Raw genomic sequence first — 57,671 nt, 5'->3', positions numbered from 1 at the left:
AAGAGGTATGTACAAGATGATCGGTAAGAGAAGAAACCTTCTCAACTACCTGAAGAAGAACGACATCGAGAGATACAGAACTGTTATCGACAAGCTGGGTATCCGTAAGTAATCAAGTTAAGATCATCAAGGCAGAGACGGTAATCCGTCACTGCCTTTTGGTGTTTTTAAAAACAGTAAAATTATGTTCGCGTGACGGTTTTTTAGCATTGATCGGAGAGTGTAAAAGCACATTGTTTCTGCACTCTGCGCTTTATGCTAAAGCCTTTGCCGGACAGTATTAAGGAGGATAATCAATATGTTTGAGAACGCAAGGACTTTTGAAACTACTTATGCAGGCAGACCCGTCGTTGTTGAGACAGGCAAGACCTGCGGACTTGCAAACGGTTCATGCTGGGTAAGATACGGCGAGACCGTTGTAATGGCTAATGTTACAGCTTCCAAGAAGCCCAGAGAGGGCGTTGACTTCTTCCCTCTTTCCGTTGATTTTGAGGAGAAGATGTATGCAGTAGGCCGTATCCCCGGTTCCTTCACCAAGAGAGAGGGCAAGGCAAGCGATAAGGCTATACTGACTTCAAGATGTGTTGACAGACCTATCAGACCTCTGTTCCCCAAGGACATGAGAAACGATGTAACTGTTGTTATGACAGTACTGGCAGTTGATCCCGACAACTCACCCGAGATCACAGGTATGATCGCTGCTGCTATCGCTATATCTATCTCCGATATCCCCTGGAACGGACCTGTTGCTTCCATCAACGTAGGCTATGTTGACGGCGAGCTGGTACTGAACCCCACTCTTGAGCAGAGAGCTAACAACAAGCTGAACCTGACAGTTGCAGGTTCTGCTGAGAAGATCGTTATGATCGAGGCAGGCGCTGAGGAGATACCCGATGATCTGATGCTGAAGGCTATCGAGACAGGCCACACTGAGATCAAGAAGATGGTAGAGTTCATCAAGGGCATCCAGAAGGAGATCGGCAAGCCTAAGTTCGAGTTCGAGTCTATGGAAGTTGACCACGACCTCTTCGATGAGATCGAGGCTATGGTAGGCGAGGACGTTAAGAAGGCTCTCGATACCGATGACAAGAACGTAAGAGATGCAAGAATGCAGCCTATATATGATGCAGTTCACGAGAAGTATGACGAGCAGTATCCCGATCAGGGCGCTATGCTTGAGGAAGTACTCTACAAGCTCCAGAAGAAGATCGTTAGAAACTGGCTCTACGAGGGCAAGCGTGTTGACGGCAGAGGTATCGACGAGATCAGACCTCTCGCTGCAGAAGTTGGCGTACTGCCCAGAGTTCACGGTTCTGGTATCTTCACCAGAGGTCAGACACAGGTAATGACTATCTGTACTCTCGGCCCTGTTTCCGACGCACAGAAGCTTGACGGTCTTGATGAAGAGACCAGCAAGAGATATATGCACCAGTACAACTTCCCCAGCTACTCTGTAGGTGAGACAAGACCTTCCAGAGGTCCCGGAAGACGTGAGATCGGTCACGGCGCACTGGCTGAGAGAGCTCTTGTTCCTGTACTGCCCAGCGTTGAGGAATTCCCCTACGCTATCAGATGCGTATCCGAGGTTCTTTCTTCCAACGGTTCCACATCTCAGGGCTCTATCTGCGGATCTACCCTGGCACTGATGGACGCAGGCGTTCCCATCAAGGAACCCGTTGCAGGTATCTCCTGCGGTCTTATCACCAAGGAAGACGGCAGCTGGATGACAATGGTTGATATCCAGGGTCTTGAGGACTTCTACGGCGATATGGACTTCAAGGTTGGCGGTACCAAGAACGGTATCACTGCTATACAGGTCGATATCAAGGTCGATGGTCTGACTATGGACATCATCGCAAGCGCTTTCGAGAAGACAAGAAAAGCAAGAATGTATATCCTTGACGAGATCATGCTCAAGGCTATCCCCGAGGTTAGACCCGAGGTCAGCAAGTGGGCTCCCAAGATGCTCTCCACCAAGGTTCCTGTTGATAAGATCAGAGAAGTTATCGGTTCAGGCGGAAAGGTCATCCAGAAGATCTCCGCTGAGTGTGATGTCAAGATCGATATCTCTGAGGACGGCAGCGTATTTGTCAGCGGTCTGGATAAGGAGAAGGCACAGGCTGCTATCAACATCATCAACACCATCGCAAACGATCCCGAGATCGGTGCTATCTACAAGGGCAAGGTCGTTCGTATCATGAACTTCGGCGCATTTGTTGAGATCGCTCCCGGTAAGGATGGTCTTGTACATATCTCCAAGCTGGATAAGTCCAGAGTTGAGAAGGTAGAGGACGTTGTATCCATCGGCGACGAGATCGTTGTAAAGGTAATGGAGATCGACGAGCAGGGCAGGATCAACCTTTCCAGAAAGGACGCTCTTGCAGACCTTGCTAAGAGAGCTGCCAACAAGGAATAATTATTATCTGAAATGGCTTTATGCAGGACGTATCTACGGGTGCGCCCTGCATAGCTGTAATTATATGAAAATGAGTCGGGTTACGGAATATTCGCATAACAAAATATACATAATTGCGTAACAAAAAGATGAAAAGTAAAGGAGTAACAGAATATGAATTGTCCTATTTGCGGTGCGCCCCTGGGCGACTATGATAACGAGTGCAAAAACTGCGGTACCAGAAGATCGGAAATGGGACCTGCATATAACAATGCGGGACGTCCTCAGCAGAACAGCTACGGTTACGGCTATGGCGGAAATACCATGAACGGCGGTTCGGGCTACGGTAATTACGGCATGAATTCGCCTTTCGGGAATGACAGCTACTCAAGAAAAAGTTCACGTTCATTCTCAAGCACAAAACTGATCAGTCTTCTTGTTTCGATAATCATGATAATGATAGTTATCATGGCATATCAGATAAAGTATAATAGCCCGCAGAAAGAAAGCTTCGGCGATATAACCATCACTTTCCCACAGAAGGTTGAAAAGAGGAGCAGTACTGTGTTCAGTGATGTGGACGCTTTGGATACTGCGGCATATGCAAACAGGGATATGGGATTTGTTTATATCAAATATGAGGTCAGCTCTCTTGGGCTTGACAGCGGAGATGAGGAAGCATACCTTAACTTTATGTTCCCCTTTATCGATGAGGGCATGAGCGGAGATATTGAAGGCTATAAGAAAAAAGATCAGGTCGGTAATCACATGAGATTCTATTTTACGGAAGATGATACGAACTGGTTCTGTGATATGATGATAGATTTTGAAGGGGATTCCTGCTATATGTATTATGCATACTGCAAATCCGATAAAGAGAACAAGTTTATCAGCAAATTCAGAAAAATGTATGATTCGATGGAATACAACAAGTAAGGGGGCAGAGGTATGGTTTGCAAGACCTGCGGAGCAGTCATAAACGACAGCGATACGATATGCAAAAACTGTGGTGATACCATAAGAGTTGACGTTGATAATAAAGTCAATCTGGCAAAGGGTATATCGCCGGAGGAAAAATTCAGGCAGCAGGCAGCGCAGTTCGGCGGTATAACCGTAAAGGAAAAGCGCGGAACTATCTTTGCAGGCATGGATCCGAAAATGATAAGCTATATACTGATAGCCATTACACTTCTGATATTCACGCTGGTGTTCTTTATATACGACAGAAAGCGTACGACCATAAATGTTGACGGCTTCGAGGTAACACTTCCGGTATCCATGAGAGATGTGGATGATTTTTCCTTTGAAGTTATGAAGTCTGAAAAATGCAGATCCTTTGCTAATACCGAGATGGAATTCACCTACGTGATATACGATGTGACGACCGTGATTCCCGAGCTTAGTATCCAACCAGCTGCAAACGACGTTGATGCTCTGATGGAGTACTATGAGGGTAAGGATAAGCTGGTAACGCTGAAAACGGATTTCACTAATGAACTTAATGAAACTTTTAGCGATCAGCTTAAAGATTACGATCTTATCGAAAACGAGAGCGGCTTGCTCAGGTTCACATATAAAGATACTGCCATGACTAACAATTACGTGGAGATGCATATCGAGATAGTTGACGATAAGGTATACCAGTTCAGCCTGCTGTGTTCAGACGACCGCAGGGACAAGGTCGGCAAGACAATTGACGAGGTATATAAATCTCTGAAGATCGACAAGTGATGGTGTTAATGCCCTCGAGACCGCAGTTTGCGGGTCTTGGGGGCGTAACGTTTTAGGCTCGCGGGCATAGTATGTATGGGGGTGAGCCTATGGCAGTTGTGGCGGCGGTGATATTTCTGCTGACGGCGTTTTCGCTGGCGGTGCAGATCATATCCCGCAAAAAGAGGAAATGCCGTGCCGCGGTGGTAGTAAAGTGGTGCGAGGATATACCCTGCGAGGACGAGATCCTCGGTATCATCAGGGACGAAGAAGCTGCAGGGGAGTACGGCAGACAGGTGATACTTGTCAGCACTGACGGAAGATTCAGTCAGCGTACACAGGATCTTGCCGCAAAGTACGGAGTTATCCTTGCGGCGGCAGACGAGCTTGCAGATATCATCTGCGGGCAGGAAGATAAGCAGTTCAAGGCGGACACATGGGAGGTCAAAAATGAGTGAAGCGGAAAAGATAGAGGGCGAGGTAGACCGCGTTCAGTTCAAGAGCGATGACGGAAGCTTCTGTGTGATCGACGTAAACACGGGGGATGATCTGATAAAGGCTGTGGGTGAGCTTGGCAACATTGAAGAGGGCGAAAGCGTAATACTCACAGGTGAATACGTGAAGCACCGCAATTTCGGCAGGCAGTTCCGTGTGCAGATGTTTGAGAGAAGTCTGCCGACAGGTGAAGCATCCATACTCAGGTATCTTGTAAGCGGTGCGCTGGATTCGGTGAATCCTGTTATGGCAAAAAGGCTGGTGGCGGCATTCGGCGGCAAGACACTTGAGATTATCGAGAACGAGCCCGAGAAGCTCACGGAAGTCAAGGGCATAGACCCCAAAAAGGCTGATGCGATACATGATGATTTCAAAAAGACCTTTGCGGCGCGTGCTCTGCTGGTCTACATGAGCAAGAACGGAGTTGCCACGAAATTCGGGGTGCGCGCCTGGAGAAAGCTGGGTAATGCGGCGGAAGGTCTGATAAAGTCAAATCCCTACATACTCTGTACTGATGGTATCGAGCTTGCATTTGCAAAGGCGGACGAAATAGCCGAAAGCGAGGCTATCCCCCGTGACAGCGAGCAGAGGATAAGGGCGGGAATGGCATTCGTGCTTAGAAGTGCGGCGCGTGAGGGCGGTCACACCTGTATCCCCATGGAAGTATTGAAGCGTGAAACGGTGCGCCTGCTGAGTGTCAGCGGTGAGCTTTTCGACAAGGTGAAAGAAGTCGCTATATCGGAGCAGGATATATTCGAGCTGGATATCAGCGGCGTGAATTACGCCATGCTCCACTGCTATTACAAGGCGGAGGAGTATATCTCCCGCCGACTTGAAGTTATGCGCAGTATAACCTACGATAACAAGATAGACTACTCCGAGATAATCGACATGGAGGAGCAGGAGAGCGGCATCAAGTACGAGGAGAAGCAGAGAAAGGCGATAAATCTTGCCATATCCGAGGGCTTTCTTGTGCTGACGGGCGGTCCCGGCACAGGCAAGACCACTACCCTGAACGCCATAATCTCACTGTTTGAACAGCAGGGGCTTGATGTTATGATAGCCGCACCAACAGGCAGGGCGGCAAAGCGTATAGGCGATATGACGGGCTTTGAAGCCAAGACCATCCACCGTATGCTGGAAGTCATCCCCTCGGACGGCGACAGAATGATGTTCGTACACGATGAGGACGACCTTCTTGACTGCGAGGTCATGGTGGTGGACGAGATGTCCATGGTGGACAGCGTGCTGTTTGAAGCGCTTCTGCGGGCGCTGAGCGTCACCTGCAAGCTGATACTTGTGGGGGACAGCGACCAGCTTCCCCCTGTGGGTCCCGGAAATGTATTGCAGGATATCATCGACAGCGGAGTTATGTCGGTGGTGAGACTGACGGAAGTTTTCAGACAGGCGCAGGAATCCGACATAGTCATGAATGCCCACAGGATAGTTTCGGGGAAGATGATAGACCTCAAAAAGCGGGACAGGGATTTTGTCTACCTGCGCCGCCCCGAAGCTGAGGATATCTACACAACTCTGGTGGAGCTTTGCAGTGACCGACTGCCGAAAAAGTACGGATTTTCGCCCATAAGGGATATTCAGGTGCTTTCCCCCACAAGACAGGGGCGTATCGGCACTCCCGAGCTAAACAAGATATTGCAGGAGGAGCTGAATCCAGCCGATAAGAAAAAGGACGAGCTGAAAACGCCCTACGCCATCTACCGCGTGGGTGACAAGGTCATGCAGACGAAGAACAACTACGAGATAAGCTGGACGAAAACTGACGGCGGAAAAGAGGAAAACGGCAAGGGCGTCTACAACGGCGATATCGGCATTGTGATAGGTGTCAGACCTTTGCTGAAGATAGTAACCATAGACTTTGACGGCAGGATAGCCGATTACAGCGGCGAAATGCTTGATGACCTTGAACTTGCCTACGCCGTCACAGTACATAAAAGCCAGGGCTCTGAGTACGATGCGGTGATACTCACCCTTTATGACGGCATGGACAGCCTATACTACCGAAATCTGCTGTACACCGCGGTCACAAGGGCGAAGAAACTGCTGGTGATACTGGGTACGGCTCAGAGGATAGGTTTCATGATAATGAACAACGGCAAGAATCGAAGATGCACCGCCCTAAGGACTATGCTGATGCAGAGCGCCTACGGCGATGACCTTGGTCAGCTTTCGTTAGAGGACAACGAGGAAACAGAAAATCAGTAAACGGAGGGATAATTATGCCATTTTGTCTGGTACGTGCCGATATAACCAAGTTTTCGGCGGACGCGATAGTAAATGCTGCCAACAGCTCGCTGCTTGGCGGCGGGGGAGTCGACGGTGCGATACACCGCGCGGCTGGTCCCGAACTTCTAGCAGAGTGCAGGCTTCTCGGGGGCTGTGAGACAGGTCAGGCAAAGGCGACTAAGGGCTATGGTCTGGGCTGTAAGCATATTATCCACACGGTGGGTCCTGTCTGGGAGGACGGTGAACAGGGCGAGAGGGAACTTCTTCAAAGCTGTTACAGAAATTCCCTTGCTCTGGCTGAAAGTCTGGGCTGTAAAAGCATAGCCTTTCCGCTGATATCTGCGGGGGTATACGGCTATCCCAAGCGTGAAGCGATAGAAGTCGCCGAAAGCGAAGCGAGGAGATTCCTTGAAGACCACGAAATGGATATCACGCTGGTGATATTTGATAAGGACAGCTTTGAGATAAGCTACGAGCGTTTTGAGGGCATTAGGCAGTTCATCGACGATGCCTACGCGAAGATCCGCGAGGACAAAGAGCGAGGACGGCGTGAGATGATGGGCAGTGCGGCGTGTTTCAATGCGCCCGCCGCGGCTGCCGCTGTGCTGAAAGACGAGGAAGCAAAGCCCAAAAAGAAAGGCTTGTTCGGTCAGGCGAAAAAGACGGAATCAGCTGTACCGGATTTTGATGCCTGCGATGTCGCGGAAGAATGCGCGGCAGAGGACTATTTCTCCATGCGTGACGAATCTTTCTCACAGGCGCTTCTCAGGCTCATCGACGAGCGCGGTATGACCGATGTTGAAGCCTACAAGCGGGCAAATATCGACCGCAAGCTTTTCTCAAAGATACGCAGTGATGTTCACTACAAGCCCAAAAAGCAGACGGCGGTGGCATTCGCAGTGGCGCTGAAACTTGATATCCGCGAGACTGAGGACTTGCTTTCCAAAGCGGGATATGCACTTTCAAATTCTCTGGATTTCGACCTTATAGTAAAATATCACATCGTCCACGGGATATATGATATCTTCGAGATCAATGACGCGCTGTTCAGGTTTGACCAGACACTTCTCGGACAAAACTAATGGTGTACGTACAATTTTAAACATAGAAAAGCAGCAGTACAAAAAATTTGTGCTGCTGCTTTTTGTCAGCAAAGCTAATTGTTATCTCTTGCTGAAATACACGGTGTACACCTCGTCCGTGACCTCGTAAAGGGGTTTGAATTCGATGTTCACGGGCTGATGGCGGGTGACATAGGTATTCTGTTTCCAGACGTATGTCTTGTATTCGTGGGTGGTTCGGCGGTGCAGGAAAGTCTCTGGGGCGGAAAGATCGCCCTGCAAACCAATGTCTTTGTCGGTCATGCCCGCCAGCACGATGGGACCATCAAGTAGTGAGGCAGTCTCGGGCATATCAGGCAGGGACTCGGCGGTGAGCTTTGGGCTGAGCAATAATTGTATGGTACTATTTTGCCAGATCTTTGAGATAATAAAGTAATTGTCCGCAATATCCGCCTGTATGGGTTCGCCGTCGAGAATTATCTGCGGAGTAGTTTTCAGCCACCATGGCAGTCTGAATCTCAGCGTGAATTCGGTGGGGGTATCACATTCGATATCAAACCTCAGTGACCATCTGCTCTTCTCACCGCCCTCGTCCTCATCGAAAAATACCTGATTATTCAGGCTTTTAAGCTCTGTACACTGGGACAGCCGAACTTCACTGCCGTCGATATCGAGCTTTGCCTCAGAGGGGATATACTGGGCAACGGTAACGGTACTGCCCTCGGTGTACCAAATCAGCCGCGGATAGAGGGTCTGTGCCTGCACCATCGTGCCGTGACAGCACCAGAAATCGTGCCTTTTGCTGCCCCATTTCTTGCGGTTTCCCGAGGCTAATGGCAGAAAATACGCAGGCATTCCGCTGTGCATATTTTGCTGTGCAAGGAACCCATTATAGAGGGCTCTTTCGATGTAGTCGGCATAGGCGGTGTTGCCTGTTCTTCTGTACAAAAAATCAGCCAGACGAACCATGTTGTAAACCGTACAGAACTCCTGGTCGGTATCCCCGAGATAGCTACCCTGAGAGTTAGCAGGAATCCAGAATTCCCCAGAATTTGCGCCTGATGTGGCGAACATACCCCGCTGAGTTACAGCTTGTTTCCAGAACTCTTCGCTGATGATCTTCCAGCGTTCTTCACCTGTTGATTCGTATAATTTGGCAGCACCGTGAGAAAGTGGGATGCTGGCATTGGCGTGGTCATCGGTGAGAGCGTCCCTGTGCTGTTCAAGCTTGTGGTACAGGGCATTTTCACGGTAGATGTCCATGAGTTTCTGATACTTCGGGTCGCGGGTCAGCTCAAAAAGTATGCACCACTCCTCCAGCATACCGCCCTGCTCGCCCTTGAAAACAGTGAAAGGCGCTGTGTTTTCGATGCTTTTCGCCCACTCGATGTACCAGTCAGCAAGTGCATCAGCGATCTTCAGGGCTTTTTCGATGCCCGCATAGCGGTAGGCGTCCACCAGACCCATCAGCGTTTTGTGCATTGTGTACTGGGGCGACCAGATGTAGTCGTCGCCCTCCATAAATTTAAAGTACTTCTCGGGTATGCTGCCCACCCATTTTCCGCCGTTACGTATCTGGCAACGCTCTAATTCGTCTATAATTTTGGACAGCTTTGCCCTTAGCTCACTGTCATCATCGCTCGCCGACAGCATAGCCGCGGCTGACATCCAGTGTCCAAGAAAATGCCCTCTTAACTGGCAGGCGGGAGATTCCCAGCCCCAGTGCAGATTCGCCTTTTCCGGCTCGGATATCACCTGCATATCGGGGAGGATTATTCCTGCCTCCAGATAAAAATTCTGCAATAAACATATGGGGTCAAGTTCTTTCAGATACTTTTTGTTGAGCTCCATACGTTCGCGAAAAACTCCGCCTGTGACCCAGCAATCCTCTAAATTCGGTGCTTTCAGCATAGATGTGTACCTCCGTTATATGAAATTTTTCTGCATATATTATATCACCGCAAACGTTGTTTGTGGGTGGACAAATCCGATATCATGTTGAATAATTCCGAGCTGTGGCAAAAAGTTCAGCCTGTGCATAGTATGCACAGGGGTGAGCTAATGGATATAGACCGCATCGGTGCGCAGGTGACTGTTCGGGTGGATAATACCGAGCTCTCCGAGCTTGGGCTTGACTTTGAATCTCTGAAAGATCGTGACATTTCGGCAAAGATATTTCTTGCGGCGCTGAGGGCTCAGCTGATGAGTCGTTTTAATGTCGAGATAAGCGGAGATATAAGGGTGATAAAACGAAATTATGGGGTGCGTCTGGAGCTGACTTTATGCCTTAATGCTGAGTTTTTCGACGATCCCGAAAAAGCGTATAAAAGCCTGAAATACGGTGATAACGGCGGAGAACTTTACATTCTGGACGATGTATATACCATCGTCCCGGAAGGCTGCGACGAGGTCGCGGCGGCAAAAATAAAAGAGCACGGCAGATTTCTCTGCCACGCTCCGCGTAAAAATATTCAGACGTAAAATTCTTCCATTGTGTCCAGACAAAGGCAGGCAAGCCGTCCGCCCATGCAGGCACCGCAGTCGATGAATATGTTGTGATTTTTGTGGTATATCTCTGCTTTACCGGTGTAGATCATGGTGGGCGTATGCCCCGCCACAACGTAGATATCGTCCTCGCCGAAACAGTCGATCTCGGGGTCATGTCTGTCCATCAGAAGTTCCTTGAGAGTGTAATCACGAAGCTTTTTACCCTTTCGGAAATTTCCAAGACCTGCGTGTACCATGACAAATGTCTTGCCACCCGCCTCAGCGGATTCGCACAGACGGAAATCGTCCATATAATCAAGAACATCGGCCTTTTCCTCGTTGGTGAGACTGCGGAACTGCGTCAGCGTGGTCTGTCCGCCGTCCTTGAGCCAGTCGATGAGCTCGTTCATCGTGCTGGCATCAATGTTCTGGGCAAAGTTATCCTCGGTTATCTCGACATTCAGCTTTTTGAGAACATCCAGTGCCAACAGATCATGATTGCCCATCAGCGGATAGACATTCGGGCGCTTCATCATATCAAGAAGTATGTCAACAGGCTTCGGACCCCTGTCCACAACATCGCCGAGTATGAACAGAGTATCTTCGGGGTTGAAATCTATCTTTTCAAGCATTTCACAGTATTTATCATATTCACCGTGCAGATCGCTCATTACATATGTAGCCATAGCTTCTCCTTAAATTCAGGCACGTAAACAGTACAGTAGTAGTTTTGATGAGTTTTATATGTTTGTTAAAGAGTAGTTTACTTTCTGTTTAAATTATACCACATGTTTGCTTGCTTGTCAATCTAAACCTACGCATATAAATTAAGTAATAATGCGTACGATATGACATAATCTGATCAGTGAAAGTACGTACAAATTTGTATAGTCTGACGTAAATTTGTATTGAAATTTGACTGTATCTCTTTTAAATCTTTATATATTACTACATTGCGCAATTCTTTACAACTCAAAAATTGCGCTTTTCGATACATTTTTTGCTATGTACAATTTGGTTTGTTGTCGGATTAAACATATTTTGCTGATTTGCTAAAATATATTTGCAATTATTGCTTAGTTTACTGATAACTATTCACAAAACCAGATTTATTTGCTATAATAATCTCAGCGAAAACAAAACAAAATTTAGCTATTATGTTCAAAGCTAAAATAAACGTTTTTTGGAGGTTGTTAATTATGAGAAGACTCAAGAGAGCAGCTGCTGGTCTGATGGCATTGGCAATGATAGTTGGTATGTCAGCCTGCGGCAAAACAGGCGAGAAGGAGCAGAAGACTGATACAGTTAAGACTGCGGACGGTAAAGAAGTTGAAGTAAAGGTATTCTCTGCATTCTTCGCGGTTCCCGGCAACGAGGTCGAAGAAGGCAACGTTGTACAGGACAAGATAGCTGAGAAGATCGGCGCTAAGTGCGAGATGGAATGGCTGGTAGGTCAGACTGCTGAAGAAGCTATCGGCGTTATGATCGCAGGCGGCGAGTATCCTGACTTCGTAGATGCTTCTTCCGGTATGAAGAGCATGGTAGATGCAGGCGCATTCATCGCTATCGACGAGCTGTGGGACAATTATCCCAACATAAAGAATTTCTACACCGAGGCTGAGTGGAACTCTATCAGAGCTGAAGACGGCCACATTTACATCATTCCTCAGTTCGGCAAGACCTGGGATCACGATACAACTTGCGTCCACAACGACGAAGCTTTCTGGATCCAGACAAGAGTTCTGAAATGGGCAGGTTATCCTAAGATCGAGACTCTGGACGAATACTTCGACCTTATCGAGAGATACATCGAGGCTAATCCTACAATGCCTGACGGTACTCCCAACATCGGTTATGAGATACTCTGCGATGACTGGAGATACTTCTGCCTTGAGAATGCTCCCTTCTTCCTTGATGGTTATCCCAACGACGGCTGCTGCATAGTTGACAGAGATACCCACCAGGCTATCGACTACAACACCACAGATACAGCTAAGAGATACTTCAAGAAGCTGAACGAAGAGTACAAGAAGGGTATCGTTGACCAGGAGACCTTCACAATGAAGTATGATGCTTATATCTCCAAGCTCTCTACAGGCAGAGTTTGCGGTATGGTTGACCAGCACTGGGATTTCAACGATGCTGAGCTGGCTATAAAGGCTGACGGCAATCTTGATGACTGCACTTACGTTCCTGTTGGTATCACCATCGATAAGGGCGTTGAGGAGCACTGGCACGCAAATCCTGCTCTGGACGTTTCCAACGGTGTTGGTATCACTGTATCCTGCAAGGATCCCGAGGGCGCTATGAAGTTCATGAACGACCTGCTGGATCCCGAGATCCTCACTCTGAGAAACTGGGGTATCGAAGGCGTTAACTACAACAAGGGCGAAGATGGTGTATTCACTCGTACCGAAGAGATGAGAGCAAATGCTAACGAACAGACTTACATCAATAAGAACCTCTGTCCTTATGCTTACTTCCCCAACTATTCCAACGGTATGGATCACGACGGTGTCAACGGCTGTGACGCTAACCACCAGGCTACTGAGTTCTATGAGTCCCTGAACGATGAGATCAAGGAGTGCTTCGACGCTTACGGCGTTAAGACCTATGTTGAGATGCTGAACGCAGCTCCCGAGAATGAGGCTTGGTATCCTATGTGGTCTTACTCCAACGCTCTGACCACCGATACTCCTGAGGGTCTGGTTTGGACTGAGATGGCTAACGTTAAGCACGAGTACCTGCCTAAGGTATGTATCGCTGATGATTTCGATTCCGCTTGGAACGAGTATCTGACCGAATACAAGAATAAGTGCGATGTTGACGGCACACTGCTGCCCGCATTCAACAAGGAGATCCAGAGAAGAATCGACGTAGCAGCAGGTAAGTAATTATCTCCTGACGGTCGATGACTGATCTTTTTCACGAAATATATATACTGCAACAAGTCCCCGCTAGTCGGGGACTTGTGCGGGATATTTTCGTAAATATAATGATAAGCAATTAAATATTTATCCCCTGATATCTGTTTTACGATGTCAGAGGTTAGAAAAGGGGTTCGCAGTTCGGACACTTTTTCTAACCTCTTGCAGCCTGAGCCCGAGGGCGGGGCGCAGGGGATGTACACATCTCGGAGGTGCGCAAAAATGTTCAAAGACCCGGACTTCGGTAAAAAGCTGAAAAACCAGAAAGCTCTGCTGCTGCTGTCCATACCTTTTGTTGTCTATGTTCTGATATTCTGCTATGTACCGCTTTTCGGCTGGATCATGGCATTCCAGAAATATAAGCCCAATCTGGGTTTTACGAAATCACAGTTCGTAGGCCTGGATAATTTCAAGTTCCTTTTCAGAAACAAGGATTTCATGCTCTGCGTAAGAAATACACTTATGATGGGTGTTATCAACCTTGTACTCGGTACTATCTGTCCTATCATATTCGCTATACTCCTCAGTGAGTTCAGATTCAATATGGGCAAAAAGTTCGTGCAGACTGTTTCATATCTGCCTCACTTCCTCTCCATGATAATCCTGACAGGTATCGTATTCGATGTCCTCTCCATGGAGAACGGCACTTTAAACAAGCTGCTCATGGGTATCGGTGTTGTCGATAAACCTATACAATGGCTGGCTGAACCGAAATACTTCTGGTGGATAGTTGGCTTTGCAAACAGATGGAAGGAAACAGGATGGGATTCCATCATCTATCTGGCAGCTATAACATCTATCAACCCAGACCTTTATGAAGCCGCTTCAATAGACGGCGCAGGCAGAATGAGACGCATCTGGCACATCACTCTCCCCGGTCTGAAGCCTACCATTCTTATCCTTCTGATAATGAATGTCGGCAACGTACTTAACGTTGGTTTCGAGCTCCAGTATCTGCTGGGTAATGACCTTGTAAAGTCTGTTGCACAAACTATCGATATCTACGTACTGAACTACGGTATCGGTAAGGGCAACTACTCAATCGGTGTTGCAGCAGGTATATTCAAGAGCCTTGTAAGTATCATACTCGTCTTCATAGCCAATACATCGGCTAAGGCAATGGGCGAAGAAAGTCTGTATTAAGGAGGGCGCAAAATGGCAGAATTAACTAAAAAGATCGTTTCTACTCCGAATGCACCTATCACGCAGGCAGAAAAGCCCAAGCGAGATGCAAAGGACATAGGTTCAAAAACCAAGCACAGCATCGTCAGCCGCCGTACAAAGGGCGATAATATATTCGATGCATTCAATACAGTGTTCATGTTAGTTTTTTCAATAGTTATCTTGTATCCTCTGCTGAACATGGTAGCCGTATCTTTCAATGATGGACTTGATGCCCTTAAAGGCGGCATAACACTGGTTCCAAGAGTATTTACACTCAAGAACTATCAGCACGTGCTCTCACAGCAGAATATGCTCACCGCTGCAAAGGTCAGCGTACTCAGAACTGTCATCGGTACTTTGTCTGCTACACTGGTAACTTCACTGCTGGCTTATATACTCAGCCGTAAGGAATTCCTGTTCAAAAAGCAGCTCTCTCTGCTGTACGTTGTAACAATGTACGTTTCCGGCGGTCTTATCCCCATATTCCTGGTTTATAAGGCACTGGGCATGACCAACAGCTTTATGGTATACATCCTGCCCGGCATGGTACCCGCATTCAGTATGCTGGTTCTGCGTACTTATATGAATGGTCTGCCTGACAGCCTTGCTGAATCCGCTATGATGGACGGCGCAGGTCACCTGACTATCTTCATCAGGATAATCTTCCCCCTGTGTATGCCCGTTGTTGCCACTGTTGCACTGTTCACCGCAGTTGGTCAGTGGAACTCCTGGTTCGATGCTATGCTGTATAACAGAATGAACTCAGATCTGACAACTCTTCAGTATGAGCTTATGCAGATCCTGAACTCTATTACAAGCTCAAAACAGCAGACTGCCGAGACCATGAAGAACGCTTCCGCAACAGTAACACCTACCTCTGTAAGAGCAGCTGCTACTGTTGTCACAGCACTTCCTATCGTTATCCTGTATCCTTTCTTACAGAGATACTTCGTTGCAGGTCTTACCATCGGCGGCGTAAAGGAATAATATCAAGTTTTATTGACACCGTCTGCGGGCGCAGGCGGTGTTTACTTATTATAAGGAGGAATATCCAATGGCAAAAACAGTTATTGATACTAATAACAGCGTACCTTTCAATAATAACGTTGATTACTGCGTAGGCACAGGCAGACTTGGTCTTGCGCTTACAGCTGAATATCTTGAACAGCTGAAACTCGTTCAGCGTGAGATAGGCTTTAAAAATATCCGCGGACACGGCCTGTTCTGCGATGATGTGGCGATATATCAGGAGTACGAGGAAGACGGCGAAACTAAGGTGGAATACAACTACACCTACATCGACCGCATTTTTGACAGCTATATCGAACTGGGCATACGTCCGTTTCTGGAGCTTGGATTCATGCCCGAAAAATTGGCGAGCGGCACCCAGACTGTCTTTTACTGGAAAGGCAACACCACTCCGCCCAAGGATTACAAGCAGTGGACAGATATGGTCATCGCACTGCTGAAACATCTCCGCGGCCGCTACGGCGAGGAAGTTCTGGGCTGGAATATCGAAGTCTGGAACGAGCCTAATCTCCCGGGATTCTGGTACAAGGCTGATATGGAAGAGTATTTCAGACTCTTCAAGGAGACTTTCACCGCCATCAAGGCTTATGACGAGCGTTTTCAGGTGGGCGGACCTGCTATATGCGGCGTAAATGACGAGGAATGGATAAGAAAGTTCCTGGAATTCTGCCGCGATAACGGCATCAAACCAGATTCCGTCACCCGCCACCACTACACCGTTGAATTCCCCGAGCGCATAGGTCACTATGATTATTCAAAGCTTGAAGAACCTGTGGCAAGGCTTGCCAACCTGCAGACCACCCGGGATATCGTTGAAAGTTTTGATGAATTCAAGGGTCTGCCCATACACATAACCGAGTTCAGCACTTCATATACTCCCAAGGGCGTTATACACGATACAAACCTGAATGCGGCGTACCTTGCAGGTCAGCTTTCCCATCTGGGTGATATGAACACTTCCTATTCCTACTGGACATTCGGCGATGTTTTTGAAGAGCAGGGAGTGCCTTTCACACCTTTCCACGGCGGATTCGGTCTGGTGGCAAACGGCTGCATACCCAAGCCCACTTTCTACACCTTTGCGTTTTTCAAACAGCTGAAAGACTTCGGTACCGACTGCATATTCCGCGATGATACCGCAGTCATCGTCAAGTCTGACAAAGGCTTTGCAGGCATTTTGTGGAATATCGACACCGATGATTTCACCCGCACATTCACATTTCCTGCCGAGGGCGAATATACCCTCATCACCAAGACAGTTGACGAGGATACCTGCAATCCCCTTAAACTCTGGCACGATATGGGCGAACCCGCATATCTCACAAAGGCTCAGACCGAGCTTCTGCGTGCTTCCGCAAAGCCCCTTTTCGGCAGTGATGTGATAAGCACAGAACAGGGAAGTGCAGATATCTCCCTGACTGCCAAAAGAAACGGCGTGGTATACTTTGAACTCACACCACGCACCTTTACTCCGGACCGCGGTTACGACTACGACAAGGTATTATCTTTCCACTGATACAAACTATATGTAAAATCGAGGGAGACCCTTTTGACAAGGATCTCCCTCAGAATTTTTTCTTGTTGACATCGGCAGATATCTTATATCTCACCGACCATGTTATAGATGAGTGCTATATGTTCTTTCATCTTCACTTTTTTCAGGTTGTTTACAGATTCATTTCCGCCCAGTGCAAGTAGAGGAACATACCCGAAACATTCGTCATATTCAAGTTCGCCGTATTTTTCTACAGCTTCATCGTATTGTTCGATAGTGAAAAATTCTTCATCAAGTTCACCGAACTCAAGATCCATCATAAAGTACTTGAAGCCCGATTCTATAATATCATTGTCACCGTATCTGTATTTGACGATGCCTACATAATTGTCTTTCTCCCATGTTAAAATATCACCGAAAGCTGTTGCCATTATAGGTATCGAAACGTTCCCCATAAAATAGGATCTTTCAATCAGCGCCTGGTATTCTTCGGGGTCAATTATCTTCAGATAGCCGTTATAGAATGTGCAGTAGCCATGTTCCTGCCATATCTCCAGATATTCATCGGGCAGTTTGCCGCGGTACTTCTCTATGGTCTCTTTGTCTACGTCTTTTACTTTTACAAAATCTTCAATCATGATATTTTCTCCTGTCTCGATTATTTTTATGCAAGCCTGACCACCAGCGTTACAAGGAAGCATTCGTCCTTGATATCCGCATATACCTCGCCGCCCATAAGCGCCATCAGCTTGCGGCAGATGAAAAGTCCCAGTCCGCTGCCCTTGGCTTTTTCGGCATTGCTGCCGCGGTGGAAGCTTTCAAATATCTGGGGAAGTTCCTTTGCTTCAAGGGTACAGCCTGTGTTCTTCACCGTGATGAGTTTACAGCCGTCCATGGTATCAAAGCATATCTCGATAAGCCTGCCGTCACCGTATTTTATGGCATTCTCGATGAGGTTCTGCAAACATTCCGCCAGCCTGTCGCCGTCACAGCTGAGGATACAATCATCGTAATCGTCTATCACGAATTCCGTACTGCTGATATTCAGCTGAGGTGCATATCTTTCGTTTATGCGAGAAAGTATCACGCTGAGGAATTCCTCACCCATATGTACCTCGAAATCCATGAAATCCTCACTTGAAGCTTTGGTTATCCTGCTGACGAATCCTTCTATCTCATCGGCGCGGGCGTTGATGCTTTCAGCCGCTTCACGCTGTTTCTGTTCGTCCTTGTAAAGACCTTTCGCCAGCGCCTTGGCGTTCAGCTTTATGGCAGAAAGGGGAGTTTTGATATCGTGGGAAAGTGACAGAAGCAGTAGCTTTTTATCCCTCTGCATGGATATCTCCTTGGTTCGGTTTTCCTCGATGCTTTCCCTCAGCATATTCACGCCCCAGGTAAATTTTCCGAAAAATCTGCTTTTCTCCTCGGGTATCGGCACCGCGAGATTTCCCCTCGCCAACTCCTGCGGAACATCGTTCAGCCGACCGAAAGGCAGGATGATATTCCTGCGGATATACCTAAAAAGTATGAACAGCATCAACAGTACCACAGCCAGTGCGCCGTTTATCAGCAGCAGCCATGATCTGTAGTCTGAGGTATTATATTCCACGCGATAAAGCCTGCCAGCCGCCTCGATGATTACATACTGCTCGTCCGAAATATAAAGGTCGCCGTCATCTTCGGTGAAAACTCCCGTAAGGTGAGGGTAATCGCTGAGGTCATAACTGCCCCTTTCCTCGATATCATCCGCCAGCCGTTTCGCTTCCACGCGGTAAATACCTGTGGGAGAATCAGCCTGCCTTATCAGCGCCATATTCAAGATCACCGTGAGTAATATGAACAGCGCAGTTACAGCAATTATGAGTTTCTTGAAGGTACTCATACGAACTTATACCCCACGCCCCACACCGTCAGCAGGCGCTTTGCATTTTTAGGGTCGTCACCCAGCTTCTGCCGCAGGCGGTTGATATGCACATGGAGGGTCTGCATCTCGGAATCGCTGTCACTGCCCCACACGCTGTTGAAGAGGTACTCCTTTTTCATGACCTTGTCCTTGTTCTGCACCAGCAGTGTCAGCAGGTCGAATTCTTTCACCGTGAGCTCGGTCTTTTCGCCGTCTATCTCCGCAGTGCGGTCAGCAAGGTTCAGGGTGACACCGTCCGCACAGAGTATATCCACCTGATATCTCCGCTTGAATATGCCCTTTATCTTCGCCAGCAGTATATCGATGTCGTAAGGCTTCTCGATATAATCGTCCGCCCCAAGGTCAAAGCCGATAAGCTTGTCGTCCTTGTCCGTGCGGCAGCTGACTATCAGTATCGGCGTGTCAGCCTGTTCCCGAAGTTTTGAACATACCGCAAACCCATTCACATCAGGCAGATTTATGTCCAGCACCACAAGCTTCGCACCATACCTCTCAAACAGCTGTATAGCCCTGTCACCGCTGTCCACCGCCGATACAGTATATCCCTCAGCCCGCAGAAAATCCGTCAAAAGTGAGGATAACTCCCTGTCATCTTCAACTATAAGTATATCAGTCATAATACCACCCCTAAAGCATAATATCCCCCGCGCCGTCCATTGCCGAAAACGTCGGCTTATCCTAGGGACTGCGGGTTTTATTGAGGAAGACCCTTTTGAAAAAGGGTCCTCTTCAAACATCAGCTTTGCTGATGTTGACTCCATCCCCGAAAACTTTTAACTCTTTTTGGCAGGGGGCAGATATCTTTATATAGTTCACTTTGTACGGTCACTAACTTCGCTTTATAGAAATAGCTGCCCCCTGCCAAAAAGAAATAGAAGTCTTTGGAAAGGGGTCTGGGGAATAACCTTTCTTCAGAAAGGTTTTCCCCAGTAAGTCCCACACTCCTTAGGATAAACTAACGTTCCCGGCAACAGTCGGCGGGGGATTTTTTTACCAGCCTTGTTCCATCAGCCAGTTGTTCAGGTCTCTTTCTCTGTCCCGCAGAGTTTCCTTGCTTTCGCCCAGCTTGCCGAGCATTTTTTCGCCCACGATACCGCCGTCCACTATGTAGAGGACTCTGCTGCACTTTGCGGCAACTTTCGGGTCATGGGTGACGCACATAACTGTGGTGCCCTCGCTGTTGAGCTTGGTCAGCTCGTCCATAACTTCGTCCGATGTCGCGCGGTTGAGAGCGCCTGTGGGTTCGTCAGCAAATATCATTTTCGGAGAATTTATCATGCTCCTGCAAATGCAGGCTCTCTGCAATTGTCCGCCCGATACCTCGTTGATATCGTTGTTACCGATATCATCTATGCCCAGCTTGCGCATCAGGGCACGTCCTCTTTCCTCGGTCTGCTTGCGGCTCTCGCTGTTCTTCTTTGACTTTACCGCAGGCAGGATTATATTATCCAGCACCGAAAGATTTTTCATCATGTACATCTGCTGAAATATGAATCCCATCTCATCAAGTCTCAGGGAAGCCAGTTCTTTTTCGTTCAGCTCCGTTATCTCTTTTCCGCAGAAATCCACCTTGCCCGCAGTTACTCTGTCCATACCCGAAAGGCAGTAAAGCAGTGTGCTTTTACCCGAGCCCGACGGACCCATCACTGCCACCATCTCCCCCTCTTCAATGGTGAGGTCGATATTTTTCAGTACATTGTTCTGTCGCTTGTTCACTATGTAAGTCTTGCAAAGACCTTTCGCCTGCAAAACAGTTTTCATTTAGGTTTCCTCCCTTATTCGATGGAAGCTGTGTCACTCGCCCTGATAGTTCTTGTGTAAAGTGCAGTCAGCATAGCACCGATAGTCGTTACAAGTATAAGCATTATGGGGCAGATGACGAATATCTCTATGGGGTCGATATCGCATTTCATACCCGAGATATCACCGATCATTGAGCATACAAAATCCATTATGATATTGCTTATTGGCATAAGTACCGCCAGAGATACTATGCAGGCGATCACCGAGACCATAACGAATCTCAGCGTGTGCTGTGCGATTATGCTCCTGCTTGATACGCCAACCGCTTTCATCAGTGCTATCTCGCTCTTTTCCTTTGAGATAAAGCTTCTCTCCATAAGCACAACTATCATGGCTGTAACTATGGCAGTAAGTATCATCATCATTTTCTTGATGGTGTTGAGAGTATCCGATATACCTGTCATTTGTTTTATCATGTCCGATGTGTTGTATATCTTGTCGGTATCAAATACCTCTCTCAGCTTGTCGATATTTTTATTGATGGTCTCCTTGTCGGGTGAACCGTCAAAATGTATCTGTATTCCGCTGGAACTGTTGGGAGAAGCAAACTCTACATCATTATATAACAGCGCCGTGTGACCGCTGCCCATAAATGTGGAGAACTTTCCCGTTACGAGAAATTCTTTTTCTTCGCCGTCGAAATCGGCTTTTATGCGGTCGCCGATACCCGCACCCAGATCATCCATGGCATAGCCTGTCAGCGCTATCTCATCTGATTTGCCTGGCGCACAGCCCTCATCTATGCGGGGCTTGCTGATATTTTCACCCTTGTTCACCCAGTATGTTAAATCAGCGGTCTTGTCATTGTAATATGACTTGCAGTTCTTTCCGAGAGATACAGATACCTGTCCCTGTATACCCTCCTTTTCAAGGGTATCGCTTACGTCTGAGATCAGTTTATTGCAGGCATCTTTATCATCGCCGAACATTTTTCCGATCATCTCAGCGTCCATTATGTGCGCTTCACTTTCGGGGATAGTAAATGCCCACAGTATCTTCTCGCTTTTGAGGGTCAGTGCAAAGTTTGACATCAGCGTAACTATCAGCATACAAAGTGCAAATATCAGTGTTATCAGCCCGAACCTCTTAGGCGCACTCATAACATCGTTGAGTGCCATAAAGCCTGTTGAGGGCAGCTTTGAACTGCCAAGATGTATCATGCTTCTTCTGCCGAATCGCTCACCTGTCTGACCGTTGCGCACAGCGTCAATAGGTGAAAGCTTCTTCACCCTGCGTGTACAAATATAGCAGAATATAAGTATCACAGTCACAACGCCCACACAGCTCACAGCTCCCATTACCGAGCCGTTTTCACTGCCAAGCACCATGTTTTTGGATACTGTTTTCATCATCATATCCTGCAGGGGCATCGAACAGATAAATCCTATTAGCGCACCTGCAACGGATATGGCAAGATATTTTATGATATACATACCGCGTATGCTGCCGCTCTGTATACCCACAGCTTTCATAACACCTATCTCACGGAATTCCTCAGCTATGGTAAAGCCTATTGTAAACCTCAGCACAACGAATGCGGTTATCATCAGCACTATGCTTATAGCCATCATGATATAAGCCGTCAGCATATCATAAAGATAAAGGCTCCTGTGTTGCTCTCTTGTTGAAGCATATACGCTGTCATACTGATCTGCAAGTTCCTCTATGGCATCTGTATCGCTTGTATTTATATACAGCCTCTTTCCATCACCGAGCAAACTTTGCGAAGCGCCGTACTCTTCCAGTGTGGAATAATCCGCAGGATTGACAAGAAGCATCGGGCCTGCAGAGGGGTCTGTGGAGAATAATGCTCCCTTGAAATAGCCCATATACTTTAGGGTAAGCTCTTTTCCGTCAAGCCTTACGGTAACATCATCGCCGTCCTTGATATCAGTGTCGTCAGTGAAGGGGATAGTAGCATAGAATGTGCCCTTTTCAACACTTTCGATGATGTTGTTGTCTTTATCGAAATAGTTCAGCGCCATTTCGGTATCGGCTAACAGGTTTGCTGGATTGATGAAATTTGTGAGCCTTACGCCGTTGTGTATAAATGACTTTGAGCTTGTGATCTCAAAATATTTCTCGGTCTTTATCTCCTTTATCGAGGAAAGCTCATTCAGTTCCTTTTCAAACTCATCATTTTTCTTGCTCAGCGTAACACTGATATCAGGCACGTTTGCCATATCAAAATAATGGTCGATACCGCCTGTTACCGCGATGATGTTGTTCACGCTCGCCGCCGCAAACATCGAACAGAGTATGATGAACAGCAGCAGTATGATATTCATCGTCTTTTTTCGTTTCAGGTCTTTTTTTAAAATTCTGAAAAACATGATTCATTGCCCCTTTTCTATTAGACCTGTCCACTAACCCTGCGTGTGCCCCATGGCAAAAGATTTTGCCATGATGCTAGAATGACGACGACGCAGCATGGTAAAAGATTTTGTCAGGGGTGAGGCGATGGGTTAGGGGACAGGTCTATTGTCTTGTGCTTGGTCTGCACAGTATTGTGTCCGCGCTGACCGAATGCACTGTCCTTTTCTGTGTCTATATGATAGCATATCAATTCTAAAATAATCTTTAACTCATGAAAAAGCCCGAAAAAGGACAAAGAAGCAGGATATCATATATCAATAATATTATCACATTTTTACGCAAATGTAAAGTCCGCGCGGCTACATTCCAAGTATAAATGCCGTGTCCATGCAACAGGATATACATAATAGAAGAGATTTATGTGGAAATATTATACAAACTTTTGATAATATCTTGATTTTATTTGAATTTTCTGTTATTATATATTCATGGAATACGACATATAAATTCATGTCGTTTACTATATATCAGCGATTTACTGATCTTGTGTTTTTTATAAAGTATGGCAGAAAGGGGAAATTTGTTTTGGAAGAGACTTTCTATCAGCTTGAAGAGGGTATGATACCCACGGGGCTTCCCGGCGGGTTCTTTATATACGAAGCCGACTGCAATGAGCGAATACTGTTTGCGGATAAGAACATAGTACATCTGTATGGCTGTGATGACTATGAGGAGTTTATTGACCATGTGGGCGGATCATTCAAGGGTATGGTGCATCCCGATGATCTGCAAAAGATAGAGAACCAGATCAAGGCGCAGACCGTATTCGTCGAAAAACGCCATGACTACGTTCGCTACCGAATACTTACCCGTGACGGCGAAGTGCGTTATATCGAAGATTTCGGGCATATCCTGCACTGGAAGAACGGCAGGAGCTTTTACTATGTTTTCATAGTCGATGTTGATAAAAATGAGTACTTCAACCGCAGCAGAAATTCTTATGCCGAAGCAGAGATACTCTCGGCAGATCAGGAGACCGATCCGCTGACAGGGCTGTTCAATATGTCTTTCTTCTACCAGAAGATCCAGAATATGCTTCAGTTCCCTTACGGCAGGCGGCAGGATCTTTCCTTCGTGCAGTTCGATATCCCAAATTTCAAGCTGTACAACGAGCGTCACGGCTTCAAGCTTGGCGATGAACTGCTGTGCGACCTGGCAAGGACCATCAGCGAGACCTTTGAGGGCGCGACTGTCGCCAGGTTCTCCGACGATCATTTCTTCGTCTGCGATACCGTTGAAAGGGATGAAGTCATCGCCCGCGTGGAAGAAGTATATAAGCGTATGCTGCTGACCGAAGACCTGAATAAAAAGGTCAGGGTAAAGGCAGGCATATATTTCCTTGATGACCGCTATCCCGAAGTCGGCCTTGCCTGTGACCACGCAAGACTTGCCTGCAACAGCGTAAAAAGCAGGCACGATGTCAACTACTGCATATATGACGAAATGCTGAGAGAACGTCTGCGCAGACAGCAGTACGTGGTGGACCATATCGATGAAGCTGTTGAAAAGGATTATATTAAAGTGTTCTATCAGCCGGTCATCAGGGTGAAAACAGGGAAGATATGCGGATATGAAGCCCTTGTCCGCTGGAAAGACCCCAAGGTAGGTCTGCTTTCACCGGGGGATTTCATCGAGACCCTCGAACAGTTCCACCTGATACATATAGTTGACAGGTTCGTGGTGAAAAAAGTGTGCATGGACTATAAAGCCCTCGTTGAAGCGGGCGAACCTGTTGTGCCCGTATCCCTGAATATCTCAAGGCTGGATTTTGAACTCTGCGATATCTTCGGGATAATCGAGAAAACAAGGGCTGAGTACGATGTGCCCAGAGATATGCTGGATATCGAAATAACCGAGAGTGCCCTTAACGATAATGTGGGCTATATCAAAAGCGAATGTGAAAAGATGAGAGCACTGGGCTACCGGATATGGCTGGATGATTTCGGCAGCGGGTATTCTTCGCTGAATACCATAGCCGAGTACGATTTCGATGTACTCAAACTCGACCTCATCTTCCTGAGAAGCTTTGACCGCAATCCCAAAACTGGAACCCTTATGTGCTATATCATGGAAGGTGCAAGGGGTATGGGTCTTCAGCCCCTGTGCGAGGGTGTTGAAACTACTGCACACTATGAATTTCTGAAAAAGGCGGGCTGTGAGCTTGCCCAGGGATTCTACTTCGGTAAGCCGATGCCAATGCAGGAAACAAGAGCATTGACCTGTGCCAAAGGTCTTGAATGGGAGACGGAAAAATAAGCGCCAATGACGCGAGGGGAGCTTTTGATCAAGCTTTTCGCGAAAACAAACCAGCGCCCCCAACAAAACTATAACGCGAATCAAAGCGCGCGGTTTATGCGACTGCGTCGGCATATGCCTCGCGCCAGCAGGCTTGCGGGAGATTGAGGGCAGAGCCCTCAATCACCAAGGCGCGAAAACAAAATGCACAGCGAACAATAAGAGAAAAGCAAACTTCCTCACATAGCAAATATCCGACTATCTCACAACCCACCACAAAAACAAGAGCGTGAACTATCCAAAGTCCACGCTCAAATCATATACAAAATTATAGCCGCACCACAGCACTAAACCTGCTTACCCGACATACCGCTGCCGTTAGCAAACAGCTGAGCCCAGTAAACCGTGCCGTCGGAAGCGCGGTAAGCACCCATGCCCATGTAGGTCTTATTAGCATCAAGTATGCTGGAACGATGGGGTGCGGAATTCATGAAAGCATCACACGCACTCTGAGCGGTATTAAATCCGTAAGCTATGTTCTCCCCCGCGGATGTCACCGATATGCCGTATTCGGCAAGCACAGTAAAACATTCTCTGCCGTCAGGACGATTGTGTCCGTATGACTTGGATATCTCCTGTGCACGCTTTGAGGCAGCCGCACTGAGTTCAGATGAATATAAATAAGCATTCAGCCCACGCGAACGGCGTTCCTTGTTCACCAGAACTGCCAGTTCGTCAGCCAGCTCCTTGTTGATTTTCTGATCGTTGGTCTTGCCGCCTTTGATGAATGCCGCCTGCATCACCAGATCGGTTACATTCACCTTTCCGTCACTGTTGAGATCGGCTTTTTTCTGAGCACTGGCGCTGATCGTCCTTTTGCCCTTGACGAATGCCGCCATCTTCACCAGATCGGTGACATTGATCTTGCCGTCTCCGTTGATATCCACGCCGCGGAATGTCGCAGCGCTCGCCGAAATACAGCCTGCCGACATGACCACAGCAAGAACGAATGCGATCATCTTTTTGAACATATTTACCCCTCCCGGTAACATATGCGATGCCTTAGGGCATCACCATACGCCCAGAAGCATCATAACTCCGGGTATCCATGCCGTGCTGATACCTTCAAATATCTGTAGTAACGGCACGAATCTACCCGTATCCCTTTTCATAATGTCGGTGACGAATGCACTGCCCCACAGAACAGCCCAAAGCCACCATATCACAGCCCAGCGCCAGTCAGCCGATATCCCCAGCGCCGCCGAACCCGTGATGCCCTCAACAATGCCGAATATAACTGCGTTGACAGCTACAAAAGTCGAGAACACCGCAAAAGGTCTGCCCTCAAATCCGAATACGGAATTGAAAGCCACGAACAGATAAGTAAATCCGAACAGCAGTCCCGTGCCCGCCGCATAGTAATTTCCGCGTACAAGGCTAAGAAAGTTTATGAAGACGGAAAGTCCGCCCACAAAAAAGTTTATCACCGCCGCCGATTTTTTATCCGTTCCCATCAGCGTACAAGCACCGTTGCTGATAAGGACTATACCTACAAACAGTAAACATACTCCAAGCATATTATCCCTCCTAATTATGTACATATTATAGTATATTTCACTACAATTGTAAAGGCAGTGCGTAAAATAACATTGAATTTCATTTTCAGAAAACCTTTAAGGAATCTATTATTAACAGTTATTTCCAAACTATCGGCAAAACCGACATAACCAAAGGTGTGACATTGTGCAGATAAATGTTTTTTAGATTAACTCGGACATATTTCTGCAAGAGTTGTACAAAAACGTACAACTTTTCAGCCAAAAACACTGATAGTAGAAAGCACCTCAAAAGGATGTTCATGATGATCCAGACTTGTACGCACGATGGCAGGCAGCCGCTGACTATGACCACGGCATATGAAGCGGCGTGTTATACTGTACAAGAGGCAGGATATCGGCAGCTCCCGCAGAGGTATATATTTCCAAACAAGCGCAGAATGAGGGAAAGTAGTCCCCACATGAGCGCATAATATAAATAACAGCATAAGCTTAAACACCAACACTAATATTTTTGCTTTAACCCCTTGACAAGCGAAAAGAAAAGTGCTATAATGTACACAATATTTTTGAAACGCTATGACCGGGAGAAGTAACTTTGGTATTCACTCACAGAGAGCGCGGGAAAGGTGGGAGCCGCGCAGCAGAGCCTAAGCGAATAACACCCGTGAGCGGCAGACCCAAAGGCATATAGCCAAGTAGGAAAGACGTGTTCCTCACGTTATGAGGATAAGAGTGACAACGCTCGGATAAAAATAGTATCGCACTTTAAGTGTGAACTGCACCGAGCAGTGTAAATCAGGTGGTACCACGAAGCTTATGCTCTCGTCCTGTGTTGGGACGAGGGCATTTTTTAATTCATAATTCATAACACTAAAAGCGAAGCGTTAGTGTGTTCATTAATTGTTGGCAGGACGGAAAGTTCGCGTATTTTTATGTAATTGGTGCGTGGATATATGAATGGCGGTATCATCGGTGTTTAACTCGTGGCTGATACACAAATCACCTCAAAAAGGAGTGCGATGCTGATGAGCGACAGCGACAATGATAATAAAGTAATAAAATGCCTGCGGTGCGAAACTGAGATGGTCGAAGCATATTTTCTGACATATATGTCTTCACAGCCCATAGTTCAGCGCACAAGAAAAGGTGTGCTTTCCGCACCCGTGCAGTCAGGTACAAAATGTATGGTCTGCCGAAACTGCGGCTATATCGAACTAAGGGCAACAGAACCGCACAAGCTTAAATTCAGGACAGAGTAAAGTCCATAGTAAAAAGAAAACACCCCGAGATCAATTCGCAACGCGTGCTGTGATCAAGTATAGCTAAAGCACGAGGGCAGAGAGAACATAGGGCAGAACCAGGGATAATGGCAAACAGCCCCAAAGCTCGACCCCCTCTTGTGACGAAAGTGAACGCAGGTCAAGTTACTGCGCGAGGGCGGAGGTGCGCAGAGGGACATGAGGGCAAAATCTAATTAAATAAAGCATGGCAAACAGCGACCCGCGGCGCGTTGGCGCGAGAGTGAACGCAGCGAGGAACGAGCGTAGAGAACGAAGCGGCAACTTTATCCGCCGCGGCTTCGCGCGGGGTATGGGGCAGAGCCCCATTAGTAATAGGAGGATTAAAAATGAAACACACAGACATTAAAGAAGTATTGACAAACAAGGAATTCATCGGTCAGCAGGTAACTGTATGCGGATGGGTAAGAACTTCCAGAAATTCCAAGAACGTTGCTTTCGTTGAGCTCAACGACGGTACTTCACTGAAAAATGTACAGATAGTTATTGATAAGGCTGACGATCCCGATTATAAGGATCTCCCTCGCGTGGGCTGTTCACTGAAAGTTACAGGTACTCTGGTAGAGGGCAGAAACTCCGCTGAGATCAATGTAACTCCCGCTGATATCGTTATGCTGGGCGACTGCCCACAGGATTATCCCCTCCAGAAGAAGGGTCACACACTGGAATTCCTGCGTACAATGCCCCATCTCCGCGGCAGAACAAACACTTTCAACGCAGTTATGAGGATCCGTTCCGTACTGGCTCAGGCTATCCACCAGTATTATCAGGAGAGAAACTTCGTTTACGTGAACACCCCTCTGATAACAGGTTCTGACTGCGAGGGCGCAGGCGAGATGTTCCGCGTTACGACCATCGGCTATTCCAACGAGTACAAGACCGAGGACGATTACGATGCCGCTGATTTCTTCGGCAGACGCGCAGGCCTTTCCGTTTCGGGTCAGCTTGAGGGCGAAATGGCTGCTACCGCTATGGGTAAGATATATACCTTCGGTCCTTCTTTCAGAGCCGAGAACTCCAACACTCCCAAGCACCTTGCTGAATTCTGGCACGTTGAGCCCGAGATAGCTTTCGCTGAGCTGGAAGACGTTATCGAGGTAGCTGAGGATATGGTAAAGCATGTTATCGGTACCGTACTTGAAAAGTGCCCCGATGAGATAGCTTTCTTTGATGCTCATTTTGAAAAAGGTCTGAAAGCAAGACTTGAAGAACTCATCAGCCACGAATTCGGCAGAGTTACTTATACTGAAGCTATCGAGCTGCTGAAAAAGTCAGGCGAGAAGTTCGTATATCCCGTTGACTGGGGCTGCGACCTCCAGACCGAGCACGAGAGATATCTCTCCGAAAAAGTATTTAAGAAGGCTGTATTCGTTACCGATTACCCCAAGGATATCAAGAGCTTCTACATGAAGCAGAACCCCGACGGCAAGACCGTTGCAGCTGTTGACCTGCTTGTTCCCGGTGTCGGCGAGATTATCGGCGGCAGCGAGAGAGAGGCTGATTACGATAAGCTCATCGCCGCTATGAAGGACAGAAACATGAACCTGGATCTTTACAGCGATTACCTCGACCTGAGAAAGTTCGGTACCGTTCCCCACGGCGGTTTCGGTCTGGGCTTTGAAAGACTTATCATGTACGTAACAGGCGTACAGAACATCAGAGACGTAATAATGTTCCCCAGAACTGTTGGTTCTATCAGATAATTTTTCTTTTACTTTTGTGTTATTGATACGATAGATCGGGATTTGGAGTTGAGATAATATGATAGCAATACACTTCGGACACCTTTGTTTCAACAAGCCGTCAGGCGAGCAAAGTATACTAATGGTTTTAGCTTCAAAAAATGATCACTCCTCAATGGACGATTTCGTTTCAAAAGCATTGATATATCTGGAGACACATGAGGACTTTTGTGATAATTGGTCTGATATGTACAAAAACAGGATATATACACCTATTGATGATGAAGAAAAGAAATGGATGAGATCCCGGTTAGCTGAAATGAGTCAACGTATAAGTATTGCATACGATCCGATCATAAATGCAGTTTATATTATCCCGCCGGAATGGAATGACATTACGATAGGAGTAGAAACTGAATCGGAATATATTTTCTACCAATGGACAACATCAGCTTAGATCCCGATCTGTCACCCTAAAACAGAATAAATATCGTTAAATATAAACAAACCTCTTGACATTCGTGCATTTTAGATGTATAATAAATGCATAGATGAGGAACGAAGATGTTCCGGTCGCATGAGGCGGTCGGATCATCTTTTCTTTTTTTGTAAGAATTGAAAGGTAGTGAACTTATGTCAAAATCACTTTATCTGCCCGAGGGTTATACCCCGGCACTGTCGCTGAGAGAGACTCAGCACGCTATCAAATATATCAAGGACGTTTTCCAGCAGGCACTTTCCATACAGCTGATGCTGGATAGAGTATCCGCTCCCCTTATCGTAAGACACGGCAGCGGTATAAATGATGACCTCAACGGCGTTGAGCGCAAGGTTGATTTCGATATCAAGGAGATAGACGGCGAAGCTGAGGTAGTTCAGTCTCTGGCTAAGTGGAAGAGAATGGCTCTTTACCGCTACGGCTATCAGGCAGGCGAGGGCATTTACACCGATATGAACGCTATCCGCCGCGATGATGATACCGACAACCTGCACTCCATCTTCGTTGACCAGTGGGACTGGGAAAAGGTCATCAGACGTGACCAGCGCACCGAGGAATTCCTGAAAGAGACTGTAAAGTGCGTAGTCAAGGCGATAGTATACACCAAGAGAAAAGTCAGCCTGAGATATCCTCAGCTGAAAAATACTGTAAGCGAGGACGTATTCTTCATCACCACACAGGAGCTTGAAGATATGTACCCCGACAAGACCTCTAAGGAGCGCGAGAAGCTCATCACCAAGGAGCACAAGACCGTATTCATCATGAAGATAGGCGGCAAGCTGAAGAGCGGCGAAAAGCACGACGGCAGAGCACCCGACTATGATGACTGGTCACTCAACGGTGATATCTTCTTCTGGGACGAAGTTCTCGACAACGCTATCGAGATATCCTCAATGGGTATCAGAGTTGACGAAAAGTCTCTGGCATCTCAGCTGAAAGAAGCTGATGCAGAGGACAGGATGCAGTATGACTATCACAAGATGATAGCCAACGGAACCCTGCCCCTCACCATCGGCGGCGGCATCGGTCAGTCAAGACTGTGTATGTTCCTGCTTGAAAAGGCACATATCGGCGAAGTACAGTCCAGCATCTGGCCTGATGACATGATCGAAAAGTGTGCTGAAAATGGTATCACTCTTCTTTGATAGATAAAAATTACCCCGAAGCATTTGATTTGCTTCGGGGGTTTTGTTTTCCGCAGACCTTCACATCATCCCATTCAAATTCGCCATCATCGCCGCACGAACCTCTTCTCCCGGTGTCAGGGGGATGATCTTCTCCTCGGTGATAAGCTCGCATTCCGCCAGAGTGTCAAGGATATCTGCCTTGATATCTGCTATGCAGGGAACATTCGTCAGCACCGCACCACATTCAAAATCGCAGTAAAAGCTTCGGCTGTTGAGATTCACACTGCCCACTGTGGCAACGCGGTCGTCGCTGACGAACAGCTTTGAATGTATGAATCCCGGGGTGAACCTGTAAAGCTTCACTCCCGAATCCACCAAACGCTCATAATGTGTCCTCGCGATAAGCTCCATATACAGCTTGTCGGGCACTCCCGGAACTATCACTATCACCTCAACGCCACGCTCCGCCGCCGAGCATATCGCATCCTCCACCTCGTCATCTATGTTCAGGTACGGCGCTGTGATGTACAGATAATCCTCAGCCGAATCCATTATCTCCAGATAGATCTCCCGAGCCGCATCCACCCCGTCATAAGGCGATTCGCCGTATGGCATTACATAGCCCTCAGCATCAGCAGGTTCCGCCCTGCCGATATACTCAGCGGAGTTTTCAAGCTCAGCGCCGCTATCCCACTGCTCAAAGAAAAGCTCGGTACAGCTGCGCACAGCATCGCCCCGCATAAGTATGGCCGCATCTTTCCACCTGCCGTAGGGCGAATCCACATTTATATATTCGTCCGCCAGATTCACACCGCCCATAAAAGCCGTCTTGCCGTCAATTACAGCCAGCTTGCGGTGGTCGCGCTCGTTGATGCTTACATGGTCCGGTTCGCGGTAAAGCCGACAGTCTATGCCGTAACCTTTCATCTCTTCGCAGAAAGCATCGTTCTGCTGAAATCCGTCGCATAACAGCCTTACATCTACCCCATCGGCTATCTTCTCTGTAAGGATATCAAGTATGCCGCCAAGCATCTCGCCGTCCCTGACTATGAAATACTCCAGAAATATAGTTTCTTCAGCCTGAGCCAGTTCATCAAGCAGAGCTTCGTAAAAGCTCTCCCCGGTGGGGAAATAGCTTACCTCGGTATTGGAATAAACGGGATAACGGCTGTTCGTCAGCAGATAAAATCTGTCACCCGCCCTGTCAAGGATATCAAGCTGTTGCGTGAGATGGGCGGGCATATCGGGACGGACATATACTTCACGCGCCTGAGAACTTTCATCTGCCTTAACAGCAGAACTTACCTCGCCTGCAGAGGATAACTCCTCCACGGAAGATAATACCTCCGACGCCGAAGAACTGCTGTCTTTCACACTGCCGTTCTTTACAGAACCGCAGCCGCAAAGCATCAGCGCCGCCATAATGCCCGATGCAAGTCTCTTTTTCATATATGTCCCCCCTCACTTATCGTTCTGCCGCTTGTTCTTCACCCTCGTCCGATATTCCGTGGGGCTCTCGCCCTTGACTTTCCTGAATTGCCTGACAAAATGTATATCCGATGAATACCCGCACATCTGGGCTATCCTGTTTACGCTGTGGCTGGTGGAGGACAGCAGGTACTCCGCCCTTTCGGTGCGCGCCGCGATGACATCGGTCATTGGTGTCACCCCGAAGAGCTTCTTGTAGCCGTGCTGAAATGAAGAACGGCTCATAGTCATCTCATGGGCAAGCTCTTCAATGTTCCACTTGCGGGCAGGGTCGTTGTATATCTTCGCTCTCAGCACCGACATATCCTCGTAGCCGCTGCCCGTGCCACGCTCGACTGTCCTGTGGAGCTTGTCGCTGAGTTTTAGGAAAAACAGCTTCACCAGCAGGTCGCAGGTATCGGTGGAGTATATCCCGCCCGAGTAATGCTCGTGGCACATCATGCTGATAAGCACCGTCAGCTCCGAAAGACTGTCTATCCTCACAGGGGTATCAAAGGGTATATCCAGCTCTTTCAGAAAATTCTCGTCCTCTGTACTCTCGGGCAGAAAATGGAACCAGTCGTTGCCGTATCGCCCGCCATCCGAGCGGTAACACTGGGGAGTACCCGTCTTGTACAGCATAAACGACCCCGCTTCAGCAGTCTGCTCTCCTTTATCGGTAACAAATACCGCAGAGGTCTTCAGCAGCAGCAAAAGATAATCCCCCGAACCATCGGGACGGTCTATGAAAAAATCGGCATCATGCCAGTGATTGCAGCCTACATTTGTTATGCGCACAGGTATCCCCCCTTTTTTGTATATATTAACATATAATGCAGATTAATTCAAGACGTATTTTCTGTAAATTTTTTAGATTTGCATTATATGTTAACTTAATTGCATTATATGATATTGCGGCGAATAAACAAATCGGGTAAAATATCTATAACAGATAAATAACGACCTACTTGTTTACGGAGGTGACAGCTATGGACAAAATAAAACTCGTAACACTTATAACCGTGCTGGCTATGGCTTCTTCGGGACTGGTCTCCTGCGGACCCGGAAACGGCAAAGATTCCTCACAGGCTGAAAAGAAGGATACTTCTTCAGCCGCCGAAAGTACTGCTGACAGCGATGCTCAGCCCGCAGGCGATACGACTTTGCTCTCAAACGAGGAACTGGCAAGAAGCGGCGAAGTCAGGGATATTTCCGCTATGGAGCTGGTAGCAGAAATGAAGACAGGCTGGAATCTTGGAAATTCCCTCGATGCCACAGGTGCCGCAGGCAACGCATCGGAAGTCAACTGGGGCAACCCCAAGACCACCAAGGAAATGATAGACGCTGTCTATAACAAGGGCTTTGATGTTATCCGAATACCCGTTACCTGGGGCGGTCATGTGGGTGACGGTCCCGATTACAAGATAGACGAAGACTGGCTCGCCCGCGTGCAGGAGGTAGTAAACTACGCCTACGATGACGGCGCTTACGTCATCATAAACTCCCACCACGAGGAAGACTGGCGTATCCCCGATAACGAACATATCGACGCTGTTGATGAAAAGACTGCCGCTATCTGGAAGCAGGTAGCCGAGCGCTTCAAGGATTACGGCGACCATCTGATATTTGAGGGTCTCAACGAACCCCGTGTAAAAGGCTCTCCCGAAGAATGGAACGGCGGCACAGAAGAAGGCAGACGCTGTGTTGAAAGACTCAATCAGACATTCCTTGACACCGTCCGCGCAACAGGCGGCAACAACGAAAAGCGTCTTCTGCTGATGACCACTTATGCATCCTCATGCGGACTTAACGTAATACAGGATACAGCTATCCCCGAGGACGACCACATCGGTTTCTCGATACACGCATATACACCCTATGCATTCACATATAATGCTAATGCTGACTGGGAGCTCTTTGAATGGGATAACTCCCGCGACGGCGAATTGATAACCCTGATGTCCAACCTGAAAGAGAATTACCTCGATAAGGATATTCCCGTTATCATCACCGAATATGGTGCTGTCTGCAAGAACAACAACGACGAAGAGCGTGCAAAATGGGTATCGGCATATATCGAATACGCCGAGATGCTTGGCGGCATACCCTGCGTATGGTGGGATAACGGATACTATTCATCCGGCAACGAGCTTTTCGGTATCTTTGACAGAAACACCTGCACATGGTTCACCGATACCGTCACCGATGCGATAATCGCAAACGCGAAATAAGATCAATATGATCTTATTTAATATACCGATCCATACTTCGGTATATTAATGGATATTTATTGAGATATGTTCTTCCTCTGCCGTAAGCGGGGGAAAGAATACATCCGATTATTTGATGTATTGTGCCAATGAGATAATTTATATGATAAGCAAAAGCAAAAACCGACAGACGGGATAACCCGCTGTCGGTCATTGCTTTGTCCAACAAATATTTAATCAGGGGAAGTTTATCAGTAAACTGCTTCAATGCTCCAGAGCTGGTTAGCACCGCCTGTGTATCTCCACTGGAGAACGTTAGCGTTGTCGTTCTTGGACTTGCCTTCAACGTCCAGAGCCTTGCCGCTGCCCTTGTTGATGAGCGCATAGTTGTTGCCGACTTTTCTCAGCTCCCACTTCTGTGCGTCACCGCCGTTTGCACTGCACTGCTGAACGTTTGCACCGTCGTCCTTGCTGCCCCATGCCACATCAAGCACCTTGCCGCTGTTAGCGCACTTGATCACATAGTAGCCGTCCCACTGCTTCTCAAGATACCACTTCTGGTTCTCGTAGCCGCTGTATCTGTACTGAAGAACGTTAGCGCCGTCATCCTTGCTGCCCCAGCTTACATCCAGAGCCTTACCGCTGTTAACGGACTTGATAGCGTACTTCTGTGTGCTGTTGAAATTGCCGCCGTTATTGGTGGTCTGCTGATTGTTGTTATTGTTGTTATTATTGTTGTAGTTCTGGTTATTGTTCTGAGTATTGGTGTTTGTCTGCTGCTGAGTATTGCCTGTAGGAGCAGTGTAGGAGATCCAGTCATACTGTGCAGTCAGAGGAGCTCTGCCGTTGAAGTGGTTGAGCCACTCATCAACGCCTGTGCCGTTCCAAACATTCATCATGATCTTGCCGGGTGTCTGGGGGATATCCCTGTAAGCTGTGTATACAGGCTTCTTGTCAACATACCAGGTGATGCTGGTGCTGTCCCAGTAGAAACCGTATTGGTGGAAGCTCTGTGAAGCGTCAAAGCCCAGGTTGTAGAGATACTCGTGGTTGCCCTGACCCTTGGTGTAGTAGTTGAACTGTACCTGATTGGTGTTCTTGCCCAGGAACTCGATATCGATCTCGTCCCATACAGTGCCGTCGGTAGGACCTGTGTAGGTGAAGAATGAGCTTACAACGCCGTCATTCTTGATGGGCTTCATGCTTACATCATACATACCGAAACCGAAAGTCTGGGTAGTACGGTACTCAGCGCCCTGATAGCCCTGCCAGCTGTTGCCTGTGATGGAAAGGTTCATCTTGCCGCCTGAGAACTGAACATTGTTCTTGCTCCAGGTGCAGTCGAACATTCCGCCGTTGGACCAGCCGTCGGAAGCCTCCATAGTGCCCCACTCATAGCTGTCAAAACCTGTGCCGAAATAGCTGCCTGTGAAACGCTGTGCAGCATTTACATTCATCATCATTCCCGCAGACATAGCTGCTGCTGTCAGAAAACTAATAATCCTTTTTACTTTCATTTGAAATACCTCCACTTCTGAATTGTACATTCATTACATAAGTTTGTTGGTTTTTCTGCTTAATTTGTCCTTAATGACAACTTCATTATATCATTGAACTTTTGGAATTTATATTAAAAACCAATAACTATATATCAAAAATCGAATATGGTAAAAAATACCACATTAGATTTTCGATACTTTTTTATGTATTTTTGATATTTTTTGACTATTTCCTCTATCCCCGAAAAATATGCCTTTCAACGATATTGGTCGTCAACATTGACATTTTAGTGATCGAATGTTATAATATATATTATAAAGTATATAGTTAATTATTCAATTAAAACAGAAAGGTCGTTAAGCGATGCGTCATCATCTGTATAACCCCGATTTTACTTTCGTCCGCCCCCCGGAGGACTTCGATAAATATACCGACAGAGAGCTTTTGCAGTACTGCCTGGGCGCTACTATGTATATGCCAGGCACCAAGGATTTTACCCCGAAGATACTCAGCGGCGCTATGCCCGGGCTTACCACAGTCGTGCTTTGCTTTGAGGACGCCTGCCCCGAGGAAAGCGTTGAAGCCGCCGAGCAGAACGTCTACCGCCTGCTGGATACAGTGGCATTCGCCGCCGAAGAGGGTACACTTTCCCCCGATAATATACCGCTGATATTTGTCAGAACAAGAAACCCCGAACAGTTCAGGCACTTTGCCGCAGGGCTGAACAAACGCAGGTCAAGGGCGCTGTGCGGTATAAATTTCCCAAAATTCAATGCCGAAAACGGCGAGGAATATTTCGCATACCTTAAAGAACTCAACGAAAAACTGGACGATGTCCTCTATGGTATGCCCATTATCGAAAGCCCCGAGGTAGCCTATAAAGAAAGCCGTATGACCGAACTTCTGGGCATAAAAAATATACTCGATAAATACCGCGACCTGGTACTGCAGGTGCGTGTGGGCGGCACGGATTTCTCCTCGGTATTCGGGGTAAGGCGCGGCGTTGACCATTCAATATACGATATACTCACCGTCCGTGAATGCCTGTGTGATATCATCAACGTCTGCGGAAGAAATAATGACTACGTCATATCAGGTCCTGTCTGGGAATATTTCCGCGCCCCGAAAGAGCTGATGTTCGGCGAACTGCCCACCCATAGCCTTGATGACTGCCTGCTGAAAAGACATACTATTGTTAATAACGAGGTGGACGGTCTTCTCCGCGAAGTCATACTGGATAAAGCAAACGGCTTCATCGGAAGAACAGTTATCCACCCCTCCCATGTCAGATTCGTAAATGCACTTATGGCTGTCACAAAAGAGGAATATGACGATGCCTGCATGATACTGGGCAATAAAGCAGGCGGCGTTGTGAAAGGCTCGGGCAGCAATAAGATGAACGAGATACGCCCCCATACCAACTGGGCAATCAAAATATACATGAGAGCCCGAGCTTTCGGAGTTATTGAGAATCAGAGAGCTTATGTGAAGCTGTTCTCTGAAGATGGGAACGGGGATAAATAATCGCGGCAGCAAAGCAGAGCATTAAACAAAGCTATGCCTCTCGGTCAAGGTGCAAAGCCAAAATGTACAGCGAACTAGAAGAGCATAGCAAACTCCCGACCAAGTAGGCGCGGCAATTAAAGAGTTCAGAGCGTGGACAAAAAACGTCCACGCTCTTTCTATACGCGTAAATATATTGCCGCGCCCGCTGTCAAACAGCGAAGCCACAGCCGACGCAGTCGCTGTTATTTGACAGCTCGACCCGAGGAACGAGGGGCGAAAGCTCGCAAAATATCGCACACAGCAAATATCCGACTATCCCAACAGCGACCGATTGATCTAATCCCAAAATGCTTAGTGGCAAAACTTATATAGGTATCCTACTGCCGTTTACGGGCTTTTTGGGGTGCTTGGCAAGAGATATTTGAAGACTAAAGCCTATCGCTCAAAGCCCGAAAATACGATATTTCACAAAAATCGTGTGATGATTTTGAAGACGAAAACGGAGAATAGAATGGAATTGTCCTGGAATTTACACAGTATGTTTTTCGAAACTCGTATTATCGATATATTCAGAACGCTTAGCACTTGTGGAAATATGTGGTCATATCCGGATCTATCTCAGGACTAAATCTCAACAACGTTCGGGATGACTGTGTATAAATTAGTAATTGATCGGCATTAATATTCGGTGAATTGTGGATTGCATTCGATTCATACCTTGACAGCTGCATTCCGGAATGGTATAATATCTAACGTTCGAATAATTATATTATGGAATAAAAAATTGTCTGGTAAAGGAATAAAAGGATGTATGTATGAGTTAAAAGTTTGTGGAAAAAAAGAGGAGCATATAGACTTCTTGGAAATAGAACAGATGATGGATAGATTATCCGGAAAACCTTTGAAAGGACACACAAATGACTATATATGATATTTTAAAACAAACTGAATTTGCTGAGATATCTGAAAGGATACAGAAATTTTATGGCTCTAAAGATATAGATAAATACGCTGAACTATATAATAAGCTGCTTTCTATTACACCGAATCATAAACATAAGAAATTTACTGTATATATATCTGCTTTTAGGATTACCGATTCAGTTGAAGACGAATATGTCGAACATTTTGACGAAAACGACACATCACTATATTATGATGTCAGTGGTGTATACGATGATTCAGATGAAGTATATTCTATTTCAACTTGTTTTTATGCAGATTTTTTACAGTATAGTATAGATGATACAACATTGAAAAACTATTCATACTCAACAATATTAGCACATTGTTTTTGGGAAATAACTGCATATGGGTTTGATAGGCAGTAAAAGCATGAAGCAATTTTATCAGCATTCAATTATAATCGCCAATTGAAAAGAGTTCCTTATAGGGGCTCTTTTCTTTATGCAGTAAATTCACAGTCAGCATAAAACCCTACGCACTGCAAGATCAATTTATCCTCTGCCGATCGACCTTTCATCGCAAGTTCGCAAAACTGTCGTATTTCAAACTGTATTCTCCAAAATATGCTTGTTTTGCGACCTCACACCGCATTAGGGTGGAGCTCGTCAGGAAAGAAACAAGAGCCGTTACCGCAGTAACAGCTCTTTGATATATACTTCAAATTTAACCGATGATAGCTCTGAAACAGCGCGTAATTATTTCACTACATCGCCTGTCCAGTCTATTATACCGCCAAACTCGTACACATGAGTATAACCCATATCGAACAGCTTCTGCGATGCTTCCTTGCTTCTTCTGCCGCTTCGGCAGTACACAAGTATCACCTGATCAAGGTCGGGAAGTTCGGCGGGCAGAGTATCCGTTATGCTCTCATTCGGGATACATATCGCATTTGGGATATGCCCCTCGTCGTATTCGTCCTGCCTTCTCACATCAACGATAATGTGCGGATCATTCGCTTCCATCATCTTTTTTGCTTCCTCCTGAGATATCTGAGTATAGCTTTGAGCCGTACTGTCACTGGCGTAAGATACCGTGTTTGACGAACTTTCGCCGACAGTTGTCTTTTCACTGGAAACGGTTTTATTTTCAGATGAGCGCACATTATTCGCGCAGCCTGTAAGCAGGATAATTACGCAGGAAATGAACATCAGCCTTTTCATTCTACAGAATTTCCTTTCCTCATTATCATAATAAAGATCGCCGCGATAAGCACACGATCTTTAAGTATGCTGAAAGTTAATGTGATTTGTTAGTCACTTTTGGTTTTGTATTTAGATAATTATATCATACTTCACCGGTACCGTCAACTGACGGAGAGGTATGTGAGTATTATCAGTTTGTTCTCACAGGACTTGGTGACATCATTGCGCTCATAATTTAATTGCTATTGCTTCATAACATAGTTTGTGATATAATACTTATAAAATAACAAGTGTAGCGGTAATGATAATATATTTATGATCAGGTCAGAAACAGAACGGTGATATAAAACACTTCTCAAAAATATGTTCACATACAGGAGGGTCCCAATGCGTAAACAAGCTCTTATAATGATGATTTTGTCTGCTGTTATCCTTGAACCTTGCGTTCATGCCTATGCCATTGAACAGCCTGCTGGCGGTATCAGTTACGGTTACGATTATTTTGCATCCGAAGATAACGGCGATTTAAAACAAAGCTTTTACAGCAAACTTTTTGACATTTCTACGGAGCTTTACAACGACAGCAGAGATCTTTCAGAATATAAGGGCTACTATATTATAGAAAGAGTAAACTATGCCGAGTATGATCTGACAAAGGACGAAGCAAAGGAGATCTACTTTACGCTGCGAAATGATGAACCTCTGTTTTATTTTCTATCGCCGACAGTAGGCATAGAAAAGGATGAGCTTCTCATAATATCCTCTCCGAAATATGTTTCAGGCAGCGAACGTGCCATGCTTCAGCAGATGATAGAAGACTATATTCTGGAACAGACTGGGTCGCTTCAAGATCTACCTACTGTATATGAACGTGCAGAAGCTTATTACAATACCCTTGTTAACAGTGTCGATTTTGCTTACAATGGCAGCAAGCCGTCTTCCGACCCTGAGGCGCATAATATAATCGGAGTGATCAAGAATAACAGCGGAGTATGTGAAGCTTATGCCAGGACATTCCAGCTGATAATGAACTGCTGCGGTGCAGAATGTCTCACTGTTGCGGGGACAGCTAAAGGCGATGGTCACGCATGGGATATACTTAGATTGGATGACGGAGAATACTATTGTTTTGATCCGACCTGGGATGATCTCCTGGGCGAACGCGAATATTTTGCTGACGGCAGTGAACATTTTTCCAAAGAACACGAGCCCTACACTCCGGATGGAAAAGGTTCGAAGTTCCAATGTGAACTTCCGGAGATATCTTCTCAGGCTTTCGACTATACAGCATATATTCAGAATAATTTTTCGCGGGGAGATATTGATCTCGACGGCAGTACGGATGTTACCGATATGGTAAAGCTTAGTGCACATATAAAAGGTAAGCGTCTGCTGAACAAATATGCTTTATCCAGAGCTGATCTGAATGGCGATGGCAGAATAAACATAACGGATATCGTAAAGCTGGCAGCACATCTGAAAGGATTACGCCCTACTGGACGAATATGTTATAGAATAAAAAATGCGCTTCCGTTTTTCGGAAGCGCATTTTGAAATTATAGGCTATGCAGTAAGAAGCTTTTTACCTTTTACATGAGCAGCGATCTTTGTAATATCGGTAATATTTATCTTTCCGTCTTTATTTACATCAGCTGCTTTCTGCTTTTCAGCACTAAGTATCCTTTTACCTTTTACGTGTGCAGCAACAAGTGTAATATCGGTGATATTTATTTTACTATCGCCGTTTACATCGCCGAGTACAATCTTGGAACCCTCAGAGACCGTGAAAGTGACTGATACTTTTCCGCAGTAAAGGTTCGTTCCGTATATGGTAATGGTGTACTCGCCTGCATCTGTTACAAGGTAGTCACCTGACAGGTAATAATCCTGACCGGCAGTCAAAACATTTCCGTTAAGTGTTACTTTCGGGATAACCTGCTGTTCTTCGCCATTATAGACAAGGTCTTCGATCTCCACCTCAGCAGATTCGATGCTTGTGCGAGTCATGGGAACAGCCAGCCAGAACAGCTTGTCACCGTTGGCAACATTTGCGGTATCGAAGGGCAGAATACCATCTGCATCGGTTTTGAACTGATCGATATATACAAGATCATCGTTGGTAAGATTATGTTCATCTGATACAAAGCCGTAAACATTGTAAATACAATCGGGGAGAAGATCAGCAAAGGGATCAGTTTTTTCGGAAATATCTGCGTTGGTGTTCTGTGTGTAGGTCTCGAGCGAAGCAAGGTTTGCATATACATCGTCAAGTTTGACGGGGGTTGATGGATTTTTCTCCCATAAAAAACCTTTTCGGTCATAGATGCCACATCGCTCAGGATCACTATCACGTGTAATATTATGACCCCAAATATATATTTCATTATTATTATCGATACACATACTACAACAACCAAGATTAGTCACAGTTTTAATATTTCCTGCAACCTTAACGGGTGGATAATAATAATAATCTGAGTGATCTTTTGGAGTTATTCCTATACTACTGCCATTATTTAAATAAATAATAAGACCACTATCACTAATACCATAACCTTTCATATCTGGATACATATCTTTTAAATCGCGCATATCTGTATTATCGCCTACTTTGTAAAGATCTCCGTTATCAGCTAGTATCAATGCGTTAAGTGTAATTGAAGATGTGCTAACTTCTTTTATACCTGTCATGCGTATCTGATCTGAATAATCATAATCTTCGTAGGAATAATAATCATTATAAACACCTAGTGTATGAAGGTCTCCGTTATTAGTAATATAATATACACAAATAATTCCAAATTCAACATTTTTAACATCATCAGCTATCTTAGTTATATCATTATAACCAGAATCATACCCAGAATTAGGGATGCTTGCTAAATATCCCCACATATACAATTCATTTTTTTCTGTTATACATGCGCCAATATTATTAGAAAAAGAGTAAGAAATAGATCTGACATTTCTCAATTTAATGATAGTTCCTTTTTCATCATGAACATATAAATCTCCATTATTAGTGACATAAGTATAACGATTAATTACAGTATTATCTGAATTAGTATAGCTACTACCCAAACAAAAGTCCTTTACATTTTCAGCAATCAATGTTGGTCTTTCATATTTGTTTAAACCCCAAAAATATAAGTTATCATCTTTAGTAAGAATTGCAATAGTTGTATAAAGAATCTTAGCTTCTTTTACATTAGGAATGCTGTAATATTCGTAATTGGTACCTGATGTAAGAATACCCCAAATAAATAATGTGCCGCTTGCATCAATAAATCCCATGCAGCCTCCTGCTGATACTCCTTCAACCAGTTTCATGCCGTTACCCTTTTTATAGTTAAGCGTATTCTTTGTTCTGACAACGCTCAGATACTCAGGCACAGAGTCATCTTCCTTGGGGTCTGTTGGTTGATCGTCTTTCGGGGGATCGTCTTCTTTAGGCTTTGTTGAAGTGCCTTTATTCTTTTTCCTAAGTTTGCTCAATTCAATGTTGACTAACGTAGTATGGTTTTCAACACCAAATATATATGGCTCGTATTCCGTGCCCTCACTGTCTGTGATAAACGCAGCATATGAATAAGGAGAGATTGATGTAAGATATTTACTAATGTATTTAATTTTAGATGTTTTTTTCAAGTCTTTTAGTTCAACATTATCGTCTTTTGTAAGATCATATACGGGTTCAAATACGTAATCGCCTTTATTATAATCAAAATGGCGTTTTTTTATCGTAAGTGTTGCATCTTCATCACTTATCTTAAAATCTACAGCATAAGCCAATCTGGGGCAACGTCCCGGACCGCCATCACCTGTATCAAAAGAATAGTAAAAATCAATTAATACTTTTTTTCCTGATAAAAATTCACCAGATAAAAATTTATTTTTCTCACCAAATAATCTAGTTTCAATTCCAATGTTATATTTTATAGTATATTTGCCATCTATACATTTTTTACAGGCGTGTACAGATGAGACGTCACCTGCCAAATGCTGGAAGTACTCAGTTTCAATACCCAGCGAAACTTTAACGTGAAGTTTAAGTGCAAATGAATCAGAATCTATACCATTCAAGATCGCTATTTTGGGGCATGGGTCTATCGAAATTGAAATACTTCCGTCGATTTGAAAGCTGATTTCTTTTTTATATGGTATGTCAAATGTCTGAGTAGTTCCCTCATATGCTCGAACACCAGCCAATGACCATGCACAAAATTCCAGCTTAGCTGATAAATCTGCTTCAAATCCAATGACCGGTTCAAGTTTAAGACTTACTACTCCACCGAATGTTGCGACTGTAAATGAACCGAGATTAAATGATGCCGAACCTTTAATATTGACTGTAAGTGAACTTTTAAGATATATTTCTGCTTTGATTTCTGAATAATCAGCATTAGTTCCAGGGTAATCGGGATCCTCTGAAAAATGATATATTACAAGTGAAATATCAAAACCGGCTCCAATATTACCTTTCATATTAGCTGTTCCGCTGATTGAACATTTCTCACCATCTATTTCTTTTGTATTTCCATCCAAAAAGATATTATAATTAATGATTTCAAGACCCTTTTTAAAAGTAGTCTCGCTTCTTTCTATTACACCATTAAGCTCCTGATCATCTGTCTCTATATCACTTTCAGTTTCTTCTGTTTCATGTGTAACAAAATCAGGCAATGTAGAATCATCAAATTCTGCATCATCCAGATCAAAGTTCTGGTTTATCTTGACCATTCTGAACACATCTTCCAATTCAGCATGACTCTGTGATATAGTAACGGTATCACCCTCAACACTGATATCTCCTATCTTTACGATCACAATATCTTCAATTTCACCGACAGAGATAACATCTCCGGCTTTCAGTGATTTTACGCGATCACTTGCGTTTTTGAAAATGTATGTTTTCTCGGAGTTGGCAGAATTTTCTTTTACTGTCAGCTCACCATCTTCATCGTCAAGAAGAATTACATCATTGTTGTAAACAAGAAAATTATTGGTTTTGTCTTCATCAAGGTTGAGTACCTTATCTTCGTCAAAATCATCTGTTGTAAGCGCAAGGAAGTTCTGCATACCTTCAGTATACATCTTGTTTACATAAGCCTCGGAGAGAGGTCTGTATGTCACAGTATCTACCATAAACACTTTTAGAAGGAAATACTGCGGCATAGTATCGATGTTAATATCGATCTGTGCTGTGTTCATTCCAAACGGAACTTCCAACACACCTTTACCGAGCATTTCAGCACCGGTATCATCATAGATACCCACAATCATCGTGCAGTCGGTTTCGGCATGATATTCCACAGTTGTGGTCTTTCCACTGACAGAGGCAGACAATGTTGTGTAGTTGGAATTTTCGTTCTCATCATCTGCTGACGAAGCTAGTTCATCGGCAAGAATATCGCCTAACGAATTTCCGCTTTCAATCGTTAAGTCATCAGATACGACTTGTGGATTGGCTAAGTTGTTGTTTGTTTCGGTATCTTCTGCATATACAGGTACACAACCCAGCATCGAAAAAGCTAGTGTAAAGCCTGTAAGTGCAGAAATAAAACGTTTTACCATAAGCATCGCTCCTTTATATATTTGGTTATTCAATTATAACATATTTGTATTAAAAATCAATGTATATAATTTAAATTACTGATATTTAGGCAATTTAACCTATTATATATTTGCTTTAAACCTATTTTGATAATCGATCAGACAATTTCATTGATAATAGAAAGCCAAGGTTGGTTTGGCAAAGCGATAAATGAGATGTTTGATGCTTTCTGACATCAAAAATTCCATAAGAATTACTCTTATGTGGTGCTTAGCGTAAACAAAAGTGCAGCAGATGTTGATCTGCTGCACTTTGTGTGCCTAAAATATAGTGCATATTTTGGCAATAGAAGAAATATAGTTAGCCGAAATATGACATAAAAGGAAAGCTTTATTCTATTACTGTTTCAACGCCTTTTACTTTAAGTGCTTCTATAATTTCATCAGGAATATCACAATCAGTAACGAGCTTTTCCAGATTATTGATATTTAATAGATGTTCATAATCTATATCATTACATCCAAACAACTGTAGAATTGAAACTGATTGGATCATATCAAAATTTTTGATTTCGCCGCCTATATGAAGATACTCAATATTTGTCAGCTTGGATAATCCGGAAACATCAATCGTTTTATCTGAAATTAATGATATTCTTTTTAGGTTATCATTTTTTTCAATATTTCTGATGTTCAGGTCATTATCTGTGTCAATGTACAGTTCTTCAAGCTTACTAAGATCAGAAATATCATTTGTATCTGAAAAATCAGAATTTATAATAGAAATTTTTTCTAAATTAGTACATTCATTCAGATGTGACCAGTCATTACTGTGAAATGCAAAAGAAACAGCTTTTACATTATCATTAACTAAGTATTTAGTGTCAACATTTTTAGTAAAAGGAAAGACGGAAACACATAAGACTTCCAAATTGCTGCAATATTTTATACAACTAAGGTTATAAATATTCGGATTGAAAATCAGCGTTTCTTTAACATTGGAACAAGTTAGAAAATGTTTTTTTAACTTACCATCTAGTGAATCCTTATTATATATAAAAATTGGACGTCCTAAGAATGGGGTCAGGATTTTTATACAAAGTAAAACTATTACAATGCTTACTACAGCATTCCTTTTTTTAGTCCCATTTAAATTCATCATATTTTAAACCTTTAAATCTTTAATTTCTAATGGTTTAACCGTACATCTAATAAAATTATACATCTCTAACGGATTATCACACTCAACATATTTATTTACGTAGTGATTTGAATTCCATTTTGACCAAGCATAAACATTATTGGTTTTATATTGACTAGAATAATCTTTCATTTTAAGTTTTCGTTTGTGATTCATTTTAACCCTCCTAGTATAAATATTCATGCCGATAAGGCATGGCGAGTTACTCACAATAATAACACGCAAAGATTAGTATATCACGTTCAATTTAGAATGTCAATTAATTAACACACGAATTAGGATAATATACTTAATATTGTTAATCTACTAAATTACTACATTATATATTATACAATTGACTTGATGTACGAAAATTTACGCACTTCACGTTCAGTTAAAATTAATCGATTTCGTTGTTTAGTCTAAAAAATAGCCACACCCGAAGATGTGGCTATTAATCTGCTTTTGGTCATTGTATTTTTTTATGTTTCGAATAAAAGCTATGCTCTTTTTGATACAATTATATTCTGTCTGCCAAGTTAATTTATAAGCTTCTTACCCTTAACGTGCGCTGCTATCCTTGTGATATCGGAAACATTTACCACACCATCTCCATTGATATCTGCACGTTTCAGTTCCTCTGCTGACAGAAGTTTTTTACCCTTGGCGTGTGCAGCTGCCTTTGTGATATCGGTTATTGTTATGGAACCATCTCCGTTAACGTCGCCCTTGGTTATGGCAGTCTCGCCTTTCTTAACGATCTTGAATGATAGCGAGGCAGTTCCTGTATAGTTGCCCTTGCCTGTGATATTCACAGCAGCAGTACCGACATTTGTGTTGTTGGAGTATGAAACTGAGTAGTCAGAGCCGTTTGTAAGTGTCCTGCTGCCGTCGGTTATTGTAACCGTGGGTTTCTTGGCGGTGCCGTCGTAGGTATAGCTTGTCTGCGAAAGTTTTATGGTCAGATTGTTGATGTTCTTTTGGCTTATGGTGAAATTCTTGGTAACTGAACCTGTGTATGCACCCATTCCCCTTACCGTTACAGACGCTGTGCCAGCATCGGTGTTGTCAGAGTATACAACTTTATAATCTGTACCTTGGGTGAGAGTTTTTGAACCTATCTTTACTGTTACTGTCGGCTTTTTAGCAGTGCCGTCGTACACATATGAAGTCGCACTTAGGGTGACAGCATCAGCGGGTATCTTTGTCTGATTGGTCACAAGATTTACGGCATATTTGGAGATATCGGAGTTATACTGCGAGAGATCTTGTGTCAGGACAAGATTATATATCTTCTTGCTGTTTGTAAGTTTGACTGTCTGTGGGGAAGTACCGTTCATGTATACAGTGTTGCCGGAGCCAATGACTATTCTGTTTGATATGCAGTCAAAATTTCCGCCTACATACATCTTGCCCGCATTCATTTTGAGAGGATTTGATGCAGGACTTGCAGTATTCTTTACTATAAAGCTTCCGACTACATTAACAACATCATTGCTGTTTGTCATATCAAGACCTGCATCGGTTGATACAAGCTCGCCCTTGTTGGTGACGGTAGCGATCATGTAATCTTTGCTGATATTGAGTTTTCCTCCGCCGAGCTTTGTTGTGCCGCCCTGCGCCGTAAAATTGCCATAGATATTCAGCGTACCTCCGCCAAGTTCAATATCATTGGAATACTGGGTGACATTTCCTGTTATGTTTACAGTCTTTCCACCCATTAACATTTTGGAGATCTTCAGACCATTTTGAGTTCTGATATTCAGATCGGTAGCAAGAGGTGTTCTGGAGTAGAAATATCCCTCCATATCGATCGTTCTGTTATTGGTGACAGTGAGATTCGCTATCTCTCCGTTGTACGAACCTTTGATGGTCTGAGTTCCTGTACCATTGAGGTTAAGCACGGAAGTTCCCATCATGACAAAAGAATTTGTGTTTGTATCAGAAGAGATATAGTCGTAAACATTGCCTGCAACGTTTATTGTTCCCGCGGTGATAATATCGTATGTATACCATCCCTGACTGCCCACGGTGTTTGTCATTTTTGAATTTACGTTCCAAACCAGGTCACCTGAAATGGTTATGGATCCGGATGCGTTCTGCATCCTTATATAAGCATAAGAGCTTGCATTTTCCTTGCCGATGTACAGATTGCCCTTTACTATCAGTTTGCCTGTTCCGATATCCAGCATACCCGCAGTCATGTACAGGTCACCATTTACGGTTAGGGTATGTCCGTTGAGTATGATATCGCTGTTGGTTTCCAGCGAACCCGATACTGTCACATCCGATGTAAGGGTCTTGGGCGAAGTCAAGGTCTCAGCAGATGCGCTTATTACCCCCGCACCTTTCCAGACCTGTTCGATTGGGAGAACCGCTCCCGAAAAAGTCATGGTGACTGCCATGATGCCCGCCAGCATTCTTCTCATTTGAATTCCTCCGTTCATTATTTCCGATCTTATCTGCGCTCGAATCAGGTACTGTTACACCTTTATTATAGTAAACGACATTAGAAATTGAACTTTGAGAACGAGTAAAAGTTCGATTTATGCTTTTGCGAAGTTCGCAAAGTAGCAATTTCAATGTCGTTAATTATAAATACCGTGACCGCACAGCTTCTTTTCAATATAACAAAAAGGCAATACAAAAACGCATTGCCTTGAATACCGATATATCATCAGGAGATAACCCTCGGCAACCGGCTGTCATACCCTCACAGGCTTAGACCCTTGGCTTTGCGTCGCTGCTTTTAAGCAGTTTTGCCCTTATACTATTTTATTATATCTTCTTATGACCTGATTGTCAATATAATGACGGGTATCCGATACTACAAAAAAAGATGGGCATTTTCTACCATGTGCACAAATGGCTGAGGCAGATCGTTTTTTCTTGACAGACAGCTGTAGGTGCGGTATAATTAACTGAAATAATGTTTTGCTCTGGCGAGAAAAATTTTTTTGAAAATTTTTTTGGATCAAGTGTCACAATTTTATTTTCTCAGCTGTATATAGGTCAGAAAGGCAAATGAAGCTTACAATAAAGCCTTCAAAAACTATATCACAGAAAGAGGTAATTATTATGAAAAAGATGACAGCAATGGTAATGGCACTGGTTATGGCAGGTATGACAGCCTGCGGAAACGTGAACGAGATTTCTTCAAATGTTGGAGCAGCGGTCGAAAACAAAACTGAGGTACAGTATACCGATGAGCCCGTCGAACAGGAGCAGAATGAGAGCGGGGGTGCTGAAATGAGCGGTATTGACGGCGGCTGGATCATTCCCGAAGAGAGCGATATGGATAAGAATCCCGAAGCAAGGGCGGCAATTGAAAAGACTTATGTAAAAATGATGGATGTGGAATATGAGCCTGTTGCACTTCTCGGTAAACAGGTAGTTGCAGGAACGAACTACTGCATACTCTGCAAGGTGACTTCGCTATATAGCCATACACGGCAGACCTATGCGGTGTTCTATGTTTACGAAGACCTTGAGGGCAAGGCTGAGATAACTGATACCATGGATATAACTCTCGGCAATACCGAAACTGGATCAGCGGAAACAGGCGCTGAGAATATTGAGGGCGGCTGGAGCATTTCCGATGAGATAGCATTAGACAAGCATCCCGAAGCAAGTGCGGCACTTGAAAAGGCTCGTGAAACTTTGGTCGGTGCAGAATATGAGCCTGTTGCACTTCTCGGTACACAGGCGGTCGCAGGAACGAACTACTGCTTACTCTGCAAGGTGACTGCCGTTTGGGTCGAACAGCCGACCTATGTGCTGGTGTATGTTTATGAAGACCTCGATGGCAATGCAGAGATCACTTACACTACAGATTTTACTCTCGGTGATGCCGATGAAGAATATTCGGAAACAGGTGAGGAAATAATGGAGATGCCAAACCCCTGGGTAGAGTATTCCACTGTCGAGGAAGCAGGCCGGGAAGCGGGACTTGCGTTTAATGTCCCTGAAAAGCTTGGTGAAAACGGCATTTATCTTATACAGTCCTTCGACGGACTTGCTGAGGTAAGATACGGTTCAGAGGACGATCCTATAAGCTATCGCAAGGGCAGGGGAGCCGATGATATCTCTGGCGACTACAATGAATATAATGAGAAGGCAGCAATGCAGATAGATGATATGATCATAGAACTCCGCGGCAATGACGACAAGATGTATGGTGCAGTATGGAACGATGATGAGTACAGCTATTCCTACTATGTCATGAACGGAGCTTCACTTGAAACAGTTCAGGCAGATATCACTGCCCTTATAAACGAAAATAAAAAATAACAGGAGATCAATATGGAGATCGCATACCGGAATTATGCGCAGACGGTCTTTGAAAAGCTGCGGCAGATATGCTTTGCGGTGTATCTGCTGGCGGCAAAGCCGTTTATCAGAATGCGTTCGTCTGCAAGATCACAGACAGCGCAGGTACAGCACCTGCGCGAGGTGATGGACAGACACGGAAACCGAATATTAAGGCTTGCATATTCCTATGTACACAATATGCAGGACGCAGAGGAGATACTTCAGGACACCCTAATAAAACTGCTGGATTCAGCCCCCGATTTTGAGAGCGATGAGCATGAAAAGGCTTGGCTGATAAGAGTGGCGGCTAATCTTTCAAAGAACAGGATAGAGTACAACAAACTGCGTGACACAGACGAACTTAACGACGAACTGGTCGCTGAACAGCGCGAGGACCTGTCCTTTGTGTGGGAGGCGGTAAAGGAGCTTCCCGACAATTACCGCGAGGTCATACACCTGTTTTACGAGGAAGGATATCAGACCGACGAGATAGCAGATATCCTCGGGGAAACGGGTGCAAATATCCGAACAAGGCTGAAACGCGCAAGAGCGAAGCTCAAAGAGATACTTAAAGAGGAGTATGATTTCGGTGAGCAAGTATAACGAAATTATGGAACATATAGAACTGAACGATAAGATGCGGGAGCGCATAATCGGGAATATTGGCGCAAGGCAGAAGCGTAAGCGCATCAGCACGGCGGTCAAAATGATATCGGCTGCTGCGGCTTGCCTGGTGATAGCTGTGGGTGCGGCGGCTTTGCTCAACAGAGATAAAATTCCGCAGACACCCGATGAAAGTTCACCTAATGTCGCTAAGAATGACGAAGGTCAGGTAATAGCCGGTTCGGCAGATTCGGAGGACGGACAGACAGAGTACGGCTTTGATGTGCAGGAATATGGCGGCGCACAGGAACTTTCCGATGCTTTCGGAGTGAAGTTTCACGACATCAAAAATCTGCCCTTTGAGGTGACTGAGCAGAGCTATTCGGTGATGATCGGGGATTTTGCTGAGATAAACTACAACGGTGCAAATGGAGAATACTGCTGTATCCGCGCAGGCAAGGACACGGAAGATATCTCGGGGGACTACAACGAATACGGCACTGTAAAGGATAAAGATATCGACGGTACGACAGTAACTTTCAAGGGAAATGACAAGCAGTATTATCTCGCTGTGTGGATAAAGGACGGACATTTCTACTCGGTATCCCTGAGTGAAGGAACAGATGAACAGAAGATGACCGATCTGGTACGCGATGTGATGGGATAAATGAGGAGCAATATGGAAAATAAATCAAAAAACTATTTTCTTATCGTTGGGATAATTTTATGCTCGTTATCGGCTTTGATAGTAATACTGCGATATTTCGGTATCGCAGTATTACCGGAGCCGAGCAGTGCTTTCTGGACGATCTTTGCTGTTTCTGCTGTATCGTTTATTATTTTGATGTGCAGGAAAGCAAATAAGAAAAATGTGGTTCTGTTCATTGCAGGATTATTCATTTATTTCTTCATGTTTTTTGTATCACTGTTTAAAGTAGGTACGATCGGAGGGACTGAGCATTTTAACACGATAAGTTCTGATGATGGAAAGCATACAGTTGTTGTACATGAATTTCAGAGACCTATCCACAGTGGATTTGCGATATACAGAAAAGTTTTTTTGAATGTATATATATGCGAACATTGGACTGATGTAAGGACAGGATATTTCCCATTTGAAAACGGTGACTGTAAATACGAATGGGATAATGATACGCTGAATATCTCTTTCAGAAGAGATGAAAATGTTGGGTACGAGACAGTTACTATTGTTTTCTGAGTTTGGCTTTTGTTGATGGCAGACGATTTTTCAGCTAAAATATTACGTTGGAGGAAATACAATGAATGAAAAAGTTCAGAAAGTGCTTGACCTGATAAACAGCTCTGAGAAGAAAGTGGTCATACTTCCTCATGATGACAGCATTGGCGAAAGTATAAAAGTGAAGTATCAGATCAACCCTGAAAGCGTCCTTGGTATAGTGCTGGAACACACAGGCGGTATCGTGATAGACGACTGGATAAGGGTCTACGGTTCGGGCGAACTTGATCTTATGGCAAGGAATGATCTGTTCCCCTATGATGATCTTGTGGTCGGTGAAGATATACTTGGTGGTCTGTTCATTTATCTGAACAACGGAAATATCGGCTATTTTGCACCCGATTCTCTTGCGGTAGAAGATATGGAGATCGGGTACGGAAATTTCCTGTCATGGTGTCTGCACGGTGATACTGACAGATACTACACCGACTATCGCTGGGACGGCTGGCAGGACGAAACAGCGGGTCTGAGCCTTGATTCGGGAATATCCTTTTACCCGTTCCTGTGGGCAAAAGCAGATAGCTTTGAAAGCAGAAAACGCTCGGTGATATCCATGAAAGAGATCATCGGGATGGAGATGGAGTTTCTGAAACAGCTTTGATCTGAAATTTGTATGAGTGTCAATATGGAGAGATTTATTAGCTTGACATATGATAAGGAGTAGAGTATACTATATTTTGAGATCAATAAAAGAAGGTGACGTCTGTGATATCGAAGCTGTATAATGACCGTGCCTCGTCGGTTCAGATATATCTTATTTTTTCTGAGGAGAAGAAAGAGAAAATAATGGATGATATCAAAGAGCACTATAAAAACATAGGCGAAGAACTACCATTTGATCCTGATAAATACGAAGTTTTTATGCTGGATGAAAACAGCGACCCGCTTTTGGAAAATCAGACCGACGGCAGTGTCATAACAATAGCCAAGAAGAGCTCATACACCAAATATGATCTGAGGCTCGGCGGATACAAAAGTGTCGAAGCTGCCGTCTTTGCACAGCTCATTCAATTTGCATCGGAATATATAGGTGCGTTGGGCTACTGCGATTATGATGAATTCAGGGAAGATTATAAAGAGGGTATAGAAGCCTTTGAAAAGTACTTCCCCTATGAGTGGGTCAGGGAACTGTGGCGAATCTACGAAGACTCATTTGAAACTGTTTATCATATGCCAAGTCTGCTCAACTGGCAAGATGTTATCCCTATCCTGAAAAAACACGGCATATGCTCAAAACATTCATTATAGTCCGTATCGCAGAGACAGAGCGATTTTATCGACAAGCTTGATCGTCATATAATAATGAAAAATCTCCCCATGTATTATTGAAAAATAATACATGGGGAGAAATTATTATTATGGTATAAACCATGTAAATGCTAAATACAGATAGGGAAGTGTCGTCATTACTGTATTATAGACAAACAGCTTGTTCCCGATTTTCTTCTTTTTGAATAGGAACAAATTGCATAGCAGGCTTAAAACAATATGGATAAGACCTATTGCAAGGATAACCCGATGCAGGCTCAAATCCTGAAATTTTCCGTCATTCCCGGTTGAGTCAAACCATATAATGATAAACCATCCAAGCAGATCGTTCATCAGGTAAACGATAATATCTGTCAGTGTGATCGTTTTGCTGTTCTTCATATTTTACTCCTATCGATCTCAGTTTTGTTACAACACAAAAGTGAAAACGGACTAGATCTATGCATCACCTTTAACATATTTCACAGCCCACTCCAATTCATAATCCTGCTTGTCGCGGAAAATCTTCATAGCCGCGTCGCGGTCGAAGGGGATATGTACCTCAACAGGATTGCGGCTTACACGGTCGGACTTGACATCGATGTTAGGCTCGCCGTCCTCGTTAAGTATCAGACCTGTGGGGTAATATACTGTAACTATGCCCTCGGACAAAGTGCTTATACCGCCTGTTTCCTGGTTGCATCCGCAGGGGTCGGTGATGCCTGCAACGGTAACATTCGGGAGCTTTGAAAGATACAGCGAGAAACCGTCACCTGCGCTGCAGCATTCATAATTGGTCAGCGCAACGATTTTAAGATCGGCAAATTCGCCTGTGCCGTGTATGCAGTGATCGGACACACAGGTGTATTTTCCGTCCTTGCGTATGCCCAGACCCTGACCGTACCAGTCCTTGTCCGTCAGCAGATCGCACAGCGCTGTGGCTATCTCGTCGAAACCGCCCTCGTTGTTGCGCAGGTCAATGACAAGGTATTCCATACCCTGGGATCTCAGATAATTCAGCTTTTCACGGAACATCTCTCTGGCATATTTCTGATCGCCTGTCAGATATCCGGATAAATTCCGGAATGTAGAACCCATAGTCTCAGCGACAACTTTCAGATAGCCGCAGTTGTCATCGAGCATTTTTGTGCTGAAATTCTCCGCCAGAAATTTCTCCTCATCGATGGGCATTTCTATCCCTCTGAAAGCAGCCATTTCCTCACGCTTGGTATCAACGCCCTCCTTAGCGGACACTGTTACTGTCTGCTCATTTCCGTTTTTATCAAGGAAAGAAACATCAAGTGTATCACCGCCTGCAAGGTCGAGATTCATCACATCGACTATCTCCTCGTTGGTCTTTACAGGTGTACCGAGGTTGGGGACATCTTCCTCAGCCGCCTGCAAAACAGGCTTGCCGTTCCATCTTGTGATAACAGTTCCGTCCTCTATGCCGAGACTGTTCGCAGTTTCATCGGTGCAAACTGCTATGACCTCACCGCTGTCCAGCTTGACTGTTGCGAAACCGTAATCGTGAGGTGTTATGACCGATGTGTAGTCATCATCGTCAAAATCCGCCTCAACACCGATGTGACCGTCGTGCAGTTCACAGCAGAACATCATTACAGCATCGGCAAACTTGCCCTGACTCTGCTCCTTTTCGGCTTCCTCCACCATGGGCATATACTTTTCTTCAAGTGCCGCAAGATCCACATCTTTCCATTCTTTCAGAACATAGTGCTTGTCCATATCCATGACCAGCGAATGGAATGATTCAGTGTAGCTTTCCCTTGTATGATTGAATATGAGGGGTGAAGATGCACAGAAATAAAATCCGCAAAGGCAGGACAAAATGCCTGTCAGCACAGCGGCTATGCGGTAGCCTGTCCTGCGTTTTGCAAACAGCATGGGTATCAGCATGAGCAATGCGATGATGTACATTGCATAGAATCCGCCGAGAAACGACGGTGCGCCCACAACATATATTCCTGCATGAACTGCGCAGATAAGCATCGGCACAAGACAAAGCAGCCGCCATTTGCTGAGCCCCTTTGTGTTATCTTTCCAGCGGTGATGAAGTACCGCGAGCATCAGCATTGTCAGCAGTACAGCCCCACACCATATTATATGTGTCACATTCGCCGTGGCAAATAAGTGCCGAAGCGCTCCGATAAAATTATCCATTTTGATATCTCCTTTGGGTTTTATTTAAATTGTGTATACCCCGACATTTCGTTAGCCCATAAGCTTTTTCTTTTTGAATGATCGAAATCATACATAGTTTTCTCCCATAAAGGCTTTCTTCTATATTATACCTATGCTAAGGTGAAAAGTCAAGAAATTATGAGAATTATATGACATGGTGTTCATGAACTCAGAAGTCACATTTCTCATGGCTTCATCGTTATGGATCCACAGACGATTTTGACTGATGTTAGGCGTCAATTATCTTAGGGAAAAACATTGGCGTAAAATCTAAAAATACGCAATGAACTGTGATTTAACAGTCCTTTCGTCAATGAGAATATTTTGCTACAAGCGTCAGCGGTCGTGATTATCAGATATAGGGTGAGACATGTGTTAATATATTTTTCGATGAATGATATAAATGATGTATATACCGTCTCTCCAGAGCCATCTGCACGGACTTTCTGTATATGCCGACCCCAAAACCGCAACTGCACGGACTTGGAACCGCATGCCCACGGTCGTTGACCGCACTTTCAAAAATCCTGTATAATATTCATAGCACACAGCAATGTGTGACTTGAATACAGGTGGTTCGGATATGACGAACTATCGAAAGATCTTGGAGATGCATTCTGTATATACCGTCCTTCCAGAACTTTTTTCTGCATATTGACAATTATCATTTTTTTGTGGTATAATGTATAAAATTTAAAAAGAACAAAAAAAGATATGGAGCTTCCTGTAACCAAACAAATCAAGGGGTTGCAAAAAAGAACACCTCAGTGTAGAATGTAAATACTGACGATGCGAAAGTTAGTAATACAAACTACAGAAAGGTGTCCTCTATATGTATTATACACAAAATGAAAAGATTTTGCAAGTAGGAGAAGAAAAAATAATTGTCGGGATCGATGTAGGCAGCGAAAAGCACTATGCCAGAGCATTTGACTGGAGAGGGATGGAGTATTCAAAGAAGGCCTATGTGTTCACAAATGACGCAGAAGGATTCGCAGGCTTTTTTGAATGG

Annotated in this window: 46 protein-coding genes, 1 pseudogene, 1 riboswitch and 1 other annotated feature (1 of these 49 running past the window's edge); of the genes and pseudogenes, 29 read left to right on the top strand and 18 right to left on the bottom strand. The window is 45.0% G+C overall.

Going from position 1 to position 57,671, the window contains the following annotated elements; translation table 11 throughout:
• The 7 genes from rpsO to BM265_RS10180 form a co-directional block, all read left to right on the top strand.
• A protein-coding gene (rpsO, locus tag BM265_RS10210) for a 30S ribosomal protein S15 (RefSeq protein ID WP_074833197.1) crosses the window boundary here: on the top strand, nt 1-112 show its final stretch. 155 nt of this gene lie to the left of the window's left edge; only the last 112 of its 267 coding nucleotides appear in the window; its start codon lies beyond the left edge, outside the window; the stop codon is at nt 110-112.
• 186 nt (nt 113-298) lie between these two features.
• Complete coding sequence (locus tag BM265_RS10205) at nt 299-2,416, top strand: polyribonucleotide nucleotidyltransferase (RefSeq protein ID WP_074833195.1); 2,118 nt, start codon at nt 299-301, stop codon at nt 2,414-2,416.
• A gap of 153 nt (nt 2,417-2,569) precedes the next feature.
• The gene (locus BM265_RS10200) at nt 2,570-3,331 is read left to right on the top strand and encodes a zinc ribbon domain-containing protein (RefSeq protein WP_074961512.1); all 762 of its coding nucleotides are present in this window, start codon (nt 2,570-2,572) and stop codon (nt 3,329-3,331) included.
• 12 nt (nt 3,332-3,343) lie between these two features.
• The gene (locus BM265_RS10195; RefSeq protein WP_074961509.1) at nt 3,344-4,126 is read left to right on the top strand and encodes a zinc ribbon domain-containing protein; all 783 of its coding nucleotides are present in this window, start codon (nt 3,344-3,346) and stop codon (nt 4,124-4,126) included.
• 89 nt (nt 4,127-4,215) lie between these two features.
• A complete protein-coding gene (locus BM265_RS10190; RefSeq protein WP_074961507.1) occupies nt 4,216-4,563 on the top strand; it encodes a hypothetical protein in 348 nt (115 codons plus the stop codon).
• Nucleotides 4,556-6,823 (top strand): SF1B family DNA helicase RecD2, encoded by a 2,268-nt coding sequence (gene recD2, locus BM265_RS10185; RefSeq protein ID WP_074961505.1) that lies wholly within the window; start codon nt 4,556-4,558, stop codon nt 6,821-6,823. Before BM265_RS10190 ends, recD2 begins: the two co-directional genes overlap by 8 nt.
• 14 nt (nt 6,824-6,837) lie before the next feature.
• Nucleotides 6,838-7,926: an O-acetyl-ADP-ribose deacetylase gene (locus BM265_RS10180; protein WP_074961504.1), complete on the top strand. Its 1,089-nt coding sequence runs from the start codon at nt 6,838-6,840 to the stop codon at nt 7,924-7,926.
• Nucleotides 7,927-8,007: 81 nt separating this feature from the next.
• Here the strand turns inward: BM265_RS10180 and BM265_RS10175 are convergent, their stop codons facing one another.
• A complete protein-coding gene (locus tag BM265_RS10175; RefSeq protein WP_074961502.1) occupies nt 8,008-9,816 on the bottom strand; it encodes a beta-L-arabinofuranosidase domain-containing protein in 1,809 nt (602 codons plus the stop codon).
• An 84-nt stretch (nt 9,817-9,900) separates the two neighbouring features.
• Between BM265_RS10175 and BM265_RS10170 the strand changes: the two genes are divergently transcribed.
• On the top strand, nt 9,901-10,386 hold the full coding sequence (locus BM265_RS10170; protein ID WP_143098709.1) for a hypothetical protein: 486 nt from the start codon (nt 9,901-9,903) through the stop codon (nt 10,384-10,386).
• Here BM265_RS10170 and BM265_RS10165 read toward each other — a convergent pair.
• Complete coding sequence (locus BM265_RS10165) at nt 10,377-11,078, bottom strand: metallophosphoesterase (protein WP_074961498.1); 702 nt, start codon at nt 11,076-11,078, stop codon at nt 10,377-10,379. The two genes, BM265_RS10170 and BM265_RS10165, sit on opposite strands and share 10 nt — an antisense overlap.
• A gap of 513 nt (nt 11,079-11,591) precedes the next feature.
• On the opposite strand from BM265_RS10165, the gene BM265_RS10160 reads away from it, so the two are divergent.
• The 4 genes from BM265_RS10160 to BM265_RS10145 all read left to right on the top strand — a co-directional run bounded on the left by BM265_RS10160 (nt 11,592) and on the right by BM265_RS10145 (nt 17,028).
• Entirely contained in the window at nt 11,592-13,286 is a 1,695-nt protein-coding gene (locus BM265_RS10160; protein WP_074961497.1) for an extracellular solute-binding protein, read from the top strand.
• Between the two features lie 255 nt (nt 13,287-13,541).
• The gene (locus BM265_RS10155) at nt 13,542-14,462 is read left to right on the top strand and encodes an ABC transporter permease (RefSeq protein WP_074961495.1); all 921 of its coding nucleotides are present in this window, start codon (nt 13,542-13,544) and stop codon (nt 14,460-14,462) included.
• 12 nt (nt 14,463-14,474) lie between these two features.
• The gene (locus tag BM265_RS10150; RefSeq protein ID WP_177219571.1) at nt 14,475-15,470 is read left to right on the top strand and encodes a carbohydrate ABC transporter permease; all 996 of its coding nucleotides are present in this window, start codon (nt 14,475-14,477) and stop codon (nt 15,468-15,470) included.
• Nucleotides 15,471-15,537: 67 nt separating this feature from the next.
• A complete protein-coding gene (locus BM265_RS10145; protein ID WP_074961493.1) occupies nt 15,538-17,028 on the top strand; it encodes a GH39 family glycosyl hydrolase in 1,491 nt (496 codons plus the stop codon).
• Between the two features lie 83 nt (nt 17,029-17,111).
• Here the strand turns inward: BM265_RS10145 and BM265_RS10140 are convergent, their stop codons facing one another.
• The 5 genes from BM265_RS10140 to BM265_RS10120 all read right to left on the bottom strand — a co-directional run bounded on the left by BM265_RS10140 (nt 17,112) and on the right by BM265_RS10120 (nt 23,022).
• Entirely contained in the window at nt 17,112-17,645 is a 534-nt protein-coding gene (locus tag BM265_RS10140; protein WP_074833168.1) for a T6SS immunity protein Tdi1 domain-containing protein, read from the bottom strand.
• 26 nt (nt 17,646-17,671) lie between these two features.
• Complete coding sequence (locus BM265_RS10135; RefSeq protein WP_074961491.1) at nt 17,672-18,889, bottom strand: HAMP domain-containing sensor histidine kinase; 1,218 nt, start codon at nt 18,887-18,889, stop codon at nt 17,672-17,674.
• A complete protein-coding gene (locus BM265_RS10130) occupies nt 18,886-19,548 on the bottom strand; it encodes a response regulator transcription factor (protein WP_074961489.1) in 663 nt (220 codons plus the stop codon). The genes BM265_RS10135 and BM265_RS10130 overlap by 4 nt, the downstream gene beginning before the upstream one ends.
• A 373-nt stretch (nt 19,549-19,921) precedes the next feature.
• On the bottom strand, nt 19,922-20,692 hold the full coding sequence (locus tag BM265_RS10125) for an ABC transporter ATP-binding protein (RefSeq protein WP_074961486.1): 771 nt from the start codon (nt 20,690-20,692) through the stop codon (nt 19,922-19,924).
• 14 nt (nt 20,693-20,706) lie between these two features.
• Nucleotides 20,707-23,022: an ABC transporter permease gene (locus tag BM265_RS10120; RefSeq protein ID WP_207646977.1), complete on the bottom strand. Its 2,316-nt coding sequence runs from the start codon at nt 23,020-23,022 to the stop codon at nt 20,707-20,709.
• Between the two features lie 613 nt (nt 23,023-23,635).
• Between BM265_RS10120 and BM265_RS10115 the strand changes: the two genes are divergently transcribed.
• Entirely contained in the window at nt 23,636-25,366 is a 1,731-nt protein-coding gene (locus BM265_RS10115; protein WP_074961482.1) for a GGDEF and EAL domain-containing protein, read from the top strand.
• A 326-nt stretch (nt 25,367-25,692) separates the two neighbouring features.
• Here BM265_RS10115 and BM265_RS10110 read toward each other — a convergent pair whose 3' ends face one another.
• Both BM265_RS10110 and BM265_RS10105 read right to left on the bottom strand, forming a co-directional pair.
• Nucleotides 25,693-26,376, bottom strand: coding sequence for a CAP domain-containing protein (locus tag BM265_RS10110; RefSeq protein WP_074961480.1), 684 nt, complete (start codon nt 26,374-26,376; stop codon nt 25,693-25,695).
• A gap of 39 nt (nt 26,377-26,415) precedes the next feature.
• Entirely contained in the window at nt 26,416-26,922 is a 507-nt protein-coding gene (locus tag BM265_RS10105; RefSeq protein ID WP_074961478.1) for an AmiS/UreI family transporter, read from the bottom strand.
• A 549-nt stretch (nt 26,923-27,471) separates the two neighbouring features.
• Nucleotides 27,472-27,737 (top strand) — a binding site (T-box leader).
• A gap of 192 nt (nt 27,738-27,929) precedes the next feature.
• On the opposite strand from BM265_RS10105, the gene BM265_RS10100 reads away from it, so the two are divergent.
• The 4 genes from BM265_RS10100 (at nt 27,930) to asnA (ending at nt 31,528) form a co-directional block, all read left to right on the top strand.
• Nucleotides 27,930-28,163 (top strand): hypothetical protein, encoded by a 234-nt coding sequence (locus tag BM265_RS10100; RefSeq protein ID WP_074961476.1) that lies wholly within the window; start codon nt 27,930-27,932, stop codon nt 28,161-28,163.
• Nucleotides 28,164-28,531: 368 nt separating this feature from the next.
• Entirely contained in the window at nt 28,532-29,905 is a 1,374-nt protein-coding gene (gene asnS, locus BM265_RS10095) for an asparagine--tRNA ligase (RefSeq protein ID WP_074961474.1), read from the top strand.
• A gap of 154 nt (nt 29,906-30,059) precedes the next feature.
• A complete protein-coding gene (locus tag BM265_RS10090) occupies nt 30,060-30,341 on the top strand; it encodes a hypothetical protein (protein ID WP_207646976.1) in 282 nt (93 codons plus the stop codon).
• A gap of 176 nt (nt 30,342-30,517) precedes the next feature.
• Nucleotides 30,518-31,528: an aspartate--ammonia ligase gene (asnA, locus tag BM265_RS10085; protein WP_074961471.1), complete on the top strand. Its 1,011-nt coding sequence runs from the start codon at nt 30,518-30,520 to the stop codon at nt 31,526-31,528.
• A gap of 60 nt (nt 31,529-31,588) precedes the next feature.
• Here asnA and BM265_RS10080 read toward each other — a convergent pair whose 3' ends face one another.
• Together BM265_RS10080 and BM265_RS10075 are read right to left on the bottom strand one after the other, a co-directional pair.
• Nucleotides 31,589-32,959: a phospholipase D-like domain-containing protein gene (locus tag BM265_RS10080; RefSeq protein WP_074961469.1), complete on the bottom strand. Its 1,371-nt coding sequence runs from the start codon at nt 32,957-32,959 to the stop codon at nt 31,589-31,591.
• A 12-nt stretch (nt 32,960-32,971) separates the two neighbouring features.
• The gene (locus BM265_RS10075; protein WP_074961468.1) at nt 32,972-33,775 is read right to left on the bottom strand and encodes an AraC family transcriptional regulator; all 804 of its coding nucleotides are present in this window, start codon (nt 33,773-33,775) and stop codon (nt 32,972-32,974) included.
• A 191-nt stretch (nt 33,776-33,966) separates the two neighbouring features.
• On the opposite strand from BM265_RS10075, the gene BM265_RS10070 reads away from it, so the two are divergent.
• Nucleotides 33,967-35,208 carry a glycoside hydrolase family 5 protein gene (locus BM265_RS10070; RefSeq protein ID WP_074961466.1) on the top strand — a complete coding sequence of 414 codons (1,242 nt, stop codon included), beginning with the start codon at nt 33,967-33,969 and terminating at the stop codon, nt 35,206-35,208.
• Nucleotides 35,209-35,438: 230 nt separating this feature from the next.
• Here the strand turns inward: BM265_RS10070 and bglS are convergent, their stop codons facing one another.
• Nucleotides 35,439-36,704, bottom strand: a complete 1,266-nt coding sequence (gene bglS / locus BM265_RS21005) for a beta-glucanase (RefSeq protein WP_074961464.1) — start codon at nt 36,702-36,704, stop codon at nt 35,439-35,441.
• A gap of 346 nt (nt 36,705-37,050) precedes the next feature.
• Between bglS and BM265_RS10060 the strand changes: the two genes are divergently transcribed.
• The 3 genes from BM265_RS10060 to BM265_RS10050 all read left to right on the top strand — a co-directional run bounded on the left by BM265_RS10060 (nt 37,051) and on the right by BM265_RS10050 (nt 39,524).
• Nucleotides 37,051-38,211, top strand: coding sequence for an HpcH/HpaI aldolase/citrate lyase family protein (locus BM265_RS10060; RefSeq protein WP_074961462.1), 1,161 nt, complete (start codon nt 37,051-37,053; stop codon nt 38,209-38,211).
• 766 nt (nt 38,212-38,977) lie between these two features.
• The gene (locus BM265_RS20075) at nt 38,978-39,124 is read left to right on the top strand and encodes a hypothetical protein (RefSeq protein ID WP_177219570.1); all 147 of its coding nucleotides are present in this window, start codon (nt 38,978-38,980) and stop codon (nt 39,122-39,124) included.
• Nucleotides 39,111-39,524, top strand: a complete 414-nt coding sequence (locus tag BM265_RS10050; RefSeq protein WP_074961458.1) for a DUF6557 family protein — start codon at nt 39,111-39,113, stop codon at nt 39,522-39,524. The genes BM265_RS20075 and BM265_RS10050 overlap by 14 nt, the downstream gene beginning before the upstream one ends.
• Before the next feature lie 330 nt (nt 39,525-39,854).
• Here BM265_RS10050 and BM265_RS10045 read toward each other — a convergent pair whose 3' ends face one another.
• A complete protein-coding gene (locus tag BM265_RS10045) occupies nt 39,855-40,322 on the bottom strand; it encodes a rhodanese-like domain-containing protein (RefSeq protein WP_074961456.1) in 468 nt (155 codons plus the stop codon).
• Between the two features lie 369 nt (nt 40,323-40,691).
• On the opposite strand from BM265_RS10045, the gene BM265_RS20655 reads away from it, so the two are divergent.
• Nucleotides 40,692-41,858, top strand: coding sequence for a transglutaminase domain-containing protein (locus BM265_RS20655; protein ID WP_074961454.1), 1,167 nt, complete (start codon nt 40,692-40,694; stop codon nt 41,856-41,858).
• Between the two features lie 9 nt (nt 41,859-41,867).
• Here BM265_RS20655 and BM265_RS20650 read toward each other — a convergent pair whose 3' ends face one another.
• The 3 genes from BM265_RS20650 to BM265_RS20055 all read right to left on the bottom strand — a co-directional run bounded on the left by BM265_RS20650 (nt 41,868) and on the right by BM265_RS20055 (nt 49,466).
• Complete coding sequence (locus BM265_RS20650) at nt 41,868-45,878, bottom strand: dockerin type I repeat-containing protein (RefSeq protein WP_143098708.1); 4,011 nt, start codon at nt 45,876-45,878, stop codon at nt 41,868-41,870.
• Nucleotides 45,879-46,248: 370 nt separating this feature from the next.
• Nucleotides 46,249-47,016 (bottom strand): hypothetical protein, encoded by a 768-nt coding sequence (locus BM265_RS10030; RefSeq protein WP_074961452.1) that lies wholly within the window; start codon nt 47,014-47,016, stop codon nt 46,249-46,251.
• A 560-nt stretch (nt 47,017-47,576) separates the two neighbouring features.
• Complete coding sequence (locus BM265_RS20055; RefSeq protein WP_242940822.1) at nt 47,577-49,466, bottom strand: dockerin type I domain-containing protein; 1,890 nt, start codon at nt 49,464-49,466, stop codon at nt 47,577-47,579.
• 261 nt (nt 49,467-49,727) lie between these two features.
• Nucleotides 49,728-49,811: riboswitch (cyclic di-GMP riboswitch) on the bottom strand.
• A 304-nt stretch (nt 49,812-50,115) separates the two neighbouring features.
• Here BM265_RS20055 and BM265_RS10015 point away from each other — a divergent pair.
• From BM265_RS10015 to BM265_RS09990, 6 genes are all read left to right on the top strand, one after another.
• Entirely contained in the window at nt 50,116-51,327 is a 1,212-nt protein-coding gene (locus BM265_RS10015; RefSeq protein ID WP_074961448.1) for a hypothetical protein, read from the top strand.
• 12 nt (nt 51,328-51,339) lie between these two features.
• The gene (locus BM265_RS10010) at nt 51,340-51,951 is read left to right on the top strand and encodes an RNA polymerase sigma factor (protein WP_242940821.1); all 612 of its coding nucleotides are present in this window, start codon (nt 51,340-51,342) and stop codon (nt 51,949-51,951) included.
• Nucleotides 51,938-52,618: a hypothetical protein gene (locus BM265_RS10005; RefSeq protein WP_074961446.1), complete on the top strand. Its 681-nt coding sequence runs from the start codon at nt 51,938-51,940 to the stop codon at nt 52,616-52,618. The genes BM265_RS10010 and BM265_RS10005 overlap by 14 nt, the downstream gene beginning before the upstream one ends.
• A gap of 12 nt (nt 52,619-52,630) precedes the next feature.
• Nucleotides 52,631-53,170, top strand: coding sequence for a hypothetical protein (locus tag BM265_RS10000; RefSeq protein WP_074961444.1), 540 nt, complete (start codon nt 52,631-52,633; stop codon nt 53,168-53,170).
• Between the two features lie 61 nt (nt 53,171-53,231).
• Nucleotides 53,232-53,810: a DUF2625 family protein gene (locus BM265_RS09995; protein ID WP_074961442.1), complete on the top strand. Its 579-nt coding sequence runs from the start codon at nt 53,232-53,234 to the stop codon at nt 53,808-53,810.
• 185 nt (nt 53,811-53,995) lie between these two features.
• Entirely contained in the window at nt 53,996-54,457 is a 462-nt protein-coding gene (locus BM265_RS09990; protein WP_177219569.1) for a hypothetical protein, read from the top strand.
• A 108-nt stretch (nt 54,458-54,565) separates the two neighbouring features.
• Here the strand turns inward: BM265_RS09990 and BM265_RS09985 are convergent, their stop codons facing one another.
• Nucleotides 54,566-54,859 carry a hypothetical protein gene (locus BM265_RS09985; RefSeq protein WP_074961438.1) on the bottom strand — a complete coding sequence of 98 codons (294 nt, stop codon included), beginning with the start codon at nt 54,857-54,859 and terminating at the stop codon, nt 54,566-54,568.
• A 57-nt stretch (nt 54,860-54,916) separates the two neighbouring features.
• On the bottom strand, nt 54,917-56,638 hold the full coding sequence (locus BM265_RS09980; protein WP_074961437.1) for a S41 family peptidase: 1,722 nt from the start codon (nt 56,636-56,638) through the stop codon (nt 54,917-54,919).
• An 853-nt stretch (nt 56,639-57,491) separates the two neighbouring features.
• Between BM265_RS09980 and BM265_RS09975 the strand changes: the two are divergent.
• Nucleotides 57,492-57,671: pseudogene (locus BM265_RS09975) on the top strand (IS110 family transposase); the annotation flags it as partial.

Origin of the sequence: Hominimerdicola alba, from assembly GCF_900112155.1 — a bacterium.
Lineage (GTDB): Bacteria > Bacillota > Clostridia > Oscillospirales > Ruminococcaceae > Hominimerdicola > Hominimerdicola alba_D.
The sequence above is the reverse complement of the archived record's forward strand: the minus strand, read 5'-3'. Positions and strand labels throughout refer to the sequence as shown.

Excerpts from the sequence above, each read along its gene's own strand:
- BM265_RS10060 (WP_074961462.1), top strand. The coding sequence starts at position 37,051 with ATGCGTCATCATCTGTATAACCCCGATTTTACTTTCGTCCGCCCCCCG.
- BM265_RS10130 (WP_074961489.1), bottom strand. The coding sequence starts at position 19,548 with ATGACTGATATACTTATAGTTGAAGATGACAGGGAGTTATCCTCACTT.
- bglS (WP_074961464.1), bottom strand. The coding sequence starts at position 36,704 with ATGAAAGTAAAAAGGATTATTAGTTTTCTGACAGCAGCAGCTATGTCT.
- BM265_RS10190 (WP_074961507.1), top strand. The coding sequence starts at position 4,216 with ATGGCAGTTGTGGCGGCGGTGATATTTCTGCTGACGGCGTTTTCGCTG.
- BM265_RS09980 (WP_074961437.1), bottom strand. The coding sequence starts at position 56,638 with ATGGATAATTTTATCGGAGCGCTTCGGCACTTATTTGCCACGGCGAAT.
- BM265_RS10170 (WP_143098709.1), top strand. The coding sequence starts at position 9,901 with ATGTTGAATAATTCCGAGCTGTGGCAAAAAGTTCAGCCTGTGCATAGT.
- BM265_RS10195 (WP_074961509.1), top strand. The coding sequence starts at position 3,344 with ATGGTTTGCAAGACCTGCGGAGCAGTCATAAACGACAGCGATACGATA.
- BM265_RS10050 (WP_074961458.1), top strand. The coding sequence starts at position 39,111 with ATGACTATATATGATATTTTAAAACAAACTGAATTTGCTGAGATATCT.
- BM265_RS10140 (WP_074833168.1), bottom strand. The coding sequence starts at position 17,645 with ATGATTGAAGATTTTGTAAAAGTAAAAGACGTAGACAAAGAGACCATA.
- BM265_RS10010 (WP_242940821.1), top strand. The coding sequence starts at position 51,340 with ATGGAGATCGCATACCGGAATTATGCGCAGACGGTCTTTGAAAAGCTG.
- BM265_RS10105 (WP_074961478.1), bottom strand. The coding sequence starts at position 26,922 with ATGCTTGGAGTATGTTTACTGTTTGTAGGTATAGTCCTTATCAGCAAC.
- BM265_RS20655 (WP_074961454.1), top strand. The coding sequence starts at position 40,692 with ATGCGTAAACAAGCTCTTATAATGATGATTTTGTCTGCTGTTATCCTT.
- BM265_RS10090 (WP_207646976.1), top strand. The coding sequence starts at position 30,060 with ATGGACGATTTCGTTTCAAAAGCATTGATATATCTGGAGACACATGAG.
- BM265_RS10135 (WP_074961491.1), bottom strand. The coding sequence starts at position 18,889 with ATGAGTACCTTCAAGAAACTCATAATTGCTGTAACTGCGCTGTTCATA.
- BM265_RS10155 (WP_074961495.1), top strand. The coding sequence starts at position 13,542 with ATGTTCAAAGACCCGGACTTCGGTAAAAAGCTGAAAAACCAGAAAGCT.
- BM265_RS10120 (WP_207646977.1), bottom strand. The coding sequence starts at position 23,022 with ATGAATATCATACTGCTGCTGTTCATCATACTCTGTTCGATGTTTGCG.
- BM265_RS10145 (WP_074961493.1), top strand. The coding sequence starts at position 15,538 with ATGGCAAAAACAGTTATTGATACTAATAACAGCGTACCTTTCAATAAT.
- BM265_RS10180 (WP_074961504.1), top strand. The coding sequence starts at position 6,838 with ATGCCATTTTGTCTGGTACGTGCCGATATAACCAAGTTTTCGGCGGAC.
- BM265_RS10200 (WP_074961512.1), top strand. The coding sequence starts at position 2,570 with ATGAATTGTCCTATTTGCGGTGCGCCCCTGGGCGACTATGATAACGAG.
- BM265_RS09985 (WP_074961438.1), bottom strand. The coding sequence starts at position 54,859 with ATGAAGAACAGCAAAACGATCACACTGACAGATATTATCGTTTACCTG.
- BM265_RS10070 (WP_074961466.1), top strand. The coding sequence starts at position 33,967 with ATGGACAAAATAAAACTCGTAACACTTATAACCGTGCTGGCTATGGCT.
- BM265_RS10000 (WP_074961444.1), top strand. The coding sequence starts at position 52,631 with ATGGAAAATAAATCAAAAAACTATTTTCTTATCGTTGGGATAATTTTA.
- asnA (WP_074961471.1), top strand. The coding sequence starts at position 30,518 with ATGTCAAAATCACTTTATCTGCCCGAGGGTTATACCCCGGCACTGTCG.
- asnS (WP_074961474.1), top strand. The coding sequence starts at position 28,532 with ATGAAACACACAGACATTAAAGAAGTATTGACAAACAAGGAATTCATC.
- BM265_RS20055 (WP_242940822.1), bottom strand. The coding sequence starts at position 49,466 with ATGAGAAGAATGCTGGCGGGCATCATGGCAGTCACCATGACTTTTTCG.
- BM265_RS10080 (WP_074961469.1), bottom strand. The coding sequence starts at position 32,959 with ATGAAAAAGAGACTTGCATCGGGCATTATGGCGGCGCTGATGCTTTGC.
- BM265_RS10175 (WP_074961502.1), bottom strand. The coding sequence starts at position 9,816 with ATGCTGAAAGCACCGAATTTAGAGGATTGCTGGGTCACAGGCGGAGTT.
- recD2 (WP_074961505.1), top strand. The coding sequence starts at position 4,556 with ATGAGTGAAGCGGAAAAGATAGAGGGCGAGGTAGACCGCGTTCAGTTC.
- BM265_RS10150 (WP_177219571.1), top strand. The coding sequence starts at position 14,475 with ATGGCAGAATTAACTAAAAAGATCGTTTCTACTCCGAATGCACCTATC.
- BM265_RS10030 (WP_074961452.1), bottom strand. The coding sequence starts at position 47,016 with ATGAATTTAAATGGGACTAAAAAAAGGAATGCTGTAGTAAGCATTGTA.
- BM265_RS10205 (WP_074833195.1), top strand. The coding sequence starts at position 299 with ATGTTTGAGAACGCAAGGACTTTTGAAACTACTTATGCAGGCAGACCC.
- BM265_RS10125 (WP_074961486.1), bottom strand. The coding sequence starts at position 20,692 with ATGAAAACTGTTTTGCAGGCGAAAGGTCTTTGCAAGACTTACATAGTG.
- BM265_RS10165 (WP_074961498.1), bottom strand. The coding sequence starts at position 11,078 with ATGGCTACATATGTAATGAGCGATCTGCACGGTGAATATGATAAATAC.
- BM265_RS10160 (WP_074961497.1), top strand. The coding sequence starts at position 11,592 with ATGAGAAGACTCAAGAGAGCAGCTGCTGGTCTGATGGCATTGGCAATG.
- BM265_RS10045 (WP_074961456.1), bottom strand. The coding sequence starts at position 40,322 with ATGAAAAGGCTGATGTTCATTTCCTGCGTAATTATCCTGCTTACAGGC.
- BM265_RS09990 (WP_177219569.1), top strand. The coding sequence starts at position 53,996 with ATGGATGATATCAAAGAGCACTATAAAAACATAGGCGAAGAACTACCA.
- BM265_RS09995 (WP_074961442.1), top strand. The coding sequence starts at position 53,232 with ATGAATGAAAAAGTTCAGAAAGTGCTTGACCTGATAAACAGCTCTGAG.
- BM265_RS20650 (WP_143098708.1), bottom strand. The coding sequence starts at position 45,878 with ATGGTAAAACGTTTTATTTCTGCACTTACAGGCTTTACACTAGCTTTT.
- BM265_RS10015 (WP_074961448.1), top strand. The coding sequence starts at position 50,116 with ATGAAAAAGATGACAGCAATGGTAATGGCACTGGTTATGGCAGGTATG.
- BM265_RS10110 (WP_074961480.1), bottom strand. The coding sequence starts at position 26,376 with ATGTTCAAAAAGATGATCGCATTCGTTCTTGCTGTGGTCATGTCGGCA.
- BM265_RS10100 (WP_074961476.1), top strand. The coding sequence starts at position 27,930 with ATGAGCGACAGCGACAATGATAATAAAGTAATAAAATGCCTGCGGTGC.